Below are 57671 nucleotides of genomic sequence, written 5' to 3' on the forward strand. Positions count from 1 at the left end.
TCTACCCCGGTGCGCCCCATGGCTTGACTGATACCCACAAGGATCAGCTCAACGCTGATCTGCTGGCGTTCCTCAAGGGTTGATGCACCCGGCGCGGCAAGCGCAAAAGATCGCAGGTTGCGCCAGCTCCTACAGGGGTATGTGGACACCCGTAGGAGCTGGCGAAGGCTGCGATCTTTTGCTTTCATGGCCGCGCAGGGTCTGACAGCGCCAGGCAAACGGATTGATACCCTCGCTGCGGGTGAAGATGTGGCAGAAATGCGCCTGATCGCAGAAACCGCATTCCAGGCTGATTTGCGTCAGCGTCAGGTCGGTGTTCTGGATCAGCTGCTTGGCCCGTGCAATGCGTTGATGACGAATCCAGTCCTGGGGTGAAAGCCCGGTGCTGCACTTGAACGCGCGGGAAAAGTGGCTGCGCGAGAGCGCGCAGGCCTGTGCCAGTTCGGTGACTTCCAGCGTTTCACCGAGGCGTTCGAGGATCAGCCGCTTGACCAGGCTCTCGCGCCACGGGGTCAGGCCACCGGTGTTTTTCTTCGTTTCAGTGACTGCCGCGCGAGCGGCGTTTTGCTGAAAGTGAGCCATGGCGAATGTCCGTGTCGGTGGCAATCATTCTTGGTGGCGGGGGCTCTGGCAGGCGAGTTAAACGTTGTTAATTCTTCGTTTGCAGCGGGCAGTCTCGATTAAAGTCAGACACAATCGCCACCCTCGTGCCTGGCCGAAAACACAAGGGAACCGTGCCTATGAACCGTAACGATCTGCGCCGCGTCGACATGAACCTGCTGGTGATTTTCGAGGCCTTGATGTTCGAAAAGAACCTGACCCGGGTGGCGGAAAAGCTGTTCATGGGGCAACCGGCGGTGAGTGCGGCGTTGGGGCGGTTGCGGGATTTGTTCGATGATCCGTTGTTGCTGCGTAACGGTCGCGCGATGGAGCCGACGGCGCGGGCACTGGCGATTCTCAAGGAGTTGCAGCCGGCGATGGATACTATTTCCGGTGCGGTGAGCCGGGCCAAGGAGTTTGATCCGGCGACCAGTTGCGATGTGTTTCGCATCGGGCTTTCGGACGATGCCGAGTTCGGCTTGTTTCCGCCGTTATTGACGCAACTGCGGGAGGAGGCGCCCGGGATCATTGTTGTGGTGCGTCGGGCCAACTACCTGTTGATGCCGGCGTTGCTGGCGTCCGGGGAGATTTCGGTGGGGGTCAGTTACACCACGGATCTGCCGGCCAATGCCAAGCGCAAGAAGCTGCGGGACATTCCTTGCAAAGTGCTGCGTGGTGATAAGCGAGCGGGGACGCTGACGCTGGATGAGTATTGTGAACGGCCGCATGCGATGGTGTCGTTTTCTGGCGATTTGAGCGGCAACATTGATCTTGATCTGGCGAAGATCGGGCGTAGTCGGCGTGTGGTGTTGGGGGTGCCGCAGTTCAGTGGTCTGCGGGCGTTGCTGGCCGGGACCGAGATGATTGCGACGGTGCCGGATTATGCTGCGTGTGCGTTGGTTGAGGGGTGTGCGTTGCGCGCCGAGGAACCGCCGTTTCCGATAGAGGCGGCGCAGCTGTCGATGGCGTGGAGCGGGGTGCATGATAATGATCCGGCGGAGAAGTGGTTGCGGTCGCGGATAAGCCAGTTTATGTCAGAGCCGCTGAATGTCCCGTTGGCGACCTCGTAGCCGACCAAGCTCCTGCTGATAGTGTACATACCCATTTCTGCGGCCTGACAACCGACCTGATTTCCCGGATGTACCCCGACCCTTGTAGGAGCTGGCTTGTCGGATCGCCGCACCTCAGCGAAGACGGCCTCAAGCCTTGCATCGCCCATGAAAACGCCTTCGCCAGCAAGCCGGCTCCTACCGGGATCTGCGGTGGGTCGTAGTTCCAGCTCAACCTGAAAAAAGAGCACGTACATCCAATTTTCCTCGCTTCCACCCCGGCACTATCAAACCCGGTCCCGGCGCGTCGACGCCGGTCGTTTTTTGATTTGTGCAAGGTAGCCCATGAACGCTTTGCGATGGGATGAACGGGCCCAGGACGTCGGGCTGTTTTTTTTGCGGGTCAGCGCTGGCTTGTTTTTATTGTGGGTGCACGGCCTGCCAAAGCTGCTTGACTACAGTGCGCAACTGCAAGTCATCGAAGACCCGTTTCACCTGGGTGCGAACGTCACGCTGATGCTGGCGATTTTTGCCGAGGTGTTGTGTCCGTTGCTGATCATAGTCGGGGTATTGGTGCGTCTGGCGTGCCTGCCGATTCTGGCTGTGTTGTTGATCGCGCTGCTGGTTGTGCACCCGCAATGGAGCCTTGATGAAGGGCAGTTCGGCTGGCTGCTGTTGATACTGTTCACCAGCCTTTTTATCGCCGGGCCTGGACGGCTGGCGCTCAATGTCCGACTTGCCGGAGCTTTGCGTTATGCCTGAATCCAATCGTTTCGAAGAAGTCGTGACCCTGGTCATCAAACACCGGATCAAGGCGGGTTTTGAAGTGCCCTACGAAGCCTGGTTGCGCAACATCGTCAGTATCGCCGGGCAGCAAGACGGGCACTTGGGCGTCGATGTGATTCGCGGCAAAAGCGCCGGGCTCGACTTGTACACCTGCGTGTTGCGCTTTTGCTCCACCGAGGTGATGCAGCGCTGGCTCGACTCGCCGCAGCGGCTTGAGTTGGTCAACGAAGCCACGCCGATGCTCGCCGACGGCGACCAGACCGAGGTCAACCCGGTCAACGAGTTCTGGTTCGCGCCGCAGGCTGAAACCAACACGCCCCCGCCGCGCTGGAAGCAGGCCGTGGTGACGTTGTTGGTGATTCTGCCGCACACCTTGCTGGTGCCGCTGATCTGGGGGCCGCTGTTGCAGCTCGACGCCTTCCTCTCGCACTACGTGGTCGCGACGTTCCTGATCACCCTGACCATCGTGGTTTCAGTGGTGTACCTGTTCATGCCGATGGCGACACGCTTGTTCGCGCCCTGGCTTTCTTCTTCCACTCAGCCTAAGGAAACGCGATGAGCGCCGATCTGATTTTATTCAATGGCCAATTTCATACCGTTGACCGGGAAAATCCGCGTGCCAGCGCCGTGGCCATCAGCGACGGTCGCTTCGTCGTGGTCGGCACCGACGCCGAAGCCATGGCCCTGCGCGGTTCGGGTACCCAGGTCATCGACCTCAAGGGCCGCTGCGTCATCCCCGGTCTCAACGACTCGCACCTGCACCTGATCCGTGGCGGTTTGAACTACAACCTCGAACTGCGCTGGGAAGGCGTACCGTCCCTGGCCGATGCCCTGCGCATGCTCAAGGATCAGGCCGACCGTACGCCGACACCGCAGTGGGTGCGGGTGGTCGGTGGCTGGAACGAATTCCAGTTCGCCGAAAAACGCATGCCGACCCTGGAAGAACTCAACCAGGCGGCGCCCGACACGCCGGTGTTCGTGCTGCATTTGTACGACCGCGCCTTGCTCAACCGTGCGGCGTTGCGCGTTGCCGGCTACACCCGCAACACGCCGAACCCGCCGGGTGGCGAGATTGTGCGCGATGCCAACGGTGAGCCGACCGGCATGCTGGTGGCGCGGCCCAACGCGATGATTCTGTACTCGACGCTGGCCAAGGGGCCGAAGTTGCCGCTGGAGTATCAGGTCAACTCGACCCGCCAGTTCATGCGCGAGCTCAACCGTCTCGGCCTGACCAGCGCCATCGATGCCGGCGGTGGTTTCCAGAACTATCCCGACGATTACCAGGTGATCGAACAGCTGGCCAAAGACCAGCTACTGACCATTCGCATCGCCTACAACCTGTTCACTCAGAAGCCCAAGGAAGAGCTCACCGACTTCAAGAATTGGACCAGCAGCGTGACGCTGCACCAGGGTGACGATTACTTGCGCCACAACGGCGCCGGGGAAATGCTGGTGTTCTCGGCGGCGGACTTCGAAGACTTCCTCGAGCCGCGCCCGGACTTGCCACAAACCATGGAAGACGAGCTGGAGCCGGTGGTTCGCCATTTGGTCGAGCAGCGCTGGCCATTCCGTTTGCATGCAACGTATGACGAGTCCATCAGCCGCATGCTCGACGTGTTCGAGAAGGTCAACCGCGATATTCCGTTCAATGGCTTGCCCTGGTTTTTCGACCACGCCGAAACCATCACCCCGCAGAACATCGAGCGGGTGAGGGCGCTGGGTGGCGGGATTGCGATCCAGGACCGCATGGCGTTCCAGGGCGAATATTTCGTCGAGCGCTACGGCAGCAAGGCCGCCGAAGCCACGCCGCCGATCCAGCGCATGCTGGCCGAAGGAGTACCGGTAGGCGCCGGCACCGATGCCACGCGGGTGTCCAGCTACAATCCCTGGACCTCGTTGTACTGGATGGTCAGCGGCCGCACCGTCGGTGGCCTGCAATTGCACAGCGAAGGGCTTTCCCGGCAGACCGCGCTGGAGTTGTTCACCCACGGCAGCGCCTGGTTTTCTTCCGAACAGGGCAAGAAAGGCATGATCAAGGTCGGCCAACTGGCTGACCTGGCGGCGCTGAGCGCGGACTTTTTCAGTGTCGACGAAGAGGCGATCAAGTGGATCGAGTCGGTGTTGACCGTGGTCGGCGGCAAGGTGGTGTACGCCGCCGGTGATTTCGAAAAACTCGGGCCCGCCAGCGTGCCGGTGCTGCCGGACTGGTCTCCGGTGGTCAAAGTGCCGGGTCACTGGCGCCCGACTTCGCCGATGCAGGCCCAGGTTCACCATTGCAACGGGCCGTGCGCGGTGCATTCCCACAGTCATGAACGGGCGCGGTTGTCCAACGCGCCGGTCAGCGATTTCGCCGGTTTCTGGGGCGCCTTTGGCTGCTCGTGTTTTGCCTTCTGACGATCACAACAAAGCGTCGGTCCACTGGGCCGGCACTCCTAGCGATAACTATCCACCGAGGAGTTACCCATGAGCAACGTTCCCTACAAACGCCTGAACAAAGATGACGCCGTTGTGCTGCTGGTCGACCACCAGACCGGCCTGATTTCGCTGGTCCAGGATTTCTCGCCGAATGAATTCAAGAATAACGTGCTGGCCCTGGGCGACGTGGCCAAGTTCTTCAAGCTGCCGACCATCCTGACCACCAGCTTCGAAAACGGCCCGAACGGCCCGATCGTGCCTGAGTTGAAAGAGCAGTTCCCGGATGCGCCGTACATTCCGCGTCCAGGCCAGATCAATGCCTGGGACAACGAAGATTTCGTCAAGGCCGTGAAAGCCACCGGCCGCAAGCAGCTGATCATCGCCGGTGTGGTGACTGATGTTTGCGTGACCTTCCCGACCCTGTCGGCGCTGGCCGAAGGTTTTGAAGTGTTCGTGGTCACCGACGCTTCCGGCACCTTCAACGAAACCGTGCAGCAGGCGGCCTGGGCGCGCATGTCGGCCGCCGGTGCTCAACTGGTGAACTGGTTCTCGGTGGCGTGTGAACTGCAGGGCGACTGGCGCAACGACATGGAAGGCTTGGCCAACCTGCTGTCGCCGCGCATTCCCAACTACCGCAATTTGATGAACAGCTATTCGGTGCTCACCTCCAGGTAAGAGACGATACATCCCCTGTAGGAGCGAGCTTGCTCGCGAAAATCGCCAACGATAACGCGCTGTACCTGGGAGACCAGGGCGTCAGATGGTTTTTCGCGAGCAAGCTCGCTCCTACACACGCTTGTGCAACCACCCCAGAAAACCACCTTTCTTGATCGGCACCGGCTTGGCCAACAACGCCAACCGACTGTTCTGTTGCCGAACCGCCTGTAACTTGTTCAATGCCCGGCCTACTTCAGCGCGCTGTTCCATGCAGTTGCGGGTCAGCGATTTATCGATCCGGTAAATGATGCACGAGGTCAACGTCGTGAACGTCGCCTGCGACGGTGTATCGGCCAGGATGCTCTGTTCGCCCATGACCTCGCTCGGCCCCATCCGGCCGGCTTCAATGTGCCCGCTGCCATCGGGCACGGTCGCGCTGACCACGCCGGTGGCGATGACCATCAGGCTGTCCGGCACTTCGCCCAGTTCCAGCACCACCTGACCGGCCGCGTACTGCTGCGCGACCATGGACCGGGCCATTTGATCGCGTTCATCTTCGCTCAGGGAACGGAAGACTTTCACTTCATCGAGCAATGCCCGGGCGCGGGTCGAAGGTTCAATCACGCCGTCGGGCTGCCGGGAAATGCCCGCCGCTTCCAGGTGTCGATGCGCCAGGTCGAACAGTTGATTGCGCACTTCGCTTTTCTTGCCCAGCTCGGTGATAAAGCCGCTGGCCACGTATTCGGACATGCTTTCGCCGGCTTCCTTGAGCACTGCTTTCGGTGCCGGGTTGAGCAGCAGACTGCTGCTGCCCTGAAGCGTACGATCGAGCGCATCCAGCACCCGACGGGGACGAATGTGGTTGGGCACCTGAATGCTGATCGACACGCCGTGCATATTGCTTGGCCGACTCAAGTTGACGATCTTCGCCTTGGCCGCCACCGAGTTCGGCACCACCGCCGTGCTGCCGGCACTGGTCAGCAGGTGGGTGGCGCGCCAGTCGATGTCCAGCACCTTGCCTTCCACGCCGTCGATCGTTATCCAGTCATCCACCTGGTAGGGCTTGGTGGTGTTGAGCACGATGCCGGAAAATACATCACTCAAGGTGCTTTGCAATGCCAGGCCGACCACGATCGCCACCACCCCGGACGTCGCCAGCAGGCCTTTCACCGGCAGCTCAAGCACATAGCCGGCCGCCGCGACGATGGCGATAAGGAATACCAGTGCGCCGATGACATCCTGGAGCAGGCGACCGCTGTGACCGATACGGCGCATCAGCACCAGGCCGATGACTTCGGTGAGCACCCGCGCGGCGTACAGCCACCAGAGAATCCCCAGCGCCGTGGCGCCCAGTTGGGCCGCGCGGTCGTCGGCAAACAGCGGCGCCTGCAACGGGCTGACGCCAGCGTTGATGATGAGCGCGCTGAAAATCAGAAACAGTGCCAGACGCACTCCGACGCGCATGATCCGATGTTTGAAGGGGGCGATGTGCCAGAGCAGGGCATCGATCACCAGCAGCAGCGCGCTCCAGGACAGCAGGTGAGCAAGGAGGAAGGGCATGGGAAACTCCGGCGGTAATGTGGTGGCTTATCAGGTGGAAGCGCTTTTCGTGGCGAGGGAGTTTGCTCCCGCTTGAGTGCGCAGCACTCACAAAATTTGCATCGGCCAGGACACAGATTAATAGGGTGATGAGAAGGGAAAAAGCGGCTATAAAGTGTATGACTGTCAACCAGGACGTGACAATGAACCCCTTCGAAGACATGCGTATTTTTTGCCAGGTCATGGACTCGGGCAGCTTCACTGCCGCCGCCGATCAATTGGGTCTGTCCAAGCAATTCGTCAGCCGGCGGCTGATGCAGCTCGAAGAGCGCCTTGGCGTGCGCTTGCTCAACCGGTCTACCCGGCGCCTGGACGTCACTCCCCTGGGGCAGAGTTACTACGAATCGGCCTTGCGCCTGCTCGGTGAAGTGGAGCAGGTGGAGCAGGGTATCGCCGGCCAGACCACCGAGCCGCGGGGCACTATTCGCGTGAGTGCGCCATTGTCGTTCGCATTGGCGCACCTGGGCTGTCTGCTGCCGCTGTTCTTGCAGCGTTACCAAGACGTCACGGTGGAAGTGGACTTGAGCGACAGGCCTGTGGACTTGCTCGGTGAGGGCTACGACCTGGCCCTGCGCATCGGCATTCTGGAAGACTCGACGCTGATCGCCCGTCGCATCGCTTCCATCCAGCGCGTGTACTGCGCAAGCCCTGCTTACCTGGCCGAACGCGGCACGCCGCGCAAGCCCGAAGACCTGCACAACCATGACTGCCTGCCCTATGGCCATGGTCGCCAGGTGCAGTGGCGTTTCGCAGGGCAGGGCAAGCCGCTGGCGGTCAACGTCACCGGGCGGATGCGGGTCAACAACGGGGAGTTGCTCAGGGATGCGGCGATTGCCGGGATGGGGATTACCTACTTGCCAACGTTTATTGTCGGTTCGGCGTTGAAGGATGGCAGGCTGGTGCCGGTGCTGGATGACTTTCGCCCGGAGCCGCTGACGTTGTCGGCGGTGTATCCGCAGCATCGCCAGGGGTCGAGGCCGGTGCAGGCGTTGATCGAGTTCTTGCGCGAGCGCCTGGATCGGGCGGACGATATTTTATAGAACAAAGCACTTTCCAATGTGGGAGCGAGACCGGCTTGCCGGCGAAGGCGGAGTGTCTTCCGGCATTGATGTTGTCTGACACTGCGCTTTCGCCGGCAAGCCGGTCTCGCTCCCACAGGGTGCTGCGGGGCTTATGTGATTAGTGTGTGTCAGGACCTTTTATCATCGCCTGGCTCACCACCGACATGCACACCGTGATCGTCGCCAACTTCGCCTGAACGATGAACGCCGTGGTCATCGCCAACTTCTCCTGAACGATGAACCCCATGATCATCACCCCGTTCGGTATGCGTGCCACTGCGACCGGAGGAGGAGGCGGAGTTGCCCGAATGCCCCGAGCCATGGTCGCTGCCGCTGTGGTCGCCGCCGCTGTGACCGCTACCGCTATTGCCGCCACTGCCGCTGCCACCGTGACCACCGCCATTACCGCTTCCACTGCTTCCACCACCACCTCCGTGGCCGCCGCCGCCGCCGCCACCGCCACCGCCGCCGCCGCCGCCGCCGCCGCCACCACCACCCCCCCCACCACCCCCACCACCATCCTTGGCCTGAGCACTCGATACACCGGACAATCCGTCCGGCATCCATACGGTGGACGCAGACAGAACTGCGCCTATAGCCACTGCAAGCAACAGCTTTTTCATGTGCATATCGATCTCCGTCTTGTTGTCGGGTGTATCAGTGAATACTCGAGGCCAATTCGAAAATCGGGATGTACATCAGGATCACGATGACCCCGATCAGCAAGCCGATGAAGGTCATGAGCAAGGGTTCGAACAACCGCACGAACCATTCGATCCAGCGGCTGATTTCTTCGTCGTAGAAGTCGGCGCTGCGTTCCATCATTTGCCCGAGGTTGCCGGACTGTTCGCCGGCGCGCAGCAGGCGCAGGGATACTGGCGTCACCAGGTGATTGAGCTCCAGCGCGGCCGACAGTGATTGTCCTTCGCGCACCCGTTCGCAGGCCTGGTCCAGGCGCGCGCGCGAGGCGACAGTCAGCAGGCCGCGGACCATGCCCATGGCGGTGACGAGGGGGATGCCGCCTTGCAGCAGGATTCCCAGGGAGCGGTAAAAGCGCGCCAGTTCGTACATGAAGATGCGTTGATGGACCGCCGGGAGTTTTTCAATGACCCGGTCCAGGCCCCGGCGAAAAGCCGGTTGGCGCTGGAGGAAGGCGAGAGCGACGATGATCGCCGCCAAGGCGCCGAAGAATTCACCCTGGTGGGCGTGCAGGAACATTCCGCCGCTCATCAGGATCTGCGACAGCCACGGCAGGTTCGAGCCCAGGCCTTCGAACACCAGGCTGAAACGCGGCACCACGTAGCCCATCAGGAACAACACCACGCCGCCGCCCACCACCAGCAACAGCAGGGGGTAGATCGACGCGCTGACGATCTTCTGTCGAACCTCGTCCATGCGCTGGCGATAGCTGACATACCGGCCGAGGGCATCGCCCACGGCGCCGGTTTTTTCACTGGATTGCACCAGCGCGACATAGAGCGGCGGGAACACTGCCGACAATTGCCCAAGGGCCTGGGAGAACGACTTGCCTTCATACAGCAGGCGTACCAGTTCGCTCAAGGTCTTGCGGGCCTGGGGCGCATGCTCTTTTTCCGCCAGGCTTTCCAGCGCATCGATCAACGGCAGGCCGGCATTGAGCAAGGTGGTCAGTTCCTGGCTGAACAGCACCAGGTTGAACGTCTCGCGCTTGTGCAGGCGCAATGCCCGCCAATGCCGTTCGACGTGCAGGCTCACCACCCGCAAGCCCTGGTCTTCGACGATGCGCCGGGCTTCGCTGTGGCCGGGGGCCTCGACTGTCATCGAGACCACGCCAGCCTTGCCCACGGCCTTGAGGTGAAAGCGCATGTTCGTCCCTCGTCATTGCCAGCTGGTGACTTCGGCGTTTTCGCCTTCGCCGCCGGGTTGGCCGTCCTTGCCCATGGACAGCAGGTCGTACTCGCCGTTCTCGCCGGGGTGGCGGTAGGTGTAGTTACGGCCCCACGGATCCTGCGGCAGTTTTTTCTGCAAATAAGGACCGGTCCAGCGGGTCTCATCGCTCGGCGCGGTGACCAGCGCCTGCAAACCCTGTTCGGTTGACGGGTAATGGCCGACCTCCAGCCGGTACAGATCCAGGGCCTTGCCCAGGCCCTCGATTTGCGCCTTGGCCACCTTCACTTCGGAACGCCCCAGCTGGGCGAAATACTTCGGCGCGACGATGCCGGCCAACAGCCCGAGCACCACCAGCACCACCAACAGTTCGAGCAGGGTGAACCCGCTTTGAGTTCGCGGGGCAGAACACAGACGCTGATTCATGATGACCTCACACAGTGGGCAGAAGGGTCGCCATGACGGCTTATGCAATTGCCATGCTCATGCCCGGACATCCTGCTGCAACCCCCGGATCACGGGCCTTCTCGCTTCCGGCACAGTGCTTGCGTATGGCAGGTGTAAGACCGGCCATTGGGGCAATACCCCCATTTTTCGGGGCCGCTCAGGGGAGGCAGAACAATGAAAACACTCACCATGGGACTGCTCGGGCTGCTGATGCAGCCCGGCGTCGTACAGGCCGATGTGTTCGTGTCCGTGGACGCCAATGGCAGTTACGTTTTGTCCAATGTTCACCGTCCCGGTCGCACCTATGAACGGGTGATTCATGAGCCTGAATCCGCCCAGGTCAGCATTGACCGGCAACCGCAGATGATTGCCCGGCAACCCTATGCCGAGCTGGTCTCCGCAGCGGCCACGGCCAATCATCTGCCGGCGGCGCTGTTGCATGCCGTGATCCAGACCGAGTCCAGCTACAACTCCGGCGCCACCTCACCCAAGGGCGCCGGCGGGCTGATGCAACTGATGCCCGACACCGCCCGGGAAATGGGTGTGACCGATGTCTACGACCCCAAGGCCAATATCCAGGGCGGCGCCCGTTATCTCAAGCGCCTGATGACCCTCTTCGACAATGACATCAGCCTCGCCGTGGCGGCCTACAACGCCGGGCCGCAAGCGGTGCTCAGCCGTGGCGGGGTGATCCCGCCGTTCGCCGAAACCCAGCGTTATGTGCCGAGCGTATTGCGTCAGTACCGACGCTTGCAGGGCCTGGCCGTGGATGCGCCGTTGTGATTGGGGGATTCCCCATTAGTGGGGTAACGCTTTGAAGATCAAAAGATCGCAGCCTTCGGCAGCTCCTACATTTCGGTCGGTGTACACCCGGTAGGAGCTGCCGGAGGCTGCGATCTTTTGATCTTGGAAGCTAGCCCTCTACCCGGAAAGGGGGAATGGGTGGGGAATATCCCCCGACTGATCAAATGCCATCTGTAACTAACTGATAAACAACAATAATAATTATGGCATGCGGATTGCTCCAAGGGACTTGTCGAGAAATATTCCCTGCGAGCACCCCCCAGCGAGGCCCGTGATCATGACCGGCATACCCCACGCCCAGTCCTTATTCAAATTGCTGCTGTTGGTGGCGTCGATGCTTGGCATCGGGGTGGCCGAAGCGGCGCTGCGCTGCGAACGCAATCTGGTGGCCAACGTCGTGGCACTGGATCAGCCACTGATGTTCAACCGCCTCGGCGCGCAGAACGTCAACGGCATGATGTTCGCCTTGCGCCGCGACGTGGTCGACGACCATGACCGGTCCCTGGCCCAGGGCGGGGCGGCGGTGCCGGGCAAGGTCTCGCTGCGGCCGGACAAGCGTCCGCGGCCGCTGGTGCTGCGCGTCGCGGCGGGGGACTGCCTGACCATCAACCTGCAGAACTTGCTGGCCTACCAGGCCAACCCCGGTTCGCACGATGACGGTGAGGAAGAAGAGGGCGAGGAAGGCGAGGTTGAAATCGGTAACGAAGACAACTTCAAGGTCGACGAGCAGGTCAAGGACCGTCACGTCGGCTTCCAGGTCAACGGCATGCAGGCGGTCAACAGCATTAACGACATTGCGTCCTATACCGGGCGCAACGCCAATACCTTGATTGCTCCAGGTGCCAGCCGTTCCTACACCTTGTACGCCGAGCGCGAAGGCGCATTCGCCGCCAGCAGCCGCGGCGCGACCTTCGGTGGCGAAGGGGATGCGGGCAACGTGGCCAACGGCCTGTTTGGCCAGGTGGTGGTGGTGCCCAAGGGCGGACGTACTTATCGCAATACCGTGACCGAAGAAGAAATGCGCCTGGCCAGCGCCGGCCGCACCCCGGCCGGCCAGCCGATCGTCGACTACCAGGCGCGGTACCCACAGCGCGAGCCGTGGATCCGTGAAGGCAAGGCCGGCACGCCGATCATCAATATGGTCGACGGCAATGAAATCATTTCCAGCGAGAGCGACGCGGTCGTGATGGGCAGCAACGCCGATGGCAGCTTCCCGCCTTCGACCTACCCGCTGGAAGCCATCGGCAAACGCAACCCGGCGATCCCCAATCGCCTGGAGCCGTTCCGCGATTTTGCTTCGCAGTTCCAGGATGAAACCGCCGCGACCCAGGCGTTCCCCGCTTACTGGGCAGACCCGGTGATGGCCCACGTGCTGGAGCCGACCCGCGACTCGTTCATGATCAACTACGGCTCCGGCGGCATGGGGGCCGAAGTGGTGGCCAACCGTTTGGGTGTCGGGCCGATGCACGACTGCCTGTCCTGCGCCTACGAAGAGTTCTTCCTCAGCTCCCACACCGTCGGCGATGTGGCGATGCTGGTGGATGTGCCGGCCAACGCAGGTCTGGAAGGCATTCTTCCTGGTCAAACTCCGCGCGCCGATCAGATCGGGGTCAAGGCGACCATGGCGCTGTATCCGTCCGAGCCGTCCAACGTCAACCACAGTTACATCGGTGACTTCGTCAAATTCCGCAACACCCACAATGGCCACGAGCAGCATATTTTCCACCTGCACGGCCATCAGTGGTTGTTCAACCCCAACGACGACAACTCCGATTATGTGGACGCACAGGGCATCGGCCCGGGCGCCGGCTACACCTATGAAATCGCCAACGGTGGTTCGGGCAACCGCAACCGCGTAGCCGGCGATGCGATCTATCACTGCCACTTCTACCCGCACTTTGCCCAGGGCATGTGGAGCATGTGGCGGGTGCATGACGTGTTCGAAGAAGGCACCCGCCTGGAAGTCTCGCAACAAGGGCAAGACGGTTATCACAGTGAACCTTACGCCCTGCGCAGCGGTAAACCGGCGGCTGGCGCACGGGCCTTGCCCGATGGCGAGATCGTTGCCGGTACACCGATTCCAGCTGTGGTACCGCTACCGGGCAAAGCCATGGCACCGATGCCGGGCAAGGTCGCGGTGGTGCCGAAAATCGGCGAAACCCTGGTGGCCGGTGGCGATGACGATGATGACGAGGAGGATGACGACGGCGAACACCACGGCGGCAGCGGCGGCGCTCAAGCCATCGGTTCCCTGGCCCTGGTGGATCGCAGTGAAGCCAACCGCAATGCCGACGGCAGCCTGAAAAACCCGGGCTACCCGTTCTGGATCGGCGGCATGGAAACGTCGGTCGGCCAACGCCCACCGACCCCACCGCTGGACATGCTCGACGCAGCCAAGGCTCAGTCCTTGAAGACCAGCGGCAACGCCTTGTGGGCCAACCTCGACCCGGCTCAGTCCGGTGGCTGGGACGGCGGCCTGGGGCGCCATTCCCTGGATGGCTTCTCCGCCGGTGGCGAGGCGCACACCATTACCACCTCCCTGGATTTCTCCAAGGAAGTGACCCGTGCCAAACCCATCTACATGCCGGAAGAGGGCACCGAAGTCGAACAGGCGGCCATGGCGTTCCACGCCAAAAAAGACCACCCCAGCTTTGCCGTGCTGCCGGGCAAGCAGGTGGTGGCGCGCAACTTCCGCACCAACGGCGCCTTGCCGATCGCGGGCGCACCCTATTACGAACCGTGCATGGATGACCGGCAAAAACGCTTGACCAGCAGCGCCGGCACCGGCGAGTTCAATAGCGGTGAACGGGTTGACGGCATGTCCTACACCGGTTCTTCGACCTTCACGGCCGACCGTCCACGGGTCTATAAAGCCGCGAACATCCAGTTCGACGCGGTGTACAACAAGGTCGGCTACCACTTCCCGCAAGCACGCATCCTGGCGCTATGGGAAGACGCCTGGCCGGTGATCACCAAGCAGCGCCCACCAGAGCCGCTGGTGATGCGCATGAACACCTTCGACTGCGTGCAGTACCAGCAAACCAACCTGGTGCCGGCCACCTATGAAATGGACGACTATCAGGTGCGCACGCCAACCGACGTGATCGGCCAGCACATCCACCTGCCGAAATGGGACCTGACCGCCGCCGATGGTTCGGCCAACGGCTGGAACTACGAAGACGGCGTGCTTTCCCCAGGTGCCGTGCAGGAACGCATCCACGCCATTCGCCAGTTCAACCAGTGCGCAGGCACCGACCCGCGTGACGGCACACCGGCCTGTCCGAAAGCCAAGGCGCACCCGTTCTTCGGCCAATACGGCCGGGCCGACTGGGTCGGCGCGCGGACGGCGATGCAGCGCTGGTTCGTCGATCCGGTGGTGAACGCCAAAGGTGTCGACCGTGGCCTGGGGACCATTTTTACCCACGACCACTTAGGCCCATCGACTCACCAACAGATTGGTCTGTACGCCACGGTACTGGCCGAACCTGCCGGCTCCACCTGGTTCCATGCCGAAACCGGCGAGCCGTTATACAGCGGTGCGCGGCAGGACGGCGGACCCACTTCGTGGCAAGCGGTGGTGTCCACCGGCGACGTGGACGGCGACGGCAAGAACGACAGCTTCCGTGAGTTCTTCCTTGAGTACAGCGACTTCCAGCACGCCTATGAAGCCGGTGTGTATGTCGGCGCCGGCCCGAATGGCGTGCCCAATCCGCAAGCCTTCCCGGCCACAGCGGACAGCTTCCGCTACGCGATCAACCCGCCGGTGCGCAATAACGCCAGCAACCTGCTGGAAGGGATTGTCGAAGTGCAAGGCGGGCAGGTTCCCGGTTGCCCAAGCCGACCATGCCCACAGGCGATCTCGGTCGATGACCCCGGCATGTTTGTGGTCAATTACCGCAACGAACCGCTGGCCCTGCGGGTGTACGACCCGAACAAGGTCGGCCCGGACGGCAAGCGCGGCATGCAGGCCAACGGCCTCGGCGGCGACCTGGCGTATGCCATGCAAAGCCGTACCGACCGTGCGATCCCGGCGATGAACCTGGCGCCGAACCTGGTCACCGCGGCTACCGGCCCCACCGGCGGCACCACGCTGTTCCCGCCACACATCAACCGTGGCGGCGCGGAGCCGGGTGACCCGTTCACCCCGATGCTGCGCACCTACACCGGTGACAACGTGCGGCTGCGGGTGCATGCCGGCGGTCACGAAGAAGAGCACAACGTGACCCTGCACGGCGTGAAATGGCTGCAGAGCGGTTCCGGGTTCGGCAACAGCTCCAACTCGGGCTGGCGCTCGTCGCAGATGGTCGGGATTTCCGAGCAGTTGGGCTTCAATGCACCGGTGTCGATGATGTCCAGCTCGGCCGCGACCACGGGTGACTACCTGTACTCGATGGACGCCTCCCTGGAAGGTTACTGGAGCGGGATCTGGGGCGTGATGCGCAACTACACGGCCCAGCGCAGTGATCTGTTCGCGCTGCCGAACAACCCGAAACCGGCCGGTATGCGCAACACGGTAGCGTTCGATGGCATCTGTCCACGGTACGGTGCCAACCCGAATGGCATCGGTACCCGGCCGACCGTGCAACGCAACTATGAAGTGGTCGCGGCGCTGGCCAACGACATTCTGCGCAACCCGCTGAACCTGGCCATCGGCGATCCGGCCGGGCTCGGGCAACACGTCGGCGGGCCGTTGAATCCGGCGGGCGGCACCCTGGTGTTCAACTCTCGGACCGTGAGCATTCCACAGGTTACCGTGACCGATCCCGAAGACGGTGAGACCTTCACCATCGGCGGGCAAAGCGGGCCGCTGCATGACCCGACGGCGATCCTGTATGTGCGCAAGGGCGACCTCGACCCGATCACCGGCAAGCTCAAGCCCGGCGTGTCTGTCGAACCGCTGGTACTGCGCGCGGCGGCCGGTGATTGCATCAACATCACCCTGGAAAACCGTCTGCCCCTGATCATGCCGGACCTGACCCAGACCGCGGTGATGCAAGGCATGGTCAAGCGCGATCGCAACAGCGGCCTGGGCGTGACCACCTTCAGCAACAACCTGATGCGGCCGTCGAGCCACGTTGGCCTGCACGCGCAACTGTTGGCGTACGACATCACCAAGTCCGACGGCGCCAACGTCGGCGCCAACCCGATCCAGACCGTGCCACCGCGGGTGGGCACTGTTGGCGCATACCCGACGCGTACCTATCAGTACTACGCCGGGCACCTGGAACGTGAGGGCAAGCCGATCACGCAACTGGGCCGCAATGTCGACAACATCAACGCCACGGCGGTGGAGTTCGGCGGGTTGAATTTCACCCCGGCGGACGTCATCAAACAGCCGCAGAAAGGCTTGGGCGGGGCGATGAGCATTCTGCCGATCGGGGCGACCTGGGTTGACGATGCGCGCAAAGTGACGGCCACGGTCACCGCACCGGGGCAAACCACCTACCGCGATTTTGCGATGGTCTGGCAGAAAGCCCTGAACATCCGCTGGGCCAGCGGCCGGCCGGTGGAAGGCATTGCCGCCGAAGGCCTGGGTGTGCCGACCGATCCGCAGGACAACTCGAGCATGGCCATCAACTACAGGGCCGAGCCGCTGTGGTTCCGCTTCGGGTTGGCACCGGATGCGCCATTCGGGCATGCCGATGGCCATGGTTATGGTGATGTGCCCAATGCGCACATGGCCTACAGCAACGCGCTGGTGGGAGGCGATCCGCAAACGCCGGTGCTGTACGTGAAGCCGGGGCAACCGTTCCGCACCCACATCATGATGCCCACCGGTGGCAGCCGCGGTACGACCTTCCAGCTTGACGGTCACGTCTGGTCGGTCAACCCGTTCCAGTCGGAGAAGAGCGATCCCGGCGGTTACCCGATGAGTACACCAGGGGTGGGATCGGTGCGGTTCGGCTACAACCCGATGTCGATGTACATCGGCGCCCGCGAAAGCATCCTGCCGGCGGCGCACTTCAGCTTCATGCACCCGAGCGCCGGGGGCAGCAATGCGATACCGGGCGACTACCTGTTCCGTGACTACGGCGCCTACGGCAACACCGCCGGGCTTTGGGGATTGCTGCGGGTAACCAACGAACCAGAACCGGCACCGGCCCCGTAGGAGAACGATATGAACAGGACCATCATAGTCGCCATTTGGGCGCTGCTTGTAGGGTTGGCGCTGATCTGGCTGGGCGTATGGCGAGCGTGGCAGCCGGTGATGCTCAGCGAGGCGGCGGTGCCGAAGACCTGGAGCAAAAACACGCTGGTGCGTGATGGGGTGACGGTGGCGTTTGAGGTGAAACCGCTGGCCGGGAACGGTGTGCTGCGCGAGGGTGAGTTCGCCGACGTGCGCTTTCGGGTCACTGACAGCGCGTCGGGTCAGCCACTGTCGGGCGTCGCCCCTGGTGCCTGGCTCGATCCGGAAGCCGTCGCCGCCGACCAGGCCCAGGGTCGTGAGCAAAGCTGCAAATCCCGGGTCGGGGTATTCCTGAAATCGAGCATCGGTGCACGGCCGCTGCTCGACCTGAACAGCTACTTCCTGCTGGTGATGAACCGCGATGCCAGCGTCTCGGTGGTCGACCCTTCGGTATCGGTGGGCGGGATCACCAGCACCATGGCCCGGATCGATATCAAGCAGCCGCCGATGGACTGGGTGACGCCCCGTGACAACAAGCGCGTATTCGTGTCGATGCCCACTGCCGGGGAAGTGGCGGTGATCGACAGCGAGCAATTCAAGTTGATCGACTCGGTAGCCGCCGGCAGCAACCCGGTGCGGTTGGCGTTGCAGCCGGACGAACGCCTGCTGTGGGTCGGCAACAACGCCAGGACCGCCGAGGAATCCGGGGTCACGGTGATCGACACCCAAAGCCTCAAGGTCCTCAAACACCTGGCCACCGGTGCCGGGCATCACGAAATCACGTTCAGCAAGGACAGCCGTCATGCCTTCGTCACCAACCGCGACGACGGCACGTTGAGCATCATCGACATTGCCAGCCTGACCATCAGCAAACAATTGAAGACCGGTTCGCACCCGTTATCGGTCGCGTACTCGTCGCTGTCCCAGGCGGTGTATGTCAGCGACGGCAAGGACGGCACAGTGACCGTGGTCGATAGCGCCAGCCTGGCGGTGCGGCGGGTAATCAAGTTGCAGCAGGGCCTGGGCCCGATGGGATTCAGCGCCGACGGACGTTTCGGCATCGTGCTCAACACCCTGGAGAACCAGGCCGCGGTGATCGACGCCGCCACCGATTCGTTGATCCATGAGCTGGAGGTGTCCGCCGAACCCTATCAAGTGGTGTTCACCAAGGCCTATGCCTACATTCGCGGACTGGCCTCGGCCAAGGTGACGATGATCAACCTGTCGTCCCTGGGTGAAGGCCGCAAGCCGATCAGCCAGGGTTTCGAGGCGGGGCCGCAGGCACCGCGCCTGGCCGGTGACTTGCCGCTGGCGTCGAGCCTGGCGGTGTCGCGGGACGACAACGCGGTGTTCGTGGTCAATCCGGTGGACAACACCACTTACTTCTATGCTGAAGGCATGAATGCGCCGATGTCCGGTTACCCCAATCGCGGCCAAGTGGCCCGTGCGGCGCTGGTCATCGACCGCAGCCTGCGCGAAGTGGAGCCGGGGTTGTACAGCGCACGGATCAAACTGCCGGACGCCGGGCGGTTTGACGTGGCCTTCCTGCTCAACCAGCCGAACATCATCCATTGCTTCACGGCGTTGGTCGAGCCGGACAAAACCCTCGACCATCACCCGGGCATGCCGAAGGTGGAGTTCATGCTCGACAAGGCAACGGCGGCACTCGGCAGTCCTTACGTGGTGCGCTTTCGCATCGTGCAGGGCAAACAGAAGGTCCAGCGCAGTGGCGTGAAGGACGTTCAGGTGCGCTACTTCCGCGCCCCGACGTCACGCGCTCAGGAGGTCGCTGCCCTGGAGGTGGGCAACGGAATTTATGAAGCGCCGGTGACCCTCGACCAGAACGGCGCCTGGTACCTGCACGTGCGCGCAGCCTCCCTGGGCGCGAGTTTCGACGACAAGACGTTTGCCAGCGTTCGGGTCCTGCCCGGCGATGCCCACTAAGAGGAAACTGACATGAACCGATTCGCACACCGTGGACTGTTGACGTTCTGCCTGTTGGCCGCGGGTATCGCTCAGGCCCTGGCCCACTCGGCGGATGAGCACGCCGGCCACGAAATGCCGGCCCAAAGCGCCAGCTCGGAAAGCGCCCAGGTCAAGTTCGCCGACGTGGCCCTGGTGGACCAGAACGGTAAGGCAGTGCGTCTGGAAAAGGACCTGGTGACCGACAAGATCGTGGTCATGAGCTTCATCTACACCAGTTGCACCACGGTCTGCCCGGTGGTGTCCTCGATCATGGCCAAGGTGCAGAAACAGCTCGGCGCCCGGGTCGGCACCGAAGTGCAGTTGGTCTCCATCAGTATCGATCCGCAGCGAGATGACGCCAAACGCCTGAACGACTACGCCCGCACCTTCCAGAACGGTCCGGGCTGGAGCTGGCTCACGGGAAGTGCGCAGTCGGTCAACGATACCCTCAAGGGCCTCGGCAGCTTCAGCGGCGATTTCAAAAACCATCAGCCATTGATCCTGGTGGGTGACGGCAATAGCCGCAACTGGACTCGTTACTACGGTTTCACCGACCCGGCCGTGTTAAGCCGAGAAGTGGAAAAACTCAGCGGCCAGCGCAACACGCGTACCAAGCACACCGCCATTGCCATGGAGCGTCACCCATGAAAGCGCTCGCCTTGATTCTCCTGACGATGGGCTTTTGCGTAAGCAGCGATAGGGCGTTCTCCCACGAAGGGCACGCGAGCGCCGCGCCTGCGGTGGCCGCTGCGCAACCGGCTGGCGGCACGCGCGATGCGCAGACCTGGTTCACCGACACGCCGCTGCTGGACCAGAACGGCAACACCCTGCGCTTCTACAGCGACGCGTTGCAGAACCGTGTGGTGCTGCTCAACGTGATTTTCACCAGCTGCAACGATGCCTGCCCGCTGATCACCCGCAAACTCAAGGAGGTTCGCGAGGTGCTGGGTGACAAGGCCGATGGCATCACCTTTATCTCCCTTACCAGTGATCCGCTGCGGGACACCCCGGCGGTACTCAAGGCTTACACCTTGAAGCAGGGCGTCGATGGGCCCCACTGGCTTTTTCTTACCGGTGACAAGGCGCAGATCGACCTTGTATTGAGCCGCATCGGCCAGATCCTGCCGAGCCCCGAGCAGCATTCCACCCAGTTGATCGTCGGGGACGTGGCCAACAAGCGCTGGAGCAAGATCCGTCCCGATGCCCCGGCCGCCGCCATTGCCCAGCGCTTGCAGTTGCTGACAATGCCCGTGGCCGGTCGTTGAGCCCGCGCCATGAAGACCTCACTCATCCTCGGCCTGCTACTGCTCGGCGGCATCAGCCTCGTCGCCCATGGGCAGGCCCTGAGCCCCAGCGAAAGCGCCGGTAAACGGTTGTATCGCGAGGGGGTGTCGGGCAGTGGTGAGCCGGTCATGGCCCGGGTCGGCGCGGCGAATATATTGCTGCCGGCCAGCAGCCTGCCGTGCGCCAACTGCCATGGCACCGACGGCGAGGGGCGACCGGAAGGCGGGGTGCGGCCGCCGGACCTGAGCTGGTCGCGGCTTACCAGCCGCTATGGCCAGCAGCAAATCAATGGCCGTGACTATCCGGCGTACACCGAAGGCCTGTTGGCGCGGGCGATTCAGGAAGGGCGCGATCCCGGCAACAATCGGCTCGATCCGGCGATGCCGCGGTTTGTGTTGTCGATGAATGATCAGCGCAATCTCACGGCCTACCTCAAACGCCTGGCCGATGACCGCGACCCGGGCCTGACCGCCGCCACGCTGTACCTGGGCACGTTGTTGCCACGCGAGGGACCGTTGAGCGAGGAGGGCGCCACGGTGGCCGCGGTGCTCAGGGGCAGCGTGGCGCGCATCAACGAAACGGGCGGGATTCATGGCCGGCAGTTGTACCTGACGATTGTCGACCCGGGTCCGGACCGCGCCAGTGCCGAGCAGGCGCTGGACCAATTGATCGATCAGGAGCAGGTGTTTGCGTTGATCGCGCCCCTGGTCCCGGCACTGGACTCGGACCTGGCTGCACGCCTGGAACGGGCCGGTATCCCGCTGATCGGGCCGCTGTCGCTGCAGGGGACGGCCCAGGCCAGTCGGCAGATTTTCGAGCCGCTGCCGGGTTTGCGTGAACAACTGATCGCCCTGGCCGATTACGCCACCGACAGTTTGCGAGTACTTCAGGGACCGACGCTGATCACCTTTCCGGACGAGCCCGGGCAACGGCTGGCGGCGCAGAACCTCGGCCAGTATCTGCAGGATCACGCCTGGCAAAAAGTCCGGCTGCAAGCCTACGGCCCGGCGCAGGATGAGTTGCCACTGGGCTCGCGCTCGGTGTTCTACCTGGGCAGCGGCGGCGGTTTCAGTCGCCTCGCCGCACGCTTGCAGACCGCGGGGCAGGTGCCTTACCTGTTCGCCGCGTCGAACCAGGTGGCCGGCGATCTGTTGCAAGTGCCCAGCGGTTTTTCCCGGCGGGTGTTTCTGGCCTATCCGTTCGTGCCCACTGACTGGACGCTGGCCGGACGCCTGGCGCTGACCCGAATGCGCGAGCACCAGGGGCTCGGCGGTCAGCACGCGGTGCTGCAAGTCGGCGCGTTCAGTTCGATGCTGCTGTTCAGCGAGGGCATGAAGCAGGCCGGGCGCGATGCCAGCCGCGAGAAGCTCATCAGCGCCCTGGAAGGCCTGCATGACTTCGAGACCGGGCTGACCCCGCGGATCAGCTTCGGTCCGGGGCGCCGCCTGGGCTTGAGCGGCGCGCACATCGTTACCGTCGACCTGCCCGGCCAGCGCTTCTATCTGGTGGCACCCTACAAACCCATTGCCGCCACGCCCTGACCGGAGGTCGATGATGAAACTCAACACTGTGCTGATCCTGCTGGCGATGTGGGTGCCCGTGGCGTTTTGCGGCAACGGCCCGGCCGCCGCCCGGGTCAACGGCGAGGAAATTTCCGAATGGCGCCTGGAGCGTTATTTCGCCGAGTACCTGGAGGATCAGGGCCGGGCAGTGGGCAGCATTCGCAATCCCAAGGCCTACAAGCAATTGCGTCAGGCCGCCCTCGACGCACTGATCGATCGCGAGTTGCTGTGGCAGGAAGCGGTCAAGCGCGGGGTGGTGATCAGCGATGCCACGGTGCACAGCCAGGTCGACCAGACCCGGCAGGCCATCGGCGATGCCGATAAATTCGCCCGGCGCCTGGAAGACGCCGGCTTCGACGAAGCCGGTTATATCGAATACACCCGCCGTGAACTCGCCGCCCGTCAGGTGTTTGCCGACCTGACCCAGGTCGCCGGGCCGGACGAAAAGCAGGTCCGTACCTTCTATGAAGAGCATCGCGCCGAGATGAGCCGGCCCGAGGAAGTCCAGGCCCGGCATATCCTGATCAAGGTGGCGCAGGGGGCCGACCCTTCCACAGTTGCAGCCGCGCGACTACGCTTGGAGCAGATGCGGGTAAAAATCAGTCAGGGCGAGGATTTTGCCAGCGTGGCCCGGGCCGGTTCCGAAGATGCATCCGCCAGCGAAGGCGGGGACCTGGGCTATTTTCCACGGGGGCGCATGTTGCCGGCATTCGAAGCGGCGGCGTTCGCCCTGGCACCGGGAGCCGTCAGTACGCCAGTGCGTACGGCGGTCGGCTGGCATCTGATCTATGTGCAGAACCACCAGGAGGCGACCGATGTCTCAGAGGAGCAAGGGCTTGAGATGGTCCGGGCGTACCTTGCCCGGCAACAACAGGCTCAGGCTCGTCGAGACGTTCTGGCGCAGTTACGTTCCAGTAATCGAATCGAGCGGATTGACGATGATTGAAGGTTTACCCCCCAACTGTGGGGAAAGAGCTTCAGTGCCAATCCATGCACTTCCCCGCCTTTGGGGGGAAGGGGTACTGGACGATAGGGCATTGTCTTCAAATTCAAGGACATGAAGAGATAATAATACCGGCGCCCAGCCTGGCATGAAGTGTGCGTTAGTCCTGTCAAGGGACGCACTCCCAGGGCTGGAACATCGGACCTGCGGTTTCAAGGAGTCGACCTTGTTAAACAAAGTACTGGTTGTCGAAGACGAACAGCTCCTTGCCGAAAACCTCAAGGATTACCTTCAGGCGCAAGCGCTGGACGTCCGGATTGCACATGACGGTGCGACGGGTATCGGTGAAGCCGAACGGTTTGCACCCGATGTGATGGTGTTCGATTACCGCTTGCCCGATATGGAAGGCTTTGAGGTGCTCGATGCTGTCCGCCGGAACAGGAATTGTCATTTTGTACTGATCACAGGGCACCCGACCGCTGAAGTCTGTGAGCGGGCCCGGCAACTCGGAGTCAGTCACATCCTGTTCAAACCCTTTCCATTGGCGGAACTGGCCCGGGCAGTCTGCGATCTTCTGGGCATGGAGCGCGAACCCAATACAGGCATGAGCAGCTCCGAAGGTTTTGTCGAACGACGCCAGAGCAGGACCGAAAGTTTCCCGCTGCAGTTGTACGACGGCAGTTGGGTGCTGGCAGATCGTCGACGAATTCCATCGACTTCCACGGCACCAGACGACGGACAATTGCTCACCGGGGAGTAGTGGCGCGACAAGCTGTAATGGCTCGCCGCGTCGACAGGGCTCAAAGCCCCCGGCGTTGGAGAGCATGCCATGGACCGTCTATCCCTTGCCGTCGAACCGGCGCTGTTGGACTGTGTACCGTCTCGTTTTTCCAGTGAGCAACTGGCCCAGGCCCGGGCGCGGGCCAGCAGTTCCGGCGAGCGGGTACTGGAAGCCCTGGGGGTGCTGTGCGAACTGGCCCCCATGCCCTTCATCCAGTGCCTCGGCGCGACCCTGCATTATCCGGTGCTCGACACCGACAGCCTGTTTCAAGCCACCCCGGTGTTCGACCGGGTCACCCTGGCCCAATGCCTCAAGCGCGAATTCATCCTGCTGCGTCACGCGGATGCGGTCATCGGTGTGTTTGCCGACCCCTTCGATACCTCGCGCCTGGCCTGGATCGACGACTGCCTGCATGGCGCGCCGCTGTACCTGGTGCACGCCGACGACCTGAAAGCCTACCTGGCGCGCCACGAAGAGAGCTTCCACGCGGTGGAATCGCTCAACGCCCAGGCCAACGCCAACATCGAAATCGATACCCTGCAAAGCCTGTCCCTGACCAGCATCAGCGAAGACGCCAGCGTGGTGGTCAAGCTGGTCAATTCGACCCTGTACGACGCGCTGAAAATGCACGCCAGTGACATCCACCTGGGCACCACCGGCAGCGGCCTGGTGATCAAGTACCGCATCGATGGGGTGCTGAACAACATCAGCAAGATCCAGGGCAGCGAGTTTGCCGAACAAGTGATTTCCCGGGTCAAGGTCATGGCCGAACTGGACATCGGCGAAAAACGCGTGCCCCAGGACGGTCGTTTCAAGATCGGCATCAGCGGCCGGCAGATCGACTTCCGGGTCTCGATCATGCCGAGCATTTTCGGTGAGGACGCGGTACTGCGGGTGCTGGACAAACAGGACCTGGCGGACAAGGTCAGCGGCGTGCAGTTGCAGGCCCTGGGCTTTGAAGAACACACCCTGCGCCAGCTGCGCCGGCTGGCCGCCGAACCCTACGGCATGGTGCTGGTCACCGGTCCCACCGGCAGCGGCAAGACCACCACCCTCTACGCGATGATCACCGAGATCAACCACGGCGTGGACAAGATCATCACCATCGAAGACCCGGTGGAATATCAACTGCCCGGCGTGCTGCAAATCCCGGTCAACGAAAAGAAAGGCCTGACCTTCGCCCGTGGTCTGCGCTCGATCCTGCGCCATGACCCGGACAAGATCATGGTCGGTGAAATCCGCGACCCCGACACCGCGCAGATCGCGGTGCAGTCGGCGCTCACCGGGCACCTGGTGTTCACCACCATTCACGCCAACAACGTATTCGATGTGATCGGCCGCTTCACCCAGATGGAAATCGACCCTTACAGCCTGGTCTCGGCGCTCAACGCGGTGCTGGCCCAACGGCTGATCCGCCTGGTGTGCGCCAGTTGCAGCGCGCCGAGCAACCCGACCGATGAAGAACTGCGCCTCAGCGGACTCGATCCGCAGCAGGTCGATCATTACCACTTCGTCCATGGCAAAGGCTGCGGCCATTGCCGGGGTACCGGTTACCGCGGGCGTACAGCGATCGCCGAGCTGCTGCATCTGGACGACGAGCTGCGGCAGATGATCGTCGAGCGCCAACCCGTCTCGAAAATCAAGGCACACGCTTGCAAACGTGGCTTGCGCCTGTTGCGCGAGTCGGCGCTGGAACTGGTTCAAGAGGGGCGGACCACGCTCGAGGAGATCAATCGTGTCACTTTTGTCTCGTGATCGTTTTGTCGCCGTGCTCGGCGCCAGCAGCGTCGGCCTGGGCCAGCGCAAGGGCAACGAAACCCTATGGCTGGGCAGCGTCGGCTTTATCGACGAAGGCTTCCATGCCTGGGCCGTGGCCCTGGACACCCTCGACTGTCTGCTGGCTGAACATACCCGGGCCGGTGCCGAATTGAGCGTGGTGATTTCCGGGCACTTCAGCCGTTTTTGCCTGGTGCCCTGGAGCGACCAGATCAGCAGCCCTGATGAACTGCAGGGATTCGCGCAACTGTGTTTCGAAGACCTCTACGGCGTACCGAACCAACCCTGGAGCCTGGTGCTGTCGGTCGAGCCTGCGGGCTACGACCGCATCGCCAGCGCGCTGCCGCAAGACCTGCTGGCACGCCTGCGCAGTCTGGTCAGCGAGCGCGGCCTGCGCTTGCGCTCGGTGCAGCCGTACCTGATGGCGGCCTTCAACCACTTCGATAAAAGCCTCGACGCCGGCGACTTCCTGTTCGTGGTGGCCGAGCCGGTGCGCAGTGTGTTGCTGCTGGCCCGGGAAGGGCGCTGGGCCGCGGTGCAGTCCGTCGGCACCGGCGACAGCGACGCCGCACTGACCGCGTTGATCGGTCGCGAAAGCCAGTTGCAAGCCTCCACCAGCGAACGGCCATTGAGCGTCTACCTGCATGCGCCGGCGCGTATCGAGGTGCAGCCCGACGTACCCGGTGTGCAGCTGCGCACCCTCGAAGAAGACCGGACCGGCGTACGCGATGCCTTGTACGTCATGTCCCGGGCGGTGGCCTGACATGCGCGCCCTGATGCTTGACTTCCAGCCACACCGCCGCTCGGGCCCATTGGGCTGGAGCCTGCTGGCCGGCGGCCTGGTGCTGACCCTGGGCTGCTTCTTCATCCAGCAGCACCTCAGTGAGCAGGCCGCGCAACAGCAAGGCCATCTGCAGACCGCCCAGCGTGTCCTCACCGGCGACACCGGCAGCAAGACCAGCCTGACCCCGGCCGAGACCCGCGAACAGGCGCAGAACCTGGCCGAGATGCGCAAGGTCTCGCAGCAACTGCGTCGCCCCTGGGAACGGCTGTTCGCCATGCTCGAAACCATGCCCCGGGATGACATCGCTTTGCTGACCCTGACCCCGGATGCACGCAAAGGCCAGGTGCGGATCAGCGCCGAGGCGCGGGATCTGGAAGCCATGCTTGCGTTTCACCAGCGCCTCGAAGCCAGCGACGAGCTGTCCGACGTGTCGCTGCTCAGCCACGAAATCGTCGTCAAATCGCCGGAGCAACCGGTGCAATTCAACCTGTCGGCCAGCTGGGAGATCGGTGATGCAAATCTCTAGATTGATCGTCCACGAGTACTTGCAAGGCCTGGGCGTGCCCGGCCTGGCCGGGCTGGCAATGCTGCTGCTGGCACTGATGTATGGCCTGCTGGGCCTGATGCCGGACTGGCAGGCGCTGCAAACCCTCAATCAGCAGACCCGCGAAGCCGGCGAGTACCTGGCCAGGGTCGAAGACGGCAGCGTCGCCGCCCCGGTGGTGCCGCAACGTCAGCTCGACGACTTCCGCAGCAAGCTGCCGTCCCAGCCCCAGGCCACCGTCGCCATCGACAAGATCTACGCGCTGGCGGCCCAGGAACACATCACCTTGGCCCGCGGTGAATATTCCCTGGGCATCGACCCCAAGACCCATCTGGCGCGCTATCAGATCCTGCTGCCGGTGCGCGGCAGCTACCCGCAACTGCGGCGCTTCCTGCATGCCTTGCTCGGCCAGCTGCCGGCGGTGGTGGTGGAGGACGTGGAGTTCCAACGCAAGAAAATCGCCGACACCGACCTGACCGGGCGGATCCGCATGACCCTTTACCTGTCGAGGTCATGATGAATACCAAACGCGCAGTGGGTTGGGTGGCGTTCTTCGGCGTGGCGGCGGCGCTGACCTGGTTGCCCGATTACTTCATGCCGTCGGAGGAGGTCGACGTCTCGGTCGCCACCGCGTCCACCTCGAGTACCCGCAAAACCCGCGGTGCACTGCCAGCGGCGTCGGACGCTAAAAAACCGGCGGTCGTCAAGGACCTGACCCCGGCTGGCGACCTGTTCGCCGCCCGCAGCTGGAAGGCTGCCCCGACGCTTGCCAGCGTCACCGAACAACCCGTCAACGTCACCCAGGTGGTGCAAGCCCCCAGCGCACCGCCGATGCCATTCCAGTTCATCGGCAGGCTGGATGACCGTTCCGACCTGCAAGTGTTTTTGCAGAACGGCGAAAAAATATACGTCGTGCGCAAAGGGGATGTGATCGACGAAACCTGGCGGATCGAGGGCATTTCCGATGTGGAACTGAGCTTTATCTACCTGCCTCTGCATTTGTCCCAGACCTTGTCTGTGGGGAGCACGCAATGAACAGATCATGCCGTAATACGATAGGAGCGCTGATGAGCCTTTGCCTGTGCACAGCGCTGATCGCATGCAGTTCGGCGCAAGTGGCCAACAAGGAAGCGTCCGAGCTGATCGAGCAGGGCCAGTACGAAGCCGGCCTCGCCCGGGTCGAGGAAGGGCTGCGGGAGAACCCTCGCGATACCGAGTTGCACCTGCTCCTCAACAGCGGTCGAGCCAAGGCGATCACGGCACTGCTGACCCAGGCCGACACCGATCGCGCACGCCGGGATTTCGCCTCGGCACGCATGGCCTATAGCCGGGTGCTGACCATTGAACCCAACAACCGCCGCGCCCAGGATGCCCTGCGCCAGCTCGATTATCTGCGCAGCATGGAAGACAAACTCGAACTGGCCCGTGGCGACCTGCGTCGCGGCGACATCTACGGCGCCGACCGCCAGGTGAAACAGATCCTCGAACTCGATCCGCAAAATGACGGCGCGCTGGAACTGCAAGGCAATATCCGCGTGGTGCAGAGCCGCAACGTGATCCCCTATCCACAGTTGCGCACCCGCCTGGACCGGCCGGTGACCCTGGAGTTTCGCGACGCCAACCTGAAGGTGATTTTCGAAGTGCTGTCCCAGGTCGCCGGTTTGAATTTCATCTTCGACAAGGACCTGCGCCCGGACATGAAAGCCACCATCTTCGTGCGAGACGTGCGCATCGAAGACGCCGTGGAATTGCTACTGCAACAGAACCAACTGCACCAGAAAGTGGTGAACGAAAACACCTTGCTGATCTACCCGGACTCGCCGCAGAAGGTCAAGGATTATCAGGAGCTGGTGATGCGCACCTTCTACCTGACCAGCATCGATGCCAACACCGCGCTGAACATGATCAAGACCATGCTCAAGACCCGCGACGTGTTCGTCGATGAACGCCTCAATACCCTGACCATGCGCGACAGCGAAGACGCCGTGCGCATGGCGGAGAAACTCCTGCAATCGCAAGACCAGTCCAACCCCGAAGTGGTGCTGGAAGTGGAGGTGATGGAAGTCGCCACCCAGCGGATTCTCGACCTGGGCCTGCAATGGCCGAACACCTTCGGCATCGTCAACAGCGACGGTTCGGCAGTGACCTTGCTCGATCAGCTCAAAGGCATCAACTCCGGCCGGATCACCATCAATCCATCGCCCCAGGCCAAGATCAACGCCCAGGACAACGACATCAACACCCTGGCCAGTCCGGTGATTCGCGTCAGCAACCGCGAGCAGGCACGCATCCACATTGGTCAGCGCGTGCCGATCATCAGCGCCACCTCGGTGCCATCGACCCAGGGTCCGGTCATCACCGAAAGCGTCACTTACCTGGATGTCGGTCTGAAACTTGAAGTGCAGCCGACCGTGCACCTGAACAACGAAGTGGCGATCAAGATCGCCCTGGAAGTGAGTAACGCCACCCCGCTGGAGCCAACCCGCCAGGGCACGATTCCGGTGCAGGTCGACACCCGCAACGCCCAGACCACCCTGCGCCTGCATGACGGTGAAACCCAGATCCTCGCCGGCCTGATGCGCAACGACCATGGCGCTACCGGCAACAAGATTCCCGGCCTTGGTGACATTCCTGGTCTGGGCCGCTTGTTCGGCAGCAACAAGGACACCATCGGCAAGTCGGAACTGGTGCTGTCGATCACCCCGCGGATCGTGCGCAACCTGCCGTACCAGAGCCCGTCGGACATGGAGTTCCCCACCGGTACCGAAACCAGCATGCACATCCAGGCGCCGGACCGGCGGCTGGAGTCGGCTGTTGCGCCTCAGGCGATTGATCGGCCGGTCGCGGTCACCACCCAAGTCGTTATCGAGAAGCCTTGATCATGAACGCCTCGCAACGTGGTTTTACCCTGATCGAAGTCGTGGTGACGCTGGCCCTGATCGGCCTGCTGGCCGGCATGGCCGCGCCGCTGACCGAGACGGTGGTGCGCCGGGGCAAGGAGCAGGAGCTGCGCACGGCGCTGTACCAGATTCGCGATGCCATCGACGCCTACAAACGCGCCTTCGACGCCGGTTACATCGAGAAGTCGCTGAACAACAGTGGCTATCCACCGAGTCTGCAAGTGCTGGTGGATGGCGTGCGCGATATACGCAGCGCCAAGGGCGCCAAGTTCTATTTTCTGCGCCGTGTGCCACGTGACCCACTGGCCCCGGTCAAGCGCGACGACGAAGGCGGCTGGGGCTTGCGCGCCTATGACAGTACGGCTCAAAGCCCGCGGGAGGGCGAAGACGTGTTTGACGTCTACTCCCAGGCGCGCGGCAAGGGTCTCAACGGCATCGCCTACCGGGAGTGGTGACTTATGCGTCGGGAAAAGGGTTTTACCCTGCTGGAACTGATGGTGGTCATGGCAATCATCGCGACGCTGATGACCATCGCCTTGCCACGCTATTTCAACAGCCTCGAAGCCTCGAAGGAGACCACCCTGCGCCAGAGCCTGTCGGCGATGCGCGAGGCACTGGACCACTACTACGGCGACACCGGGCGCTACCCCGATTCCATCGAACAACTGGTGGAGCAGCGTTACCTGCGCAACCCGCCGATGGACCCGATCGCCGAGCGCAAGGATCTGTGGGTCCTGGTGGCACCGCCGGACGGGGTGCCGGGCGGGGTCGCCGATATCAAGAGCGGCGCTACAGGGAGGGCCCGTGATGGCAGCCTTTATGCCGAGTGGTAGGCCCTCGAACGAGGCGGGTTTCACCTACCTGGGGGTGCTGTTCCTGATCATGGTGATGGGCATGGGCCTGGCCAGTGCCGGCGAATTATGGTCGAGCGCCTCGCGCCGTGATCGTGAACGCCAGTTGCTCTGGGTCGGTACCCAGTACGCCCAGGCCTTGCGCAGCTATTACCGCAGTTCGCCCGGCCTGGCGCAGTACCCCAAAGAACTGGCGGACCTGTTGCAGGACGAACGTTTCCCCAACGCCAAACACCATATTCGCCAGCTGTACCCGGACCCGATCGGGGGCGGCGAATGGAGCCTGATGCGCGGTTTCGACGGGCGCATCACCGGCCTCTACAGCCCCTCCACGGACACGCCGCTCAAACAGGCGGATTTCCCCAGTCAATGGTCGGACTTCACCGGCATGGCCAGTTACAAGGACTGGCAGTTCGTGGCCGAGAAGGCGTTCCTCGAGGGCGCGTCGGGGCCGAAAAGTCCGTCCAGGTCTGCACAAGGGGTAATGCCATGAACAGATTCTGCCTGGCCCTGATCCTCCTGTTGGCGACGCCGTTTGCCGCGGCCACCGAAGAGGACGAAATGATGGGCTTTATCGTCGATGACACCATCTCGCACATCGGCCACGAATTTTATTACGCGTTCAGTGAGCGCCTGCGCGCCACCAGCCCCATGGATTTCAACCTGGTGGTACGCGAACGACCTTCCGCACGCTGGGGCAGCCTGGTGACGGTGGAGTACCAACAGCGTTTGGTTTATCGGCGCTTCCTGCCGCCGAACACCGTGGACCTCAAGGAGGAGGCGTCCGACGCCGCCGACTGGGTGCGCGGGCAGATCGTCAAACGCAAGCTGGAAGCCTTGTTGCAGGACACCACGGACCTTGAGAGGGACGAATTATGAAAACCAAAACGTTGTTGCACCGCGTCGCCGGAATCTGGCTGCTCGGGTTCGCCAGTGGCGGCCTGGTCCAGGCCACGGAGCTGGTCTACACGCCGATCAACCCGTCGTTCGGCGGCAACCCGTTGAACGGGACCTGGCTGCTCAACAATGCCCAGGCGCAAAACGACCACGACGATCCGGACTTGAAAGACCGCGCCTCGATAGCCGGGACTTCTGCCCTTGAGCGCTTCAGCAGTCAGTTGCAATCGCGGTTGCTGGGGCAGTTGCTGGACAACATCTCCACCGGCAACACGGGGAGCCTGTCCACCGACGCTTTTATCGTCAACGTCATCGACGACTCCGGCGCACTGACTATTGAAGTGACTGACCGAGCGACCGGTGAAATTTCGGAAATCCAGGTGAATGGCCTGGCCCCTTGAGGGGACTCGGTCAATTGGGGAGTCAAGGACATGAAAAAGATAATTGCGCTAGGGCTGATGTTGGCGACATTACAAGGGTGCAGTCTGCGCGACACGATGCCGGCCGAGCAGGACACCGAAACCCCGACCCTGACACCTCGGGCGTCGACCTACTACGACTTGCTGAACATGCCACGTCCCAAGGGCCGGTTGATGGCGGTGGTGTACGGCTTCCGGGATCAGACCGGGCAGTACAAACCGACCCCGGCCAGTTCCTTTTCCACCAGCGTGACCCAGGGCGCGGCGAGCATGTTGATGGACGCGATGCAGGCCAGTGGCTGGTTCGTGGTGCTGGAACGCGAGGGGCTGCAGAACCTGCTGACCGAACGCAAGATCATCCGCGCCTCGCAGAAAAAGCCGAATACGCCGGTGAATATCCAGGGTGAGTTGCCGCCGTTGCAGGCAGCGAACATGATGCTCGAGGGCGGGATCATTGCGTACGACACCAACGTGCGCAGCGGCGGGGAAGGGGCACGTTACCTGGGTATCGACATTTCCCGCGAGTATCGGGTGGATCAAGTCACGGTGAACCTGCGGGCAGTGGATGTGCGCAGCGGGCAGATCCTGGCCAACGTGATGACCAGCAAGACCATCTACTCCGTGGCCCGCAGTGCCGGGGTGTTCAAGTTCATCGAGTTCAAGAAGTTGCTTGAGGCTGAGGTCGGGTACACCACGAACGAGCCGGCGCAGTTGTGTGTGTTGTCGGCCATTGAATCGGCGGTGGGGCATTTGTTGGCCCAGGGGATTGAACGCAAGATGTGGCAGGTGGCGGGGGACAAGACTGCGCTGGTGCAGGATGAGACGCTGGATCGGTATTTGACTCAGGCCAAGGTGGTGCCTGAGGGTGGGGAAGAGTGACGTGGCGGCCTTCGGGCCGACCAGGTTTTTGCGAATATCCGCGGACCCTGTGGGAGCTGGCTTGCCAGCGAAGGCGGCCTGCCAGCCGCCCTGATTCCACAGATGTCCCCAGAACCCTTGTGGGAGCGAGCTTGCTCGCGAAAGCGGTGGTTCAGCTTGCTCAAATGTTGAATGTACTGCCGCCTTCGCGAGCAAGCTCGCTCCCACAGGGGATCTGCGGCGCCCACGGTGTCCTCATACACGACAACGATCAAAAATGTGCGAGCCTGCTCGCGAAGACGGCAGACAGCCAGCCAGTTTTGTACGGGGGCATGTAATCATCTGTAGGACTGACTTGAGGCTACATCGCCTTGCGCCATTGCCTACAACTACGCCAGAATCCGCCGGCTTGTGCGCCTTGTCCCTGGTCTTTATTGTTGCCCCATCGCTGCCAATTCAGCGATCGGGTTTAGCGATCCGAACAGTAACAGGGAGCAACAGCACTCCAATCTCTATTGCAGATTTTTTATGTCTGCGATTTGATCATGGCGGCTGTGCGTCGGAGACTTTCGGGTCTGCCGGGTTCTCCTGTACCCCGGTTCGCTAACCTTCGTACAGCCGCCACCCTTGCTTGTTTAGCGACAGGTCATGGTGGTTTCATTTTCTACAGGAGCTTCACCATGCCCAAACCGACACCTAATCCCCCAGAATCGCAAACCGAAAGCACCACCGCCAGCTGCGCCTCCAACCTTCACCTCAAACCCGCCATTCTCAAAAGCCATGCACCCCACAACCCCAGCACAATGTTTGTCATCACCCCAGACATCGACACCGAAAGCCTGTTGGCTCACGCCTGTGAATCGCTGGCTTCCGCGAGTGTCATGGCCAGTGATTTCGCAACGTTTCTGGAAGGCCCGCAGCGCAGCATGTTGTTGGGCATCCAGCAGGTGATCATGTTGGCTGATTTGGCGGTGAATCGGGCACTGGATAACCTCGATCCCCAAGGTTAAACCCTCAACCACAATAAATCGTCAGGTGGACCGCGTTGCGATGACATCCTGACAGCCGACAATCAATTTCGACCGTACTCGATCTACTGTAGGAGCTGCCGAAGGCTGCTCCTACAGGGGGATGTGTCAGGCGAGAAAAAACCGCGACCCAAAGAAGGGCCGCGGTTCTTTTTACTGCGCAATTATTGCTGCAACACAGTCGCCTGGTTCCCCGTCCCATACTGCTGAACAGTCGCCATCTGCGTCATCCCACTCTGATCAACACGGGCAATGTTCCCCGCTCCCTCCTGAGTCACATACGCCACGTTCAGGCTGTCAGCCTGTTTCACAGTGATCTGGTTATCACTCCCATACTGTGTCGTGAACGCCTGGTTATCCATACCGGACTGGTCGTACTCTGTGCTGTTGCCAGTACCGTTGCTGGTGCCCTGGGCCAGGTTGGTGGTGCCGCGTTGCGAGGCGATGAGGATGTTGTCGCTGCCGTTCTGGTCGAAGTACAGCTCGTTGTAGTCGTCGGCCTGGCTGACGGTGGTTTTGTTGCCGGTACCGATCTGGTTGGTGGTCATGATGTGGCCGGTGCCGGCCTGGGTGAAGCTGGCGGTGTTGTTGCTACCGGTCTGGTTGATGGTCGCACGCTGGTTTCTGCCGAACTGGCCACCGGCTTGCGGGCCTTTCCAGTTGCTGGCGTAGACCTTGTTGTCGTTACCCACCGAGTTGGCATTGAGCACTTGGCTGTCGCCGCTCTGGTAGGTGAAGTGCACGTTGCCGGTGCCTAGTTGGTACAGCGCCAGGGTCGAGCCGATGGACTCGAACTGGTCGGCGTAGATCGCGTTGGCGTCGCCGATTTGCAGGATCTGGGCGACGTTGTTGTCGCCGAAGCTCTGGTCGACGATGGTTTCGTTGGTCGAACCGATCTGGTCGACAGTGGCCTGGCTGGTGAGCTGGGAGTCTTGCCAGACTTCGGTGCCGTTCATGTCGCCCAGCTGGTTGATGGTCACGGTGCCGGCGTTACCAAAGCTCTGGTCACCATAGGCATAGTTGCCTTCGCCCGCCTGGTTGATATTGATCTGCCCGGCCACGTGCCCGACCTGTTCGCCGGTGCCGTAGTTACCGATGCCATACTGGATGACTGTCGTGTTGTTGCCGGTGCCGTACTGGAGTTGCTCGATGTTGGCTGCGTTGCTGTCACCGAGCTGCAAGGTGGTGGCGGTATTGCCGTCCTGGCCTTCCTGGTAGATGAAGGAGAAGTTGCCGGTGCCTTGCTGTTGCTGCAGCGCCTGGTTGGCGCCGAGTGCGCCGATCGACTGGCTGGCATGGCTGGTGTTGCCGGCGCCGGCCTGTTGCTGGACGATGGTGCTGCCATTTTCGTACAACTGCTCGGCATAGCCGGCGTTGAAGTCACCGACCTGATCCTGGGTAATGGTGCCGGTGGCGTTGTCTTGCTTGGCGGCCACGTTATTGCCTTCGCCGAGTTGTGTCTGGGTGGTAGTACTGAAACTGGCCTGGATTTGCGTCACATCGGCGATGTTGGCGGTCCCGACCTGGATCTGGGTGGAAAGGCTGTTATCGGCCATCGCCTGGGCACTGACAATGACCAGGATGGCGGCGGTGAGGGGCGTCAGTTTGAACATGATGAAACCTCCAAAGTGGTGCAATGCTTTAGCGATACTGTTTGACCGAAACGCTCATGCCGTTTCCCGACTGGGTCACGGCACTCGAGAGCCCCGTGCCGGCCTGGTCGATGCTGGCGTCGTTGTTGTTGCCGTTCTGGGAAATCTGCGCGCGGTTGTGGCTGCCGTTTTGCGTGATTTCGGCGTTGTTGCCCGAACCTTGCTGGGTGATCAGGGCCATCAGGTCGCTGCCTTGCTGCAGGATGAATGCTTCCTGATTGCTCCCCGACTGGACGATGCGACCGAGCAGTGACTGGCCGTTCTGTTGCACCAGCGCGACGTTGGCCTGGCCGTTCTGGTCGATCAGCGCTTGCTGGCCAATCGGCGCTGGCCACTCGCCGAGGTCGGCACCGGGCGCCAGGTCGTCGTTCTCCATCAAATCATCGGCCCGCGCGCCCACACTGCTGCAGAGCAGAAGCAGGCAGAGCAGGGCGGAGGTCGACGTTTTCATGGCGTTGTCCTTTGGGAAGAGGCCTGCCCCACCGATCGGCCAGATCGGTGGGGCGAGGGTTTACTGCACGGTGACGGCGACCGTGCGCACGGTGCCTTGGGACGAGCGGATGGTCGCTGTCGGGTTCGCCGACGGGATCACCGTGGTGCTGTTGCTCACCGTCAGCCGCCAGCGTCCGGTCACCGGCACCGTGGTGGTGCCCAGCGTTACCAGCCCGGTCGGGGTGGTCACCTGGATGGTGATGGTGTTGCCGGTGGTCACCGATGAGGTGCCCGAGACGTCCCAGTTGAAACGGTTGTTGGAGCGGGCCTGGACAGTGGCGGCGGTCACCGCGAAGGTCTCCGCAGCGGGCCTTGGCGAGACTTGCACCGTGACCGTGGCCGGCACCGACAGGGCGCCGAAGCTGTCCCTGGCGATGTAGGTGAAGGTCGTGGTGAAGGCCGTCGTGACCGTGGCCGGTGGGGTGTAGGTGATCACGGTGCCGTTAGTGCTGACGGTGCCGCGACCGGCCGCTGGCTGGGTCAGGCTGGCGACGGCTAACGGCACGTTGCCTTCTGGATCGGTGTCGTTGGCCAGCACGTTGATCGGTACCGCCACCCCCAGGGTCGCGATGCTGTCGACGACGGCCACCGGAGACCGGTTAGGCGCCACGGTGATGGTCACGGTCGCCGGAGCGGTCGAGGCCAGGCCTTTGACGTCTTGAGCCTTGTAGGTGAAGGTCGTGGTCAGCGGTGCATTGACCACCGCCGGTGGGGTGTAGACCACCGCTGCCGTGCCGCTCAGCGCCACAGTGCCCTGGCCAGCGGCCGGTTGGGTCAGCGCTGTGATGTTCAGTGGCGTGTTGCCGTCCGGGTCGCTGTCGTTGCCCAGCAGGTTGAGGGTGATCGGCACCCCGAAGCTGGTGCTGCCGCTGTCGGCCACGGCCAGTGGCGCCTGGTTCTCACCGGTATCCGGGGCCGAACCGACCACCACGACCGCTTCGGTATCGCTACCGCCCGCGGCGGATTTGACCGTGACGGTAGCCGGTGGCTGCAGCAGATCGGCGACGGTCAGGCGTTGCAGGGTGCCCGTCTTCGACAGGCGTCCGTAACCCTGGGCGACCATGTCCGGTACCGCCACTTCGTCAGTGGAGGTGGCCTCGATCAGCAGGCTGTGATTGCTCCAGTTGTAGCGCGCGGTCTGGACTTTCACCACGTCCGTGACCTTGCTCGACACTGCCGTCGGCCGGGTGGTGCCAGTCGGGCTGCTGGCGGTGACCACCACGACCGGAGGCACGTTGCCGGTGACCAGATGCTGGGCGAAGAACAAGCCATTATTGTCGCCCGTCATGTTGATCAGGCACGGCGAAAGCGGTGGGCCGGGCACCAGGGCGACGCTTTCGCGGAAGCACAGGCTCGAGCTGTTGCCCGATTTGCCAAAGACTTCGACCCGAGTGCTGCTGGTGCCTGGACCCGAGGGGGTGCGCCGGTAGGTGGCGCGGCCGATTTCCACCGGGGTCTGGGCACGGTTGTCGAGGACTTTGCCGGACACCGTGAACAGGTTGGTCTCGATGATCCCGGCCGGTCCCTGGATGCGCACGAAGTTGGTGTTGTTGGGGCTGCCGGTGACCTGCTCGGTGAGGTTCGGATCGCCGACGAAGGTTTCGACTGTGCCGGTGTCCGGGTTTAGCTCGGTGTAGGGGCCGTTGATGCTGCGCAGGAACGGGCCGATGTTGCCATTGAGCACACCGCTGAAATTACCGGGTGCACCGATGCCGATGTCCCGGGTCATGTTGATGGCGCGCCGACCCGTGGTGGTGACGTTGATCGTTTCCACCCCGTAAGGGTGGGTGATGGTATAGACCCCAGGCGTCGGCACCGAGACGCGCAGGCGAATCCGCGCGAAGGAAACCTGATCGCCATCTATCGGGGTTTCGGCGCCGAATGCCGCCTCGACTGCGGCGACGTACACTTCCAGTTCATACCCGCTGTTGCCGACTTGCGGGATCGCGGTCTCCGCCGCGAACCAGAAGGCTTCTCCAGGCCAGTTGTCGGGGAAGACCATTGGCTGGGCGTCGTCGTAGACGCCCGGTTCCGCCGCGAGAATGCACATGTACGACGGTGGGTTGGTGACCGGCACCCGCGAGCTCGCGGCCCGGGACTGGCACAGTTCCAGCTTCAATTGATTGTTGTCCTGATACCACATGGGGAATTTCCCCGTGGCAAAGGTGTAGGGGCCGGGGTCGACGGCGGCGAGTTGCGCGAACGCGCTGCCGGACAGCGATAAAGTCAGTCCCAGGGCGTTGAGCGCCAGGCGTGGCCAATTGTTCATGATGCCTCCTGATGAGGATCTGGGCATGTGAGCGTTCATTGCACGATGACCACTTCTTCGGTGTCGCTGCCGCCATTGGATGACGTCACGCGAACCCTGGCCGGTGGAATCGGCGAGATCCCGGTGGCCAGGGTTTTCACCGCGCCTTCGCCACTGAGGGCGCCGATGGCGGCACCGCTGGCGGCTGAAGCGGTGAGCACCGGCGGCGAGGTTTCGTCGCTGGTCGAGGCCACGAGGGTCAATTGCCCCGTGCTGAGGCTGTACTCCGCACGCTGGATCACCACCAGGTCGGTCAGCGCCATGGACAAGGTGGTCGGTGTGCTGGTGGGGATCGCCAGGTGGTTGTCGGCGGTCACCTGCACCGTGCTCGGCAAGGTCGGGTTGGCCGCGGACTGCGCGTACCAGTTGCCGGTGGTGTTGGCTTCGCTCATGTTCAGCACTGGGTTGCTGCTGGTCACGGCGACGGACCCAGGCGGTGGCGGGGCCATGACGAACACGTCCTGCTGAGCGATCGGCGCGCTTGCACCGGCTTTGCGCGAGTAAGTGCTGCGCTGGGTGATCATCGGCGTCGGCCGCACCACCGTCGACAATTTGCCGGAGATGCTGAACAGCGTGGTGCGCAGATCCAGGCCATTGGGTCCTTCGATGCGAACGAAGTTGGTGTTGAACGGGCTGCCGGTGATGGCCTCTTCGAGGTTCGGATCGCCGATGAATTTCTCGGCCGCACCGGTCAGCGGATTGGTCTCGGTGTAGGGACCATTGACGCTGCGCAGGAAGGGCCCGACGTCACCGCGCAGGGCGCCGTCATAGGTTTTCGGCGAGCCGATGCCGATGTCCCGGGTCATGTTGATCGCCCGGTTGCCCCCGGCAGGGACGTCGAAGATGTCGACCCCGTAAGGGTGGGTGATGGTGTACGTGCCAGCGGTGGGCACATCGACGCGGATACGCACCCGGGCAAAACTCATCTGGTCGCCTTCTACCGGTTCTTCAGCGGCGAAAGCCGCTTCGATGGCGGTACCAAACGACAGGTCGATACCCCGGGCGGCATCGACGATTTGCGCATCGGCGGTGAACCAGAAGGTTTCGTCAGGGAAGTTGGTCGGGAAGACGATCGGTTGTGCGTCGTCGAATACGCCGGGGGTCGGCAGCAACGTGCACATGTACGACGGCGCACCGGGTGCACCGGGAGCCCTGGAGCTGACGGCCTTGGACAGGCACAAGTCGAGGGTTCGACCGTGGGTGTCTTGATACCAGGCGGCGAACGAGCCGTTGGCTGGAAGGTAAGGTCCGGGGTCGACGGCATACAGCGCCGCCTGAGCGATGCCTTGGGCTAGAGCACTCACGACCAGGACGGTCGCAGTTTTGGACAGTAAGGGGTGCATGAGTTAATCCCTCTATCGGAGTACCTGTCCCTTGGGGATGGGTCAGTTGAGAGGGCTTCGGCAACTTCCGTACCAATCGGCGAAAACGTTCTTGAGAGGTCCGGTACACGGGGATGCGACGGTCAATCGCCGTCAGACCTTCGCTCGAGCGAGCGGGCCATTGTCCCCAGCATTGGGGGCAGGTGGGGAAGGCGGGGAGGGGGTAGCGTAGGGAATATGTAAAAGCTTCAAGAAATCGAGGAAACGTCTGACACTCTTTTAGGGTTGGCTGTCGGAAGCGAGACGTTTAGTGTGGTCGCTCCTGGCAGAGAGTGTGGTCAGCCGGGCGCATGGCAAGGGGGCACTGGCACAGTTGCACTTCATCCTTGCAGCGACGACAGCGAGCCCCATACCGATTAGACTGCTACGTATAGATCCCGGAGGTCATTATGAGCGCCGAACTTTCCCCAATCGTTTCAGAGTTTGAAACTGAAGAGCAGGCCGCAAGCTACGACCGCTGGTTCCGTGCCAAAGTGCAGGCCTCGCTCGATGACCCACGCCCGAATATCCCGCATGACCAGGTGATGGCTGATATGCGAGCGCTTATCGAATCAAAGCGCAATAAGCGCGATGCTGGTTGAGTGGCGGCCCGAAGCACGGGCCGAACTTTGGCAAATCCTGAATTACATTGGCGATCGCCACCTTGTGGCGGCTAGCGAGTTACACCAGGCCATTGAAGCGGCCACGTCAGCACTTCCTGAACATCCCTACCTCTATCGATTTGGCCGTGTACCCGGAACGCGGGAAATTGTTGTGCATCCCAACTACCTGGTGGTTTATCGAGTGACGGATCGGATAGAGATCGTTGCCGTCTTGCATGCCAGGCAAGAATACCCCTGAAACCCGACCTGGGCAGTTTCCGTAGTTGCGGCGCCCCGCATGCAACCTCATCAAGCAAGCCGTGGTTTTTGATCGTTCCCACGCTCCACTCTGCGTGGGAACGATCAGGCACCGGGAGCGTTGTCTACTTGGGCGGTCCCCGCCCAGATTCATCTCGCCCTCCATTCGGCATTAATCCCCATCCTGCACTGGGCCAAAACCCAATGCCGGGCAAATACCCGACAGTGGGCTATAACCCTATAGGGGAAACGTCGGGAACAAATGTCCATGAACATGCCTACCAAAGCGCTCCTGTCGCAGGAGGGCGATACTCGCCTGCACTCGCGCAAGCCGCCATTCAATCTGTTGCGCTGGTTTTCGCTGATCAGCCTGGCGGTGATCGGCACGGTTGCCGTGGCGCTGGGGTCGGTGTCCACGCGGTTCGTGATTACCGAGAGCGTGCAGCGCGATGCCTTGCTGACGTCCCAGTTCATTCAGGCGATCGCCTCGGCCGAGGTACGCCATGTGTCGATTCCCAACGTGCGGACCATGGGCGAGTTGCTCGACCCACGCAAGGACAAGGACTTCCCTGACGTCGACCCCATGGCCCGGGCCAATGCCCGTGGCGAATTCCTCGACCATATCGAACACTTGCCGGACGTGATCCTGGCCAACATCTACGCCCCCGATCGCATGGTGATCTGGTCGACGAACCCGGCATTGATGGGCACCACGATCCATACCGACGACGACCTGGATCAAGCCTTTGCCTCCAAGACCCCGGTGTCGGCCAGCTATCACAACGTCGACCACAGCCGCATGGAGCAGAAGTTCGTAACGCCCCCTGAATACATCTTCATCGAGAACTACATTCCGCTGTTCGATGCCGACGGCGACAAAGTCACCGCGATGGTCGAGATCTACAAGGAGCCCAAGGACCTGATCAGTCGCATGGAGCGCGGCCTGGTATTGATCTGGCTGGCCACCGCCCTGGGCGGCGGGCTGATTTACCTGGGGCTGTACTGGATCGTGCGCCGGGCCGCGATTCTGCTGGCAGCACAACAGCAGCAACTGATCACCAACGAAACCTTCGTCGTCCTGGGCGAGATGTCGTCGGCGGTGGCCCACAGCCTGCGCAATCCATTGGCGACCATTCGTTCCAGCGCTGAACTGGCGTTGGAATTCGACAGCGGCGCGGCGCACAAGAACATCAACGACATCATCGGCCAGGTCGATCGCATGTCGAAATGGGTCAGGGAGCTGTTGCAATCCTTGCGCCCGCTCAACGACGAGGCGGAGCCGGTCAATCTGGTGGCGGCGTTGCACGACAGCCTCATGGCCTTCGAGCAGCAGATCGCCAAGGCGAACGTCCTGGTCGTGTTCGAGCCCAGGGAAACGCCCATGGTCCTGAGCCAGCAGGTGCAGTTGACGCAGATCCTCAACAGTTTGCTGGCCAATGCACTGGAGGCGATGGAGAAGGGCGGCACGCTCACCATCACCCTGGAGCCGACCGATGCCCAAGGCATTTGCGTGGTAGTGAGCGACACAGGCAAAGGCATGAACGAAGAACAACGCAGCATGGCCTTCCGGCCATTTTACACCACCAAGCGCTATGGCCTGGGGGTCGGACTGGTGCTGGTCAAGCGGATCATGGATCGTTTCGGCGGCGCGGTGACCCTGGAAAGCCGCGAGGGCGAGGGCACGACTGTCCGTCTTTCATTCAAACGGCTGCACTGAAAATGGGTGTGAACTTTCCCCCGTAAGCGGGTGTCACTCCCCAGTCGTTTCCCATTAATGGCACATTGATGTTGATAAGCCACTGTTTTGTCAGGTGTTAACACTTTGTAAAAACCTGTTACAAATCTGGCGAGCTACTTGCACATCACCCAGCACCCCTTAATGGCTTCGAGGCGGCTGGTGATGGACAGGAAAGCGCGGTTCTCTTTCAAACGGTTCGGCCTCCTGACGCCTTTGAGCGTCCTTCTGACGATGACGCTGGGAACAGCCGGTCTTCGTGCCAGCCCCATCGATGACGAACGACAGCCCGAACCCACCGACCCTTCGGCCTATTACGACGAACCCGCAGACAAACCGGCAGCCCTGAATGCCATCCTGACCATGCCGGAGGCCAACGAAGACGCCTTCGATTTGCCCGACGGCGTCAAGGGCAGCCGCGACACCCCGCTCCAGGAAAACATTCTGCCGCCCAGGGTGCAGACCAGTTTCAATTACCCCACCAACGGCAAGCCCAGCCCGCTGTTCGGCGCTCAGCCGTTCACTCAGCAACTGGTACTGTTCGAAGAATTCGGCCCGGAAAAACTCGACCCCACCACACCGGCGGCCCCCTTGGGTTTCCCTCCGGCGGCCATCGGCCCGGCGCCCCAGCAGGATCCCACCAGTGCGGCGCGCAGTGCGCCCCCCGGCGCGGCACTCGATGCCTTCTTGCGCCAACCGGGGTTGACGCCGTTCCCCAGCCAGTACTCCAACGTGGTCGACCGCAATCCGTGGCAGGCGCAGATCGAGTACTTCCTCAACCGCCACGTCGGCTCTGCCGCCGAAGGCCGTCCGCCAGGGAAGGGTTGGTCGCATCAGCGCTGGAACGAGTTCTACCCGCAAGCGGCCTACAAGACCGTGCAGACCGGTGCACGAACCAACGGCGGCCTGCGCGACAGTCACCAGATGCATGGCTACGCATTGGGTGAGTTCGGCCCCGGTGGTCTCTATCACAACACCGCCGGCGTACCGCTGACCGATGGCACGGCCAAAGGCGTCGATGCGCGCTTTCACCCGAACATGCCGGTACAGAACCACAACTCGGTCTGGACCTTCGACGGCACCTTGCCTCCGAAATTGCTGATGGTGCGTTACGGCCAGCCGGTGCTGATGCGCCATTACAATGGCTTGCCCATCGACCCGTCGGCGAACATGGGCTTCGGCTTGCACACCATCAGTACCCACGAACACAACGGTCACGCACCGGCGGAAAGCGACGGTTACGCCAACGCGTTTTTCTTTCCGGGGCAGTATTACGACTATCGCTGGCCGATTCAGTTGGCCGGTTACGACAGCATCAATACCCGCGCCGAAGACCCGCGTGCGGCCTTCCCGTGTTCGCCCGGGGAAACGCTCTGGGTCAATGACATGAACCCCGGCCGCAAGACGTGCGACCACGGCACCATCAAGATCCGTGGCGACTGGCGCGAAACCATGAGCACCCACTGGTTCCACGATCACATGCTCGATTTCACCGCGCAGAATGTCTACAAGGGCAACGCGGCGATGATGAACTACTACAGCGCCCTGGACCGTGGCAACGAATCGGCGAACGACGGTGTCAACCTGCGCTTCCCCAGCGGCAGCGCCTTGCCGTGGGGCAACCGCGACTACGACGTCAACCTGTTGATCGCCGACAAGGCTTGGGATCAGGGCGGTCAGCTGTGGTTCAACCCGTTCAACACCGATGGCTTTCTCGGTGATCAGATACTGGTGAACTGGCAGTGGAAACCGACCCTGGACGTGCGCGCCCGCAGTTATCGGTTGCGTATCCTCAACGGCTCGGTATCGCGTTACTTCAAGCTGGCCCTCGTGCGCGAGGTCAAGGGCAACGGCGGTGAATTCCCCGGTCCGAAAAATTCCGGGGTCTCCTACAGCCGGGTGCCGTTCCACATGATTGCCAACGACGGCAACATCATGGAACACAGCGTGCCGTTCGACGGCAGCATGGACCTGGACGCCGATGGCAATAAACAGAATCATAATGCGATCCTGCCCACCCAGGGCATCGCCGAACGCTTCGACATCATCGTCAACTTCGCGAAAAACGGGATCAAGCCGGGGGACAAACTGTTCTTCGTCAACCTGCTGGCCCATGACGACGGCAAGGGGCCAAAAGAGCCCATTGCCCTGGGGGATGTGCTTTCGGAAAAATACCTGGCGGTGATCAAGCAAAGCAGCAAAGGCCCGCAGTGGGACAAGGGCGACCCGGCCGTGGGCAAGGTCTTGCAGCTTAACGTCAAGGCCTACACCGGTCAGGACCTGGCCATGGACCCGGCCGCCTATGAGCCGGCCAAACCGGGCAAGGCCGAAGGCAGGGTGATGATCCCACTGAAGATCCATCGCGATAACGTCGCCGACAAGGCGCTGCTGGCCAAGGCCCGTCACCGCACCTTCACTTACGGTCGCTCGGACGGCACCGACAAAGCGCCCTGGACGGTCAAGACCGACGGCGGTTTCGGTTTCCATATGGACCCGCGTCGCCTGAACACCTCGACCCAGTTGGCCAGTGGTCCCACCGATGCCGGTGTCGCCGGTTTAGGCACCCTGGAAGTGTGGAACATCAAGGCCGGCGGCAAGGGCTGGAGCCACCCGGTGCATGTGCACTTCGAGGAGGGGATCATCCTGAGTCGCGGCGGCAAGGCTCCACCGGAATGGGAAAAATGGGCGCGCAAGGACATCTATCGCATCGGCTCGGAAGACGATGGTTTGGACAGCGTCGAGTTCGCCATCAACTTTCGTGAATTCGCCGGGACGTACATGGAGCACTGTCACAACACGCAGCACGAGGACAACTCCATGCTGCTGCGCTGGGACATCGAGAAACCGGGGCAATTGCAGTTGATGCCGACGCCGCTGCCGAGCTGGGATGGCGTGCGTTACGTCAACTCCGCCGCACTGCCGACCTTCCGCACCGGCGATGGCTTCGGCCCGCAAGTGCCGGTCAAGAAATGAATCGGGAGAGCGCCGACATGAACGGGCATACGCCGCGCTCCCGTGCCTTGGGCATGCACCTGGTACTGATGCTGGTCAGCTGTCTGCTGGCGACCCGGTTGCTGATGGCCCACGAGGTGGTCGAGGCGCCGACTGCGGCGGCGACACCCTGGGGCGGCGATTATTTCCCCAATACCCTGCTGACCGACCAGGACGGTCGGCAGGTGCACTTCTTCGATGACCTGATCCGGGACAAGGTGGTGGTGATCAATTTCATCTTCACTGGCTGCAGCGATTCCTGCCCGCTGGAAACCGCGCGCCTGCGTCAGGTGCAAACGTTGCTCGGGGACCGGGTCGGGAAGGACATCTTCTTCTATTCCATCAGCATCGATCCGCTCAGCGACACGCCCGAGGTGCTCAAAGCCTACACACAACGGTTCAAGGTCGGGCCCGGTTGGCAGTTTCTCACCGGCGACTTCGACGCTGTCACCGAGCTGCGGCACAAGCTCGGGTTGTTCATCGAAGGTGTCGACAACGGACGCAGCAAGGACCACAACCTGAGCCTGATCGTCGGCAACCAGACCACGGGCCGCTGGATGAAAGCTTCGCCCTTCGAGAACCCATGGATTCTGGCCGATCAGTTGGCCAATACCTTGCAGAACTGGAAGCAGCCCAGTGTCGAGCAAAGCTACGCCAATGCGCCGCAGCTCCGGCCGCCCAGCAACGGCGAAGAATTGTTTCGCACCCGCTGTGCCTCATGCCACAGCCTCGGCCCGCAGGACGGGCAAGGCATCGGCATGCGCAGCATCGGTCCCGACCTGATCGGCGTCACTCTCCAGCGTGATTCGGCCTGGCTGGCGCGCTGGATTCGCGAGCCGGACCGCATGCTGGCCGAAAAGGATCCGATCGCGATGCAATTGTTTGAGCGCTTCGACCAGATACCGATGCCCAATCTGCGCCTGGATGAGAACGCGGCGCAGTCCATCCTGGCTTTTTTGCAGGAAGAAACCGAACGCCAGCAGCCGGTACAGGCGGCGCAAACGCACTAGCGGCCAAATAATATCAATGGCGCCATCAGTCTCGAACAATGCCACCTACACTGATTCGAAACACGGCTGAAAAGGCTTGATGCAAGCATCCAGGACCCACCCATGCAGATATTCGAACAACAAAATACAGCTGCGTCGTTGCAGGCGCCGGCGACAGAGCGCAAGGGCAGCCGTGGGCCGTTCAATTTGCTGCGCTGGTTCTCCTTCGGCAGCTTTTTCATTATCGCTGCCGTGGCGCTGGGGTTGGGCTATGTTTCCACGCGATTTGTGGTTATCGAGAGTGTCGAACGCGATTCCATGCTGACCGCGCAGTTCATTCAGGCCATGGGTGACGCCGAAATCCGCCATGCTTCGATCAGCCCGAACAGAACCATGGGCGAAATGCTCGATCCGCGCCAGGACCATGCTTATCCCGACGTCGCACCGGCGACCCGAGCCGCCGCGCGCATCGAGTTTCTCGATCATGTGGAGCATCTGCCCGACCTGCTGCTGGCCACGGTGTATGCCCTGGACCGTACCGTCGTCTGGTCGACCAACCCCGAGTTGATCGGCGTGCGCATTGAAGACGATGAAGAGCTCGATGAATCCTTCGCCATGAAGGAGTCGGTGTCCACCAGCTACCACGAGATTGTCGAGGAACGCCCCGAGCAGAGATTGCTGCGCGAGCCTGAATACCTGTTCATCGAGAACTACATCCCGATGTTCAATGCCGACAAAAGCCAAGTGATTGCCATGGTGGAAATCTACAAGGAACCGGTGGATCTGGTGGCGCGCATCCAGCGCGGTTTCAAGGTCATCTGGCTGGCGACCGTGCTGGGCGGCGCAGCGATTTACCTGGCGTTGTTCTGGATAGTGCGGCGTGCGGCCAAGCTGCTCGAGAGCCAGCAGAAACAGCTGATCACCAACGAGACCTTTGTTGCCCTGGGGGAAATGTCCTCGGCGGTGGCTCACAGCCTGCGCAATCCGCTGGCGAACATACGTTCCAGTGCCGAACTGGCCCAGGACATCGCCAGCCAGAGCGCGCAGAAGAACATCGGCGACATCATCAACCAGGTCGATCGCATGTCACGTTGGGTCCGGGAACTGCTGATGTCGTTGCGGCCGGTGAATGACGACGATGAAACAGTGGACCTGGTGCTGGCCATCGACGACACCCGGGGTGCCTTCGACGCGCTGATCAAGCGCTGTGGTGTCGAGGTGCGTTTCACGCCACAGGGTTGTCCGCTGGTTGTCAGTCAGAAGGTATTGCTCACGCAGATTCTCAATAGCCTGTTCGCCAATGCCCTGGAAGCCATGCCCAAGGGCGGCGTGCTCAGTATCGACATCGAATCGCCGCAGCCCGGGCGGGTGTGCATGACCCTGAGCGACACCGGCAAGGGCATGAGCCCGCAGCAACAACAAATGGTGTTCAAGCCGTTTTTCACCACCAAACAAGGCGGGTTGGGCGTAGGCCTGGCCCTGGTCAAACGAATAATGGAGCGTTTCGACGGCTCGGTCGAACTGACCAGCCGGGAGCAGGAAGGAACCCGCGTCAGTCTCAACTTTATAGTGGCAAAGGGAGGGGAATATGGAGCGCAGCATACTGCTGGTCGAGGATGATGAACTCCTCGCCGAGAATATTCAGACCTATCTGGAGCGCAAAGACTTCGAGGTGACAGTCTGCCACTCGGCCGAGGATGCACTGGAGCAATTGAGCACGTTCGTGCCTGATGTGGTGCTCACCGATAATTCGCTGCCGGGCATGAGCGGTCACGACCTGATCCAGAAGCTGCGCATCAGCGCGCCGGACTTGAAAGTGATCATGATGACCGGTTACGGCAACGTCGAAGATGCCGTGACGGCGATGAAAGAGGGCGCGTTCCATTACGTCACCAAGCCGGTGGCCCTGCCGGAGCTCAAGCTGTTGCTGGACAAGGCCCTGGCCACCGAGCGGATGGAACGCACGCTGTCGTTCTACCAGGAACGCGAAGCGCAGAAGTCCGGGGTACAGGCATTGATCGGCGACTCGGCGCCGATGCAGTATCTGAAAAACACCATCGGCCAGTTGCTCGACGCCGAGCGTCGCATGGCCAACACCGATCTGCCGCCCGTACTCGTCGAAGGCGAGACAGGCACCGGCAAGGAACTGGTGGCCCGGGCGCTGCACTTCGACGGGCCGCGCAGCAAAGGCCCGTTCATAGAATTCAACTGCGCGTCGATCCCTTCCAACCTGGTGGAGTCGGAACTGTTCGGTCACGAAAAGGGCGCCTTCACCGACGCCAAGGACCGTCGCGTCGGGCTGGTGGAAGCGGCCGATGGCGGTACGCTGTTCCTCGATGAAATCGGGGAAATGGACCTGTTGCTGCAAGCCAAACTGCTGAAGCTGCTGGAAGACCGGACCATTCGCCGGGTCGGCTCGGTGAAGGAGCGCAAAGTCGATTTGCGGGTGATCAGCGCCACCAACTGCAACCTCGAACAGATGGTCCAGCAGGGCAAGTTCCGCCGCGACCTGTTCTTTCGCTTGCGCATCATCTCGATCAAGGTGCCGCGCCTGTACGCCCGTGGCGAAGACATCCTGGTGCTGGCCCGGCATTTCCTGGCGATCCATGGTAAACGTTATGGCAAGCCGCACCTGCATTTCAGCGACCAGGCCGAAGAGTTGCTGCTCAACTACAGCTGGCCGGGCAACGTGCGCGAGTTGCGCAACATGCTCGAGCAGACCGTGCTGCTGGCCCAGAGCGACACCATTGCCACCCACCAGTTGAACGTGTGCCTGAGCCTGGTGGATGAGCCACTCGCGTACCAGCAGGAACCCCAACACAGCGAACCGCGTCCGGCCTACAACGGCACCGAGTCGATGAACCTGCCGGAAGTGGAGCGCGACATGGTGCGCAAGATGCTCGACAAGACCGACTGGAACGTCACCAAGTCCGCACGGCTGCTGGGCCTGAGCCGCGACATGCTGCGTTACCGGATCGAAAAACTCGGCCTCGCACGCCCGGACAAACGTCAGTGGTAGACCCCGGTCGCCTGTCCCTGGCCGCTGAGGCAGGCGAGCAGGCAGGTGGGGTCGAGCACTTCTTCATTGACGTAGACGCCGCGTTCCGCGTCGTAGGAGCGGATGAACACCCGCACAGTGGCATCCGCGACGGTTGGCAATCTTGAGTCGTAGAACACATGCTGGCTCGCAATCGGAATGAATTCCCTGGGGGCTGTCGGGATGTATGACCGCGGCGGCACGGTGCTCAAGGAGGGAGGAACGGGGTGAGCGAAAGGCTGGTTCTCACCGTAGTAGTTGAACTCGCTGCTGTAGTCGGTGGTGGGGGGCAGGTCGTCCGCATGGGCGGCGGCGGTCAGGCAGAAAGCGAACGCTAGCGTCAGATCGGTTTTGTTCATGGTTGCACCTGCGAAATCGGTAGTCCCGCATTTCCCCAAGGTCATTAACTATAGCTGTCATGGGGGCACGCGTTTGCGATGCCTGGATTACAAGAATCCAACAAACGCCAAATGGGTTTTTTCAAGACGCTGATCTAGACTCGTGCGGTTCAATCAAGACCCGAGTCCTGGAGCGTGCAATGGAAATGCCGACAAAAGAAAACGCCATCGCCAGCAACTGCGATGCCTGGAATGACTCCGCCCGACACCACAAGGACACCCCTGAATGGCAGGCCCTTTCGAGCGCCGTGGGTCATGGGGATTTTTCCTGCCTGGATGAGACCTTGACCGGTTTGCTGGAACAGGTCGGCGTCGATGGCAAGGATGTGGTGCAACTGGGCTGCAATAACGGACGCGAAAGCCTTTCGCTGTTTGCGCTGGGGGCCCGCAGCGTGGTCGGCGTCGACCAGTCCGCGGCCTTTCTCGATCAGGCGCGGGAGCTGGCGTCCCGCTCGCCTCATGCACCTGAATTCATCGAGGCCGACATCCATCGTCTGCCGGGCGAACTTCGCGATCGTTTCGACGTGGCGCTGATCACCATCGGCGTCTTGAACTGGATGCCGGACATTGGCGAATTTTTCCGCCATGTCGCGCAAACCCTCAAGCCTGGCGGCAACCTGGTGGTGTACGAAACCCATCCCTTCCTGGAAATGTTCGACCCCGAGTCAGCTGAACCTTTCCGCCTGGACAGCTCGTACTTTCGCCGCGAACCTTTCGTGCAGGAGCAGCCGATCGTCTATGAAGGCAAAGTCGAACAGCCCTCCGCGGCGTCCTACTGGTTCGTGCACACCCTGGGCGCGATCTTTACCGGCGCCATCGACGCCGGGCTGCGGATCAGTCACTTCAAGGAGTACCCGCATTCCAACCGCGAAGAACTCTATGACCGGTATCAACAGCAGAAGGCGCAGTTGCCGTTGTGTTTTACGTTGGTGGGGGTGAAGGGTTGAGCGTCTGAGCTGAATTATGTGTAGCTGCCACTGACGCTATCGCGAGCAAGCTCGCTCCCACACTGGATCTGCAGCGTACACAAAATTTGTGTTCGACGAAGATCAAATGTGGGAGCGAGCTTGCTCGCGATAGCGGTGGATCAGCTGGCATTGATGTTGACTGTGCCGCCGCCTTCGCGGGCAAGCCCGCTCCCACAGGTATTGTGTCCGTTCACATACTCGGCGAACGACGCGGTCCTGTGGGAGCGGGCTTGCCCGCGAAGAACGATAACGCGGTGCCTCTGCCGTCCGCTATCCTAGGCTCACTGACCTCAACGAGCCTGCCCCCATGCTGTCGGTCCAAGGCGTCTTCAAAAGCTACGCCACTCCCCAGGGTCCATTGCCGGTGCTGCAAGGTGTCGACCTGACCTTGAAGCCCGGCAGCAGCCTGGCGCTGATGGGCGAGTCGGGCAGCGGCAAAAGCACCTTGCTGCACTTGATCGCCGGGTTGGACAAGGTCGATCGCGGCAGCATCATCAGTGGCGGGCATCGCCTGGAACAGATGAGCGAAGGGCAACTGGCGAACTGGCGGCGGACCGAAATCGGCCTGGTGTTCCAGCAGTTCAACCTGATCGGCAGCTTGCGGGTGGAGGATAATCTGGCGTTCCAGGCGCGGCTGGCGGGGCGGCATGATCCGCGTTGGCAGGCGCATCTGGTGCAGCGTCTGGGGTTGGCTGATTTGCTGCGACGTTATCCGGAGCAGTTGTCCGGCGGGCAACAGCAGCGGGTGGCGCTGGGCCGGGCGCTGGCGTCGCAGCCGAAACTGCTGCTGGCCGACGAACCCACCGGCAGCCTCGATGAAGCCACCAGCGACGAGGTGTTGAAGTTGCTGCTGGAACTGCTCGACGACAGCCCCACGACGTTGTTGATGGTCACCCACAGCCCACGGGTCGCGGCGCGACTGGCGGAGAAAGTGGTGCTGCAGGGTGGCCGTCTGGCTGGCGCGGACGAGCGCTGAAGTGCGGATCTTTGGCGAAACCTTGCGGGCGCTGCTCAGCCATTGGCGACAGCACCCGGTGCAGTTTTTCAGTGTGTTGACCGGGCTCTGGCTCGCCACCAGTCTGCTGGCCGGCGTGCAGGCGCTGAACAGCCAGGCGCGGGACAGCTATGCCCGGGCCAGCCAGTTGATCGGCGGCGAACCCCAGGCCAGCCTCAGTACCCCCAGCGGCGCGACCTTCTCTCAGCAAGTGTTTGTCGACCTGCGCCGTGCAGGCTGGCCGGTGTCACCGGTGCTACAGGGCCGGCTGACACTCAAGGGCCATGAAGACCAGCGTTTGCAGCTGATGGGCATCGAGCCGGTGTCGCTGCCGGCCGGTTCCGCGGTGGCCGGGCAGGCACTGGCGATCGAGCAGATCGTCGAGTTTTTCAGTCCGCCGGGCAGGACCTGGATTTCGCCGCAGACCTTACAGGCACTGGGCTTGCACGAGGGAGACCAGCCGTCGAGCCTGAGCGGTGAGGTACTGCCGCCCCTGCGGGTTGAAACCGATATGGCCCCCGGTGTATTGCTGGTGGACATCGGCTTCGCCCAGCAGGTCCTTGGTCTGCCGGATCAGCTGTCGCGCCTGCTGTTGCCCAAGGACTTCAGCGCGACTCTGCCGGATCGGTTCAAGGGACAGTTGCAGCTCAAGAGCAGCGGCGAAGAGAACAATCTCGCGCGCCTGACCGAGAGCTTTCACCTGAACCTCGATGCCCTGGGGTTTCTGTCATTCGTGGTCGGCTTGTTCATCGTTCACGCCGCCATCGGCCTGGCGTTGGAGCAGCGCCGAGGCTTGTTGCGAACCTTGCGCGCCTGCGGTGTCAGTGCCCGGATGTTGATTGCGTGCCTGAGCGTCGAACTGGGTGGACTGGCACTGATTGGCGGCCTCGCTGGAGTGGCCAGCGGCTACTTGCTGGCCAGCGTGCTGCTGCCGGATGTCGCCGCCAGTCTGCGCGGGTTGTATGGCGCCGAAGTGGCGGGACAGTTGAGCCTCAGTCCGTGGTGGTGGCTCAGCGGCGTGGGCCTGAGTCTGCTCGGTGCCTTGCTGGCAGGTGCCAACAGTCTGTGGCGGGCGGCGCGACTGCCGTTGCTGGCCCTCGCCGATCCGCAGGCCTGGCATCAGGCCCACGCGCGCTGGTTGCGACGTCAGGGTTGGGTGGCCGGGACTGCCGCTGTGATTGCGCTGCTGGCGTTGCTGCGGGGCGACAGCCTGGCCAGTGGTTTCGTGCTGATGGCCGCGCTGTTGCTCGGCGCCGCGCTGGCGCTGCCGGTGGTGCTCAATAGCGTGCTGAGCCTGGTGTTGCAGCGCAGTCGATCGGTGCTCGGCCAATGGTTCCTCGCCGATTGCCGACAGCAACTGCCGGCCCTGAGCCTGGCGTTGATGGCGCTGCTGTTGGCCCTGGCGGCCAACATCGGTGCTGGCAGCATGACCGCCGGTTTCCGCCAGACCTTCAGCGACTGGCTCGAACAACGGTTGACCGCCGAGCTCTACCTCAACCCACAAAACCCGGCCCAGGCCAGAGAGCTGCACACTTGGCTCAAACAACAGCCGCAGCTCACGGCGGTGCTGCCCAACTGGCAGGTGTCTGTCCAGGTGCAAGGTTGGCCGGCTGATATCTTTGGCGTGATCGATCACCCGACCTACCGTCAGCACTGGCCGCTGCTGGAGGCCTTGGGCGACAAGCCGTGGGATCGCCTGGCCAGTGACGATGCGCTCATGCTCAGCGAGCAACTGGCCCGGCGGTTGAAGGTGCGCCTTGGCGATCACCTGACGATACCGACACCGGGTGGCCCGTGGTCGCCACAGATCGTCGGGATCTACGCCGACTATGGCAACCCCAAGGGCCACATTCTGGTCAACGCCCACCACCTGCTAGGCGGCTGGCCGCAGTTGACCCCCAACCGCTTCAACCTGCGCCTCGAGCCGCCGTCGATCCCGGCATTCCTGACGGCGCTGCAAGCGCGCTTCAATCTGGATGACAGCCGCATCGTCGATCAGGCGCGGCTCAAGGGCTGGTCCACGCAAGTGTTCGAGCGCACCTTCGCCGCGACCGCTGCGCTCAACAGCCTGACCCTTTGCGTGGCGGGCGTGGCGTTGTTCATCAGCCTGTTGACCCAGAGCCAGAGCCGCCTTGGGCAACTGGCGCCACTGTGGGCGCTGGGTGTGACGCGCCGGCAATTGATGCTGCTTAACCTTGGGCAAACCTGGTTGCTGGCGGTGCTGACGTTGGTGCTGGCGTTGCCATTGGGCATCGCGCTGGCCTGGTGCTTGAATGCGGTGATCAACGTCCAGGCCTTCGGCTGGCGTCTGCCGCTGCAGGTGTTTCCGCTGCAGCTGTTGCAGTTGATGGGGTTGGCGCTGCTCGCGACCTTGCTGGCGTCGGCGTGGCCGCTGTACTCGCTGTATCGCACGCAACCGGCGGATCTGTTGAGGACCTTTGCGCATGAGGATTAAGGTCGGTGTGTTGTTACTGGCGTTGCTCGGCGGGTGCGATCACCCGGCGCCTGTCGAGAAAGGCTTCGCAGGGCTGGGCAATCAGGCTGCCGCGTTCAAGCCGGTAGTGCCTGGCAGAGCCTTCAGTTTCCCGGCGGATCACGGCCCTCACGACGGTTTTCGCATCGAATGGTGGTATGTCACCGCCAACCTCAAGGACGCTCAGGGCAACGAGTTCGGCGCGCAATGGACGTTGTTTCGCAGTGCATTGAACGCTGCGCCCGAGCAAGCTGGCTGGGGCAGCCCGATCATCTGGCTGGGGCATGCTGCGGTGACGTCGGCAACGGTGCACCACGCCGCCGAACGTTACGCCCGGGGTGGCGTCGGTCAGGCCGGGGTGAACCTGAAGCCGTTCAGTGCGTGGATCGACGATTGGCATTTCAGCAGTCAGGCCAGCGCTGACAATCCTCTGGCCGACCTGCAACTCAGCGCCCGGGACAAGGCGTTCAGCTACCAGCTACGGCTGACGTCTACGCGGCCATTGGTGCTGCAGGGCGACCAGGGTTTCAGCCAGAAATCCGAACAGGGCCAGGCGTCCTACTACTACAGCCAACCGTTTTTCCAGGCCAGTGGCACACTCGAAATCGATGGCAAGGCACATCAGGTCAGTGGCCCGGCATGGCTCGATCGCGAGTGGAGCAGCCAGCCGCTGACCGCAAATCAAACGGGCTGGGACTGGTTTTCCCTGCACCTGGACAGCGGCGAACAGGTCATGCTGTACCGCATGCGGCATAAGGACGGCGAGCCGTACCTCACCGGCACCTGGATCGACGCTCAAGGGCAGACGCAGACATTGCACGCCGCCGACATCCTGCTCACACCGCAGGGCACGGCGAACGTCGCCGGCCGTTCCATGCCCGTGCGCTGGTCGATCAAGATTCCCGGCAAGCAACTCGACATCACCCTCAATGCCCTCAACCCCAATGCCTGGATGGATTTGCGCATTCCCTATTGGGAGGGGCCGGTGCAGGTGAGTGGCAGCCATGGCGGGCAGGGGTATCTGGAAATGACCGGTTATTGAGATCAGGGCACTATCCGCACACCAATGACCTCGGCCAGGTCCAGTAACCAGTTGTAGGCGTCCTCGTCATTGACCACATCCAAGCTGCGACCATGCTGGACAAGGGCGGTTGGTCCGATCCTGTCGCCAAACAGCACAACGGCTTCTGCCGTATCGTCCTGCCGTGAAATCCAACGCAGGCCCTGCGCGTCAGGCACGGACGCGTGAATTGCTTCGGCCCATAGGCGCGTTGTCGGGTACATGTTCTTTTCGGTGTCGATAAGCTCATTGCGGGTTATGTTCAGTGACCGCAAGGCTTTGGAGGACAGATCCACCACAGATAGCTCTTCAACGACCAGGACGTTTGAATACATGAACCCGGCGAGCTTTGCTTTTTGGTAATACTTCGGCGGGGGTTCATAGGTCACATCACGGAATACGGTCTCCATACCCGCGCAGTCGAATGTACTGCCACCGTACAGCGTGGGGATTATCTCGCCCAGAGCGTTCCGGATCGGGCTGAATCTCGCATTTCCTTTGTTGGTGCCATTGAAATCCGTCGCCTGGAATTTATTCATGTGAAAGCGATGCAGCACCCGGCCGGCTTCGATGGTCGTCAGGCGTGCCTGAATATGTTCGCCGGGAGCAGGCGGGTGCTTTGGCAGCCTTTCAACCATGAATGACCCCGGCTACTTCGTCCTCAGCCGCTTCCAGCACGCCTTGTGGGTCGGTCTGGAGCAGGTCCTTTGGACGCTTGCCGCCCAAGTAACTGTTGGGCGATGCAAACCAGAAGGCCATTCCCCAACCGTCTTTCATTGAAGCCAGGGTCGAAATCACACTTCCAAGCCTGGCGAAAGGTCGGAAGCCGTGCGCGGGGTCCAACCCGTAGATCGGGAAGTAATCGACCCCTTCATGACGCAGGGCGAAAATCTTGCCACTGAGCTTCCATTTGTTCGGCTGAGAACTGGGGTTGCTCGACTTGAACTGGGCAAGCTCGGCGATTTCGTGCGCGGTAATCCAATCATTGCTGTGGAGGATCTCGGTCTTCGCCTGGACCAGCATCTTTGCTTCGCGCAGAAGGGTGGAGGTGACCGGCTTTTTCGGCACGCACAGGGAGACTATTGTCGAGATAGTTTCCTCCGGGACAGGTTGCAGCTGTAAACGAAAAGCTGTGGTTAGCATTTCGAGGGAGATGATGTACGCCTGCACAGACTCGTGGGTGGCCTTGAGAGTGATGACGACCCTTTCGCTGTCTTCGGATGGAGAGTCGGCCCCCCCGGCAGGTCGGGATTTGTGCCGGATCTCAATCGATTCGACCGTAGTGGTCATGACGATCTCCTGAAAGTTATTGGCGCGACTGGTTTGCGCACATATCCAATCTAACTCTGTGGGGCTGGCCTTAGCAAGCCCGGGCGGGCGAACGGTGCGTAGCGATGCCGATCAACCGCTCCGGGAGTCGCCTGTTTCAGGTTGACCCAATCCCACCGGAACTCCGAACGCCACCCAACCCTCTACCGTACGAACGCCCAAGCTGGAGCCCGTCATGAGCGACGACCTGAAACCGCCTGACCTTGCGTCTTGGCAGCGCCTGTTCGAAGACAAGGCCTACTGGCAGCAGTCCCCCGATGCCCATTACGCCGAGCTGTTGCGCGTGGCCAATGATTTGCTGGGGCAGGGCGCCATCGACCTCGAACAGTGGCAGGCCTTGAAGGTCAAGGCCGATCAATCCCATAAAGACTCACCTGCGGTGAATGTCGCCCAGGAAGTCGACGATCCCGAAGCCTGAGGAGAACCATCATGAACCGCAAAGCGCCAGAGACCACGGAACACCCAGATGAGCCGCGGCCACCCGGAGAAGTCGAACGCGACAACGACGCCCTGCGCCCCACCGATCCGACCCGGCGCAAGGACAGCGGTAAAGGCACCGACAGTGGCGAATCCACCGCGCAGGAAACGGCGAAGACGCCCTGATCAAGGTCAATGCTCGTCCGCACGGACCTGGAAAGGATTGAAGTCCAGAGGAACTGAAGGATGGCTTATTACCAACATACAGACGGTGAAGTGTCAGTATGGAAATTGAGCATTAACTCTATACAATCTTGTACAACTTTTTTGTACAAGATTGGTTAGTGATCGAACTGGTGCGTTTAAGCGGTGCATGTAATGATATTTAGGCTGACATTTAATCAAGATGTTTCTATAAATTTCATGTTGATATATACGGACACATTCTTGAAGTTGCATTAAAATACTTCCCGTTCGCCCAGTGTCAGGGCTCTTTACCAGTGCATGGATTGCCGAGGCCCTACACTGGGCGAACACCTTCACTGAAGCATCATGTTAAAAGTTCCGGCATGAAAAATGGGCGACCGTCATAGTCGCCTATTTT

Annotated in this window: 53 protein-coding genes (1 of these 53 cut by a window edge); 41 read left to right on the forward strand and 12 right to left on the reverse strand. The window is 61.9% G+C overall.

What is annotated here, in order from left to right:
* A protein-coding gene (locus ACA067_RS11480) for an alpha/beta fold hydrolase (protein WP_497461857.1) crosses the window boundary here: on the forward strand, positions 1–83 show its final stretch. The gene continues 742 nt to the left of window position 1, outside the view; 83 of the gene's 825 nt are visible here — the last part of the coding sequence; its start codon lies off the left edge, out of view; it ends in the stop codon at positions 81–83.
* A gap of 46 nt (positions 84–129) precedes the next feature.
* Here the strand turns inward: ACA067_RS11480 and ACA067_RS11485 are convergent, their stop codons facing one another.
* Positions 130–582 (reverse strand): helix-turn-helix domain-containing protein, encoded by a 453-nt coding sequence (locus ACA067_RS11485; RefSeq protein ID WP_497461858.1) that lies wholly within the window; start codon positions 580–582, stop codon positions 130–132.
* A gap of 158 nt (positions 583–740) precedes the next feature.
* Here ACA067_RS11485 and ACA067_RS11490 point away from each other — a divergent pair, with 158 nt between their 5' ends.
* The 5 genes from ACA067_RS11490 (at position 741) to ycaC (ending at position 5525) form a co-directional block, all read left to right on the forward strand.
* Positions 741–1670 carry a LysR family transcriptional regulator gene (locus ACA067_RS11490; protein ID WP_497461859.1) on the forward strand — a complete coding sequence of 310 codons (930 nt, stop codon included), beginning with the start codon at positions 741–743 and terminating at the stop codon, positions 1668–1670.
* Between the two features lie 324 nt (positions 1671–1994).
* A complete protein-coding gene (locus ACA067_RS11495) occupies positions 1995–2411 on the forward strand; it encodes a DoxX family protein (RefSeq protein ID WP_497461860.1) in 417 nt (138 codons plus the stop codon).
* Positions 2404–2994: an antibiotic biosynthesis monooxygenase gene (locus ACA067_RS11500; RefSeq protein ID WP_497461861.1), complete on the forward strand. Its 591-nt coding sequence runs from the start codon at positions 2404–2406 to the stop codon at positions 2992–2994. Before ACA067_RS11495 ends, ACA067_RS11500 begins: the two co-directional genes overlap by 8 nt.
* Positions 2991–4829, forward strand: a complete 1839-nt coding sequence (locus ACA067_RS11505) for an amidohydrolase (protein WP_497461862.1) — start codon at positions 2991–2993, stop codon at positions 4827–4829. Before ACA067_RS11500 ends, ACA067_RS11505 begins: the two co-directional genes overlap by 4 nt.
* 69 nt (positions 4830–4898) lie before the next feature.
* Positions 4899–5525: an isochorismate family cysteine hydrolase YcaC gene (ycaC, locus tag ACA067_RS11510; RefSeq protein ID WP_497441292.1), complete on the forward strand. Its 627-nt coding sequence runs from the start codon at positions 4899–4901 to the stop codon at positions 5523–5525.
* Between the two features lie 111 nt (positions 5526–5636).
* On the opposite strand, the gene ACA067_RS11515 is transcribed toward ycaC, so the two are convergent.
* Entirely contained in the window at positions 5637–7067 is a 1431-nt protein-coding gene (locus ACA067_RS11515; protein WP_497461863.1) for a mechanosensitive ion channel domain-containing protein, read from the reverse strand.
* Positions 7068–7249: 182 nt separating this feature from the next.
* Here ACA067_RS11515 and ACA067_RS11520 point away from each other — a divergent pair, with 182 nt between their 5' ends.
* The gene (locus ACA067_RS11520; protein WP_497461864.1) at positions 7250–8146 is read left to right on the forward strand and encodes a LysR family transcriptional regulator; all 897 of its coding nucleotides are present in this window, start codon (positions 7250–7252) and stop codon (positions 8144–8146) included.
* Between the two features lie 149 nt (positions 8147–8295).
* Here ACA067_RS11520 and ACA067_RS11525 read toward each other — a convergent pair whose 3' ends face one another.
* The 3 genes from ACA067_RS11525 to gspG are packed head-to-tail and all read right to left on the reverse strand — an operon-like array spanning position 8296 to position 10459.
* Positions 8296–8796, reverse strand: a complete 501-nt coding sequence (locus ACA067_RS11525; protein WP_497461865.1) for a hypothetical protein — start codon at positions 8794–8796, stop codon at positions 8296–8298.
* 28 nt (positions 8797–8824) lie between these two features.
* Entirely contained in the window at positions 8825–10012 is a 1188-nt protein-coding gene (locus tag ACA067_RS11530) for a type II secretion system F family protein (RefSeq protein WP_497461866.1), read from the reverse strand.
* Positions 10013–10024: 12 nt separating this feature from the next.
* Positions 10025–10459 (reverse strand): type II secretion system major pseudopilin GspG, encoded by a 435-nt coding sequence (gene gspG / locus ACA067_RS11535; protein WP_339498844.1) that lies wholly within the window; start codon positions 10457–10459, stop codon positions 10025–10027.
* A 195-nt stretch (positions 10460–10654) separates the two neighbouring features.
* On the opposite strand from gspG, the gene ACA067_RS11540 reads away from it, so the two are divergent.
* The 21 genes from ACA067_RS11540 (at position 10655) to ACA067_RS11640 (ending at position 33985) form a co-directional block, all read left to right on the forward strand.
* Positions 10655–11263, forward strand: coding sequence for a lytic transglycosylase domain-containing protein (locus tag ACA067_RS11540; protein WP_497461867.1), 609 nt, complete (start codon positions 10655–10657; stop codon positions 11261–11263).
* A 298-nt stretch (positions 11264–11561) separates the two neighbouring features.
* On the forward strand, positions 11562–17393 hold the full coding sequence (gene mnxG, locus ACA067_RS11545; protein ID WP_497461868.1) for a manganese-oxidizing multicopper oxidase MnxG: 5832 nt from the start codon (positions 11562–11564) through the stop codon (positions 17391–17393).
* A 9-nt stretch (positions 17394–17402) separates the two neighbouring features.
* On the forward strand, positions 17403–19355 hold the full coding sequence (locus tag ACA067_RS11550) for a cytochrome D1 domain-containing protein (protein WP_497461869.1): 1953 nt from the start codon (positions 17403–17405) through the stop codon (positions 19353–19355).
* A 12-nt stretch (positions 19356–19367) separates the two neighbouring features.
* The gene (locus tag ACA067_RS11555; RefSeq protein ID WP_497461870.1) at positions 19368–20024 is read left to right on the forward strand and encodes an SCO family protein; all 657 of its coding nucleotides are present in this window, start codon (positions 19368–19370) and stop codon (positions 20022–20024) included.
* Positions 20021–20641, forward strand: coding sequence for an SCO family protein (locus ACA067_RS11560; RefSeq protein WP_497461871.1), 621 nt, complete (start codon positions 20021–20023; stop codon positions 20639–20641). Before ACA067_RS11555 ends, ACA067_RS11560 begins: the two co-directional genes overlap by 4 nt.
* Before the next feature lie 9 nt (positions 20642–20650).
* Entirely contained in the window at positions 20651–22201 is a 1551-nt protein-coding gene (locus ACA067_RS11565; RefSeq protein ID WP_497461872.1) for a cytochrome c/ABC transporter substrate-binding protein, read from the forward strand.
* Between the two features lie 13 nt (positions 22202–22214).
* A complete protein-coding gene (locus tag ACA067_RS11570) occupies positions 22215–23168 on the forward strand; it encodes a peptidylprolyl isomerase (RefSeq protein WP_497461873.1) in 954 nt (317 codons plus the stop codon).
* A gap of 223 nt (positions 23169–23391) precedes the next feature.
* Complete coding sequence (locus ACA067_RS11575) at positions 23392–23925, forward strand: response regulator (RefSeq protein ID WP_497461874.1); 534 nt, start codon at positions 23392–23394, stop codon at positions 23923–23925.
* Between the two features lie 69 nt (positions 23926–23994).
* Positions 23995–25701 (forward strand): GspE/PulE family protein, encoded by a 1707-nt coding sequence (locus tag ACA067_RS11580; protein WP_497461875.1) that lies wholly within the window; start codon positions 23995–23997, stop codon positions 25699–25701.
* A complete protein-coding gene (locus ACA067_RS11585; protein ID WP_497461876.1) occupies positions 25682–26485 on the forward strand; it encodes a hypothetical protein in 804 nt (267 codons plus the stop codon). Before ACA067_RS11580 ends, ACA067_RS11585 begins: the two co-directional genes overlap by 20 nt.
* Position 26486: 1 nt before the next feature.
* Positions 26487–27032 carry a PilN domain-containing protein gene (locus ACA067_RS11590; protein ID WP_497461877.1) on the forward strand — a complete coding sequence of 182 codons (546 nt, stop codon included), beginning with the start codon at positions 26487–26489 and terminating at the stop codon, positions 27030–27032.
* A complete protein-coding gene (locus ACA067_RS11595) occupies positions 27019–27567 on the forward strand; it encodes a GspMb/PilO family protein (RefSeq protein ID WP_497461878.1) in 549 nt (182 codons plus the stop codon). The genes ACA067_RS11590 and ACA067_RS11595 overlap by 14 nt, the downstream gene beginning before the upstream one ends.
* Positions 27567–28085 (forward strand): hypothetical protein, encoded by a 519-nt coding sequence (locus ACA067_RS11600; protein ID WP_497461879.1) that lies wholly within the window; start codon positions 27567–27569, stop codon positions 28083–28085. Before ACA067_RS11595 ends, ACA067_RS11600 begins: the two co-directional genes overlap by 1 nt.
* Positions 28082–29929 (forward strand): secretin GspD/PilQ domain-containing protein, encoded by a 1848-nt coding sequence (locus ACA067_RS11605; protein ID WP_497461880.1) that lies wholly within the window; start codon positions 28082–28084, stop codon positions 29927–29929. The genes ACA067_RS11600 and ACA067_RS11605 overlap by 4 nt, the downstream gene beginning before the upstream one ends.
* A 2-nt stretch (positions 29930–29931) precedes the next feature.
* Complete coding sequence (locus ACA067_RS11610) at positions 29932–30405, forward strand: type II secretion system protein (RefSeq protein ID WP_497461881.1); 474 nt, start codon at positions 29932–29934, stop codon at positions 30403–30405.
* Between the two features lie 3 nt (positions 30406–30408).
* A complete protein-coding gene (locus ACA067_RS11615; RefSeq protein ID WP_064678369.1) occupies positions 30409–30783 on the forward strand; it encodes a type II secretion system protein in 375 nt (124 codons plus the stop codon).
* Positions 30758–31294 carry a type II secretion system protein gene (locus ACA067_RS11620; protein ID WP_497461882.1) on the forward strand — a complete coding sequence of 179 codons (537 nt, stop codon included), beginning with the start codon at positions 30758–30760 and terminating at the stop codon, positions 31292–31294. The genes ACA067_RS11615 and ACA067_RS11620 overlap by 26 nt, the downstream gene beginning before the upstream one ends.
* Entirely contained in the window at positions 31291–31680 is a 390-nt protein-coding gene (gene csgE, locus ACA067_RS11625; protein ID WP_497461883.1) for a curli production assembly/transport protein CsgE, read from the forward strand. Before ACA067_RS11620 ends, csgE begins: the two co-directional genes overlap by 4 nt.
* Positions 31677–32099, forward strand: coding sequence for a curli assembly protein CsgF (locus tag ACA067_RS11630; RefSeq protein WP_497461884.1), 423 nt, complete (start codon positions 31677–31679; stop codon positions 32097–32099). The genes csgE and ACA067_RS11630 overlap by 4 nt, the downstream gene beginning before the upstream one ends.
* A 30-nt stretch (positions 32100–32129) precedes the next feature.
* Positions 32130–32996: a CsgG/HfaB family protein gene (locus ACA067_RS11635; protein WP_497461885.1), complete on the forward strand. Its 867-nt coding sequence runs from the start codon at positions 32130–32132 to the stop codon at positions 32994–32996.
* Positions 32997–33655: 659 nt separating this feature from the next.
* On the forward strand, positions 33656–33985 hold the full coding sequence (locus ACA067_RS11640; RefSeq protein WP_497461886.1) for a DUF6124 family protein: 330 nt from the start codon (positions 33656–33658) through the stop codon (positions 33983–33985).
* 182 nt (positions 33986–34167) lie between these two features.
* Here ACA067_RS11640 and ACA067_RS11645 read toward each other — a convergent pair whose 3' ends face one another.
* Genes ACA067_RS11645 through ACA067_RS11660 form a run of 4 tightly spaced genes read right to left on the reverse strand, consistent with a single transcriptional unit; the run spans position 34168 to position 39798 of the window.
* A complete protein-coding gene (locus tag ACA067_RS11645) occupies positions 34168–35616 on the reverse strand; it encodes a curlin (RefSeq protein WP_497461887.1) in 1449 nt (482 codons plus the stop codon).
* A 28-nt stretch (positions 35617–35644) separates the two neighbouring features.
* Positions 35645–36106 carry a curlin gene (locus ACA067_RS11650; protein ID WP_497461888.1) on the reverse strand — a complete coding sequence of 154 codons (462 nt, stop codon included), beginning with the start codon at positions 36104–36106 and terminating at the stop codon, positions 35645–35647.
* A gap of 60 nt (positions 36107–36166) precedes the next feature.
* On the reverse strand, positions 36167–38416 hold the full coding sequence (locus ACA067_RS11655; protein ID WP_497461889.1) for an Ig-like domain-containing protein: 2250 nt from the start codon (positions 38414–38416) through the stop codon (positions 36167–36169).
* Positions 38417–38451: 35 nt separating this feature from the next.
* Entirely contained in the window at positions 38452–39798 is a 1347-nt protein-coding gene (locus ACA067_RS11660) for a hypothetical protein (RefSeq protein ID WP_497461890.1), read from the reverse strand.
* 428 nt (positions 39799–40226) lie between these two features.
* Between ACA067_RS11660 and relB the strand changes: the two genes are divergently transcribed.
* From relB to ACA067_RS11695, 7 genes are all read left to right on the forward strand, one after another.
* On the forward strand, positions 40227–40418 hold the full coding sequence (relB, locus tag ACA067_RS11665; RefSeq protein WP_497461891.1) for a type II toxin-antitoxin system RelB family antitoxin: 192 nt from the start codon (positions 40227–40229) through the stop codon (positions 40416–40418).
* Positions 40408–40677 (forward strand): type II toxin-antitoxin system RelE/ParE family toxin, encoded by a 270-nt coding sequence (locus ACA067_RS11670; RefSeq protein ID WP_497461892.1) that lies wholly within the window; start codon positions 40408–40410, stop codon positions 40675–40677. Before relB ends, ACA067_RS11670 begins: the two co-directional genes overlap by 11 nt.
* Positions 40678–40944: 267 nt before the next feature.
* Positions 40945–42393 carry a sensor histidine kinase gene (locus ACA067_RS11675; RefSeq protein ID WP_497461893.1) on the forward strand — a complete coding sequence of 483 codons (1449 nt, stop codon included), beginning with the start codon at positions 40945–40947 and terminating at the stop codon, positions 42391–42393.
* A gap of 183 nt (positions 42394–42576) precedes the next feature.
* The gene (locus ACA067_RS11680; protein ID WP_497461894.1) at positions 42577–45384 is read left to right on the forward strand and encodes a multicopper oxidase domain-containing protein; all 2808 of its coding nucleotides are present in this window, start codon (positions 42577–42579) and stop codon (positions 45382–45384) included.
* A complete protein-coding gene (locus ACA067_RS11685; RefSeq protein ID WP_497461895.1) occupies positions 45381–46412 on the forward strand; it encodes an SCO family protein in 1032 nt (343 codons plus the stop codon). The genes ACA067_RS11680 and ACA067_RS11685 overlap by 4 nt, the downstream gene beginning before the upstream one ends.
* A gap of 102 nt (positions 46413–46514) precedes the next feature.
* Positions 46515–48011, forward strand: coding sequence for a sensor histidine kinase (locus ACA067_RS11690; RefSeq protein ID WP_497461896.1), 1497 nt, complete (start codon positions 46515–46517; stop codon positions 48009–48011).
* Positions 47980–49410 carry a sigma-54-dependent transcriptional regulator gene (locus ACA067_RS11695; protein ID WP_497461897.1) on the forward strand — a complete coding sequence of 477 codons (1431 nt, stop codon included), beginning with the start codon at positions 47980–47982 and terminating at the stop codon, positions 49408–49410. Before ACA067_RS11690 ends, ACA067_RS11695 begins: the two co-directional genes overlap by 32 nt.
* On the opposite strand, the gene ACA067_RS11700 is transcribed toward ACA067_RS11695, so the two are convergent.
* A complete protein-coding gene (locus ACA067_RS11700; RefSeq protein WP_497461898.1) occupies positions 49401–49787 on the reverse strand; it encodes a hypothetical protein in 387 nt (128 codons plus the stop codon). The genes ACA067_RS11695 and ACA067_RS11700 overlap by 10 nt on opposite strands.
* Before the next feature lie 179 nt (positions 49788–49966).
* On the opposite strand from ACA067_RS11700, the gene ACA067_RS11705 reads away from it, so the two are divergent.
* From ACA067_RS11705 to ACA067_RS11720, 4 genes are all read left to right on the forward strand, one after another.
* Positions 49967–50773 (forward strand): class I SAM-dependent methyltransferase, encoded by an 807-nt coding sequence (locus ACA067_RS11705; protein ID WP_497461899.1) that lies wholly within the window; start codon positions 49967–49969, stop codon positions 50771–50773.
* Positions 50774–51101: 328 nt separating this feature from the next.
* The gene (locus tag ACA067_RS11710; protein ID WP_497461900.1) at positions 51102–51770 is read left to right on the forward strand and encodes an ABC transporter ATP-binding protein; all 669 of its coding nucleotides are present in this window, start codon (positions 51102–51104) and stop codon (positions 51768–51770) included.
* A gap of 1 nt (position 51771) precedes the next feature.
* On the forward strand, positions 51772–54243 hold the full coding sequence (locus ACA067_RS11715; RefSeq protein ID WP_497462763.1) for an ABC transporter permease: 2472 nt from the start codon (positions 51772–51774) through the stop codon (positions 54241–54243).
* Positions 54233–55303, forward strand: coding sequence for a lipocalin-like domain-containing protein (locus ACA067_RS11720; protein ID WP_497461901.1), 1071 nt, complete (start codon positions 54233–54235; stop codon positions 55301–55303). Before ACA067_RS11715 ends, ACA067_RS11720 begins: the two co-directional genes overlap by 11 nt.
* A gap of 2 nt (positions 55304–55305) precedes the next feature.
* On the opposite strand, the gene ACA067_RS11725 is transcribed toward ACA067_RS11720, so the two are convergent.
* Together ACA067_RS11725 and ACA067_RS11730 are read right to left on the reverse strand one after the other, a co-directional pair.
* On the reverse strand, positions 55306–55959 hold the full coding sequence (locus ACA067_RS11725; RefSeq protein ID WP_497461902.1) for an RES family NAD+ phosphorylase: 654 nt from the start codon (positions 55957–55959) through the stop codon (positions 55306–55308).
* On the reverse strand, positions 55952–56611 hold the full coding sequence (locus tag ACA067_RS11730; RefSeq protein WP_497461903.1) for a hypothetical protein: 660 nt from the start codon (positions 56609–56611) through the stop codon (positions 55952–55954). Before ACA067_RS11730 ends, ACA067_RS11725 begins: the two co-directional genes overlap by 8 nt.
* 214 nt (positions 56612–56825) lie before the next feature.
* Here ACA067_RS11730 and ACA067_RS11735 point away from each other — a divergent pair, with 214 nt between their 5' ends.
* Positions 56826–57068 carry a hypothetical protein gene (locus ACA067_RS11735; protein WP_497461904.1) on the forward strand — a complete coding sequence of 81 codons (243 nt, stop codon included), beginning with the start codon at positions 56826–56828 and terminating at the stop codon, positions 57066–57068.
* Between the two features lie 11 nt (positions 57069–57079).
* A complete protein-coding gene (locus ACA067_RS11740) occupies positions 57080–57253 on the forward strand; it encodes a hypothetical protein (protein WP_497456729.1) in 174 nt (57 codons plus the stop codon).
* The last annotated feature ends 418 nt before the right edge of the window (positions 57254–57671 follow it).

The organism is Pseudomonas sp. LBUM1674 (assembly GCF_059695635.1).

Excerpts from the sequence above, each read along its gene's own strand:
- ACA067_RS11485 (WP_497461858.1), bottom strand. The coding sequence starts at position 582 with ATGGCTCACTTTCAGCAAAACGCCGCTCGCGCGGCAGTCACTGAAACG.
- ACA067_RS11490 (WP_497461859.1), top strand. The coding sequence starts at position 741 with ATGAACCGTAACGATCTGCGCCGCGTCGACATGAACCTGCTGGTGATT.
- ACA067_RS11495 (WP_497461860.1), top strand. The coding sequence starts at position 1,995 with ATGAACGCTTTGCGATGGGATGAACGGGCCCAGGACGTCGGGCTGTTT.
- ACA067_RS11500 (WP_497461861.1), top strand. The coding sequence starts at position 2,404 with ATGCCTGAATCCAATCGTTTCGAAGAAGTCGTGACCCTGGTCATCAAA.
- ACA067_RS11505 (WP_497461862.1), top strand. The coding sequence starts at position 2,991 with ATGAGCGCCGATCTGATTTTATTCAATGGCCAATTTCATACCGTTGAC.
- ycaC (WP_497441292.1), top strand. The coding sequence starts at position 4,899 with ATGAGCAACGTTCCCTACAAACGCCTGAACAAAGATGACGCCGTTGTG.
- ACA067_RS11515 (WP_497461863.1), bottom strand. The coding sequence starts at position 7,067 with ATGCCCTTCCTCCTTGCTCACCTGCTGTCCTGGAGCGCGCTGCTGCTG.
- ACA067_RS11520 (WP_497461864.1), top strand. The coding sequence starts at position 7,250 with ATGAACCCCTTCGAAGACATGCGTATTTTTTGCCAGGTCATGGACTCG.
- ACA067_RS11525 (WP_497461865.1), bottom strand. The coding sequence starts at position 8,796 with ATGCACATGAAAAAGCTGTTGCTTGCAGTGGCTATAGGCGCAGTTCTG.
- ACA067_RS11530 (WP_497461866.1), bottom strand. The coding sequence starts at position 10,012 with ATGCGCTTTCACCTCAAGGCCGTGGGCAAGGCTGGCGTGGTCTCGATG.
- gspG (WP_339498844.1), bottom strand. The coding sequence starts at position 10,459 with ATGAATCAGCGTCTGTGTTCTGCCCCGCGAACTCAAAGCGGGTTCACC.
- ACA067_RS11540 (WP_497461867.1), top strand. The coding sequence starts at position 10,655 with ATGAAAACACTCACCATGGGACTGCTCGGGCTGCTGATGCAGCCCGGC.
- mnxG (WP_497461868.1), top strand. The coding sequence starts at position 11,562 with ATGACCGGCATACCCCACGCCCAGTCCTTATTCAAATTGCTGCTGTTG.
- ACA067_RS11550 (WP_497461869.1), top strand. The coding sequence starts at position 17,403 with ATGAACAGGACCATCATAGTCGCCATTTGGGCGCTGCTTGTAGGGTTG.
- ACA067_RS11555 (WP_497461870.1), top strand. The coding sequence starts at position 19,368 with ATGAACCGATTCGCACACCGTGGACTGTTGACGTTCTGCCTGTTGGCC.
- ACA067_RS11560 (WP_497461871.1), top strand. The coding sequence starts at position 20,021 with ATGAAAGCGCTCGCCTTGATTCTCCTGACGATGGGCTTTTGCGTAAGC.
- ACA067_RS11565 (WP_497461872.1), top strand. The coding sequence starts at position 20,651 with ATGAAGACCTCACTCATCCTCGGCCTGCTACTGCTCGGCGGCATCAGC.
- ACA067_RS11570 (WP_497461873.1), top strand. The coding sequence starts at position 22,215 with ATGAAACTCAACACTGTGCTGATCCTGCTGGCGATGTGGGTGCCCGTG.
- ACA067_RS11580 (WP_497461875.1), top strand. The coding sequence starts at position 23,995 with ATGGACCGTCTATCCCTTGCCGTCGAACCGGCGCTGTTGGACTGTGTA.
- ACA067_RS11590 (WP_497461877.1), top strand. The coding sequence starts at position 26,487 with ATGCGCGCCCTGATGCTTGACTTCCAGCCACACCGCCGCTCGGGCCCA.
- ACA067_RS11595 (WP_497461878.1), top strand. The coding sequence starts at position 27,019 with ATGCAAATCTCTAGATTGATCGTCCACGAGTACTTGCAAGGCCTGGGC.
- ACA067_RS11600 (WP_497461879.1), top strand. The coding sequence starts at position 27,567 with ATGAATACCAAACGCGCAGTGGGTTGGGTGGCGTTCTTCGGCGTGGCG.
- ACA067_RS11605 (WP_497461880.1), top strand. The coding sequence starts at position 28,082 with ATGAACAGATCATGCCGTAATACGATAGGAGCGCTGATGAGCCTTTGC.
- ACA067_RS11610 (WP_497461881.1), top strand. The coding sequence starts at position 29,932 with ATGAACGCCTCGCAACGTGGTTTTACCCTGATCGAAGTCGTGGTGACG.
- ACA067_RS11615 (WP_064678369.1), top strand. The coding sequence starts at position 30,409 with ATGCGTCGGGAAAAGGGTTTTACCCTGCTGGAACTGATGGTGGTCATG.
- ACA067_RS11620 (WP_497461882.1), top strand. The coding sequence starts at position 30,758 with ATGGCAGCCTTTATGCCGAGTGGTAGGCCCTCGAACGAGGCGGGTTTC.
- csgE (WP_497461883.1), top strand. The coding sequence starts at position 31,291 with ATGAACAGATTCTGCCTGGCCCTGATCCTCCTGTTGGCGACGCCGTTT.
- ACA067_RS11630 (WP_497461884.1), top strand. The coding sequence starts at position 31,677 with ATGAAAACCAAAACGTTGTTGCACCGCGTCGCCGGAATCTGGCTGCTC.
- ACA067_RS11635 (WP_497461885.1), top strand. The coding sequence starts at position 32,130 with ATGAAAAAGATAATTGCGCTAGGGCTGATGTTGGCGACATTACAAGGG.
- ACA067_RS11640 (WP_497461886.1), top strand. The coding sequence starts at position 33,656 with ATGCCCAAACCGACACCTAATCCCCCAGAATCGCAAACCGAAAGCACC.
- ACA067_RS11645 (WP_497461887.1), bottom strand. The coding sequence starts at position 35,616 with ATGTTCAAACTGACGCCCCTCACCGCCGCCATCCTGGTCATTGTCAGT.
- ACA067_RS11650 (WP_497461888.1), bottom strand. The coding sequence starts at position 36,106 with ATGAAAACGTCGACCTCCGCCCTGCTCTGCCTGCTTCTGCTCTGCAGC.
- ACA067_RS11655 (WP_497461889.1), bottom strand. The coding sequence starts at position 38,416 with ATGAACAATTGGCCACGCCTGGCGCTCAACGCCCTGGGACTGACTTTA.
- ACA067_RS11660 (WP_497461890.1), bottom strand. The coding sequence starts at position 39,798 with ATGCACCCCTTACTGTCCAAAACTGCGACCGTCCTGGTCGTGAGTGCT.
- relB (WP_497461891.1), top strand. The coding sequence starts at position 40,227 with ATGAGCGCCGAACTTTCCCCAATCGTTTCAGAGTTTGAAACTGAAGAG.
- ACA067_RS11670 (WP_497461892.1), top strand. The coding sequence starts at position 40,408 with ATGCTGGTTGAGTGGCGGCCCGAAGCACGGGCCGAACTTTGGCAAATC.
- ACA067_RS11675 (WP_497461893.1), top strand. The coding sequence starts at position 40,945 with ATGAACATGCCTACCAAAGCGCTCCTGTCGCAGGAGGGCGATACTCGC.
- ACA067_RS11680 (WP_497461894.1), top strand. The coding sequence starts at position 42,577 with ATGGACAGGAAAGCGCGGTTCTCTTTCAAACGGTTCGGCCTCCTGACG.
- ACA067_RS11685 (WP_497461895.1), top strand. The coding sequence starts at position 45,381 with ATGAATCGGGAGAGCGCCGACATGAACGGGCATACGCCGCGCTCCCGT.
- ACA067_RS11690 (WP_497461896.1), top strand. The coding sequence starts at position 46,515 with ATGCAGATATTCGAACAACAAAATACAGCTGCGTCGTTGCAGGCGCCG.
- ACA067_RS11695 (WP_497461897.1), top strand. The coding sequence starts at position 47,980 with ATGGAGCGCAGCATACTGCTGGTCGAGGATGATGAACTCCTCGCCGAG.
- ACA067_RS11700 (WP_497461898.1), bottom strand. The coding sequence starts at position 49,787 with ATGAACAAAACCGATCTGACGCTAGCGTTCGCTTTCTGCCTGACCGCC.
- ACA067_RS11705 (WP_497461899.1), top strand. The coding sequence starts at position 49,967 with ATGGAAATGCCGACAAAAGAAAACGCCATCGCCAGCAACTGCGATGCC.
- ACA067_RS11710 (WP_497461900.1), top strand. The coding sequence starts at position 51,102 with ATGCTGTCGGTCCAAGGCGTCTTCAAAAGCTACGCCACTCCCCAGGGT.
- ACA067_RS11720 (WP_497461901.1), top strand. The coding sequence starts at position 54,233 with ATGAGGATTAAGGTCGGTGTGTTGTTACTGGCGTTGCTCGGCGGGTGC.
- ACA067_RS11725 (WP_497461902.1), bottom strand. The coding sequence starts at position 55,959 with ATGGTTGAAAGGCTGCCAAAGCACCCGCCTGCTCCCGGCGAACATATT.
- ACA067_RS11730 (WP_497461903.1), bottom strand. The coding sequence starts at position 56,611 with ATGACCACTACGGTCGAATCGATTGAGATCCGGCACAAATCCCGACCT.
- ACA067_RS11735 (WP_497461904.1), top strand. The coding sequence starts at position 56,826 with ATGAGCGACGACCTGAAACCGCCTGACCTTGCGTCTTGGCAGCGCCTG.
- ACA067_RS11740 (WP_497456729.1), top strand. The coding sequence starts at position 57,080 with ATGAACCGCAAAGCGCCAGAGACCACGGAACACCCAGATGAGCCGCGG.